The 57671-nt window shown below is 62.8% G+C and carries 47 protein-coding genes, 2 tRNA genes, 1 pseudogene and 1 riboswitch (1 of these 51 only partly in view); of the genes and pseudogenes, 35 read left to right on the forward strand and 15 right to left on the reverse strand.

What is annotated here, in order from left to right; all coding sequences use genetic code 11:
- Both cysC and hldE read left to right on the forward strand, forming a co-directional pair.
- A protein-coding gene (gene cysC, locus BLP99_RS14350; protein WP_072432161.1) for an adenylyl-sulfate kinase crosses the window boundary here: on the forward strand, positions 1–74 show its final stretch. Its footprint begins 538 nt before the window's first position; only the last 74 of its 612 coding nucleotides appear in the window; the start codon falls outside the window, past its left edge; its stop codon occupies positions 72–74.
- A gap of 87 nt (positions 75–161) precedes the next feature.
- Positions 162–1583 (forward strand): bifunctional D-glycero-beta-D-manno-heptose-7-phosphate kinase/D-glycero-beta-D-manno-heptose 1-phosphate adenylyltransferase HldE, encoded by a 1422-nt coding sequence (gene hldE, locus BLP99_RS14355; RefSeq protein ID WP_072398536.1) that lies wholly within the window; start codon positions 162–164, stop codon positions 1581–1583.
- 103 nt (positions 1584–1686) lie between these two features.
- Here hldE and BLP99_RS14360 read toward each other — a convergent pair whose 3' ends face one another.
- From BLP99_RS14360 to BLP99_RS14375, 4 genes are all read right to left on the reverse strand, one after another.
- On the reverse strand, positions 1687–2652 hold the full coding sequence (locus BLP99_RS14360) for a metal ABC transporter ATPase (RefSeq protein WP_072398535.1): 966 nt from the start codon (positions 2650–2652) through the stop codon (positions 1687–1689).
- Between the two features lie 32 nt (positions 2653–2684).
- Positions 2685–3497 carry an aldo/keto reductase gene (locus BLP99_RS14365; RefSeq protein ID WP_072398534.1) on the reverse strand — a complete coding sequence of 271 codons (813 nt, stop codon included), beginning with the start codon at positions 3495–3497 and terminating at the stop codon, positions 2685–2687.
- Positions 3494–4669, reverse strand: a complete 1176-nt coding sequence (locus tag BLP99_RS14370; RefSeq protein ID WP_072398533.1) for an NAD(P)/FAD-dependent oxidoreductase — start codon at positions 4667–4669, stop codon at positions 3494–3496. The genes BLP99_RS14365 and BLP99_RS14370 overlap by 4 nt, the downstream gene beginning before the upstream one ends.
- A gap of 231 nt (positions 4670–4900) precedes the next feature.
- Complete coding sequence (locus BLP99_RS14375; RefSeq protein WP_046065574.1) at positions 4901–5233, reverse strand: DMT family transporter; 333 nt, start codon at positions 5231–5233, stop codon at positions 4901–4903.
- A 102-nt stretch (positions 5234–5335) separates the two neighbouring features.
- Here BLP99_RS14375 and BLP99_RS14380 point away from each other — a divergent pair, with 102 nt between their 5' ends.
- Both BLP99_RS14380 and waaA read left to right on the forward strand, forming a co-directional pair.
- Entirely contained in the window at positions 5336–6226 is an 891-nt protein-coding gene (locus BLP99_RS14380; protein WP_072398532.1) for a LysR family transcriptional regulator, read from the forward strand.
- A gap of 22 nt (positions 6227–6248) precedes the next feature.
- Positions 6249–7529: a lipid IV(A) 3-deoxy-D-manno-octulosonic acid transferase gene (gene waaA, locus BLP99_RS14385; RefSeq protein ID WP_076405684.1), complete on the forward strand. Its 1281-nt coding sequence runs from the start codon at positions 6249–6251 to the stop codon at positions 7527–7529.
- A gap of 84 nt (positions 7530–7613) precedes the next feature.
- Here the strand turns inward: waaA and BLP99_RS14390 are convergent, their stop codons facing one another.
- Entirely contained in the window at positions 7614–9053 is a 1440-nt protein-coding gene (locus BLP99_RS14390) for a TolC family outer membrane protein (protein WP_072398530.1), read from the reverse strand.
- A gap of 150 nt (positions 9054–9203) precedes the next feature.
- Positions 9204–9309: riboswitch (TPP riboswitch) on the forward strand.
- Positions 9310–9484: 175 nt separating this feature from the next.
- Here BLP99_RS14390 and thiC point away from each other — a divergent pair.
- Together thiC and cytX are read left to right on the forward strand one after the other, a co-directional pair.
- Entirely contained in the window at positions 9485–11374 is a 1890-nt protein-coding gene (thiC, locus tag BLP99_RS14395; RefSeq protein WP_072398529.1) for a phosphomethylpyrimidine synthase ThiC, read from the forward strand.
- Between the two features lie 168 nt (positions 11375–11542).
- Positions 11543–12835: a putative hydroxymethylpyrimidine transporter CytX gene (cytX, locus tag BLP99_RS14400; protein ID WP_072398528.1), complete on the forward strand. Its 1293-nt coding sequence runs from the start codon at positions 11543–11545 to the stop codon at positions 12833–12835.
- Here cytX and BLP99_RS14405 read toward each other — a convergent pair.
- Positions 12804–13550, reverse strand: a complete 747-nt coding sequence (locus BLP99_RS14405; protein WP_072398527.1) for an RsiV family protein — start codon at positions 13548–13550, stop codon at positions 12804–12806. The genes cytX and BLP99_RS14405 overlap by 32 nt on opposite strands.
- Positions 13551–13764: 214 nt before the next feature.
- Here BLP99_RS14405 and BLP99_RS14410 point away from each other — a divergent pair, with 214 nt between their 5' ends.
- From BLP99_RS14410 to BLP99_RS14455, 9 genes are all read left to right on the forward strand, one after another.
- A complete protein-coding gene (locus BLP99_RS14410; protein ID WP_072398526.1) occupies positions 13765–14382 on the forward strand; it encodes an NUDIX domain-containing protein in 618 nt (205 codons plus the stop codon).
- The gene (locus BLP99_RS14415) at positions 14373–14825 is read left to right on the forward strand and encodes a DUF1249 domain-containing protein (RefSeq protein WP_003186471.1); all 453 of its coding nucleotides are present in this window, start codon (positions 14373–14375) and stop codon (positions 14823–14825) included. Before BLP99_RS14410 ends, BLP99_RS14415 begins: the two co-directional genes overlap by 10 nt.
- 97 nt (positions 14826–14922) lie before the next feature.
- The gene (gene cpdA / locus BLP99_RS14420) at positions 14923–15738 is read left to right on the forward strand and encodes a 3',5'-cyclic-AMP phosphodiesterase (RefSeq protein ID WP_072398575.1); all 816 of its coding nucleotides are present in this window, start codon (positions 14923–14925) and stop codon (positions 15736–15738) included.
- A 770-nt stretch (positions 15739–16508) separates the two neighbouring features.
- Entirely contained in the window at positions 16509–16865 is a 357-nt protein-coding gene (locus tag BLP99_RS14425; protein ID WP_072398525.1) for a DUF6124 family protein, read from the forward strand.
- Between the two features lie 545 nt (positions 16866–17410).
- Positions 17411–18019: a YqiA/YcfP family alpha/beta fold hydrolase gene (locus tag BLP99_RS14435; RefSeq protein WP_076405680.1), complete on the forward strand. Its 609-nt coding sequence runs from the start codon at positions 17411–17413 to the stop codon at positions 18017–18019.
- Positions 18020–18060: 41 nt separating this feature from the next.
- Positions 18061–19965 carry a DNA topoisomerase IV subunit B gene (parE, locus tag BLP99_RS14440; protein WP_072398523.1) on the forward strand — a complete coding sequence of 635 codons (1905 nt, stop codon included), beginning with the start codon at positions 18061–18063 and terminating at the stop codon, positions 19963–19965.
- Positions 19965–20951: an esterase-like activity of phytase family protein gene (locus BLP99_RS14445; RefSeq protein WP_072458636.1), complete on the forward strand. Its 987-nt coding sequence runs from the start codon at positions 19965–19967 to the stop codon at positions 20949–20951. Before parE ends, BLP99_RS14445 begins: the two co-directional genes overlap by 1 nt.
- A gap of 100 nt (positions 20952–21051) precedes the next feature.
- Positions 21052–23316, forward strand: a complete 2265-nt coding sequence (gene parC, locus BLP99_RS14450; protein ID WP_072398521.1) for a DNA topoisomerase IV subunit A — start codon at positions 21052–21054, stop codon at positions 23314–23316.
- Between the two features lie 179 nt (positions 23317–23495).
- Positions 23496–24206: a PqiC family protein gene (locus BLP99_RS14455; RefSeq protein WP_072398520.1), complete on the forward strand. Its 711-nt coding sequence runs from the start codon at positions 23496–23498 to the stop codon at positions 24204–24206.
- Positions 24207–24455: 249 nt separating this feature from the next.
- Here BLP99_RS14455 and BLP99_RS14460 read toward each other — a convergent pair whose 3' ends face one another.
- Positions 24456–25970 (reverse strand): AhpA/YtjB family protein, encoded by a 1515-nt coding sequence (locus BLP99_RS14460; protein WP_072398519.1) that lies wholly within the window; start codon positions 25968–25970, stop codon positions 24456–24458.
- A 133-nt stretch (positions 25971–26103) separates the two neighbouring features.
- Here BLP99_RS14460 and serB point away from each other — a divergent pair, with 133 nt between their 5' ends.
- Positions 26104–27318 carry a phosphoserine phosphatase SerB gene (serB, locus tag BLP99_RS14465; RefSeq protein ID WP_072398518.1) on the forward strand — a complete coding sequence of 405 codons (1215 nt, stop codon included), beginning with the start codon at positions 26104–26106 and terminating at the stop codon, positions 27316–27318.
- Between the two features lie 84 nt (positions 27319–27402).
- On the opposite strand, the gene BLP99_RS14470 is transcribed toward serB, so the two are convergent.
- The 4 genes from BLP99_RS14470 to BLP99_RS14485 form a co-directional block, all read right to left on the reverse strand.
- Positions 27403–29163 (reverse strand): molecular chaperone, encoded by a 1761-nt coding sequence (locus BLP99_RS14470; protein WP_072398517.1) that lies wholly within the window; start codon positions 29161–29163, stop codon positions 27403–27405.
- 132 nt (positions 29164–29295) lie between these two features.
- Complete coding sequence (asd, locus tag BLP99_RS14475; RefSeq protein WP_072398516.1) at positions 29296–30156, reverse strand: archaetidylserine decarboxylase; 861 nt, start codon at positions 30154–30156, stop codon at positions 29296–29298.
- 21 nt (positions 30157–30177) lie between these two features.
- On the reverse strand, positions 30178–30993 hold the full coding sequence (locus BLP99_RS14480) for a rhodanese-like domain-containing protein (protein WP_072398515.1): 816 nt from the start codon (positions 30991–30993) through the stop codon (positions 30178–30180).
- A gap of 42 nt (positions 30994–31035) precedes the next feature.
- The gene (locus BLP99_RS14485) at positions 31036–32574 is read right to left on the reverse strand and encodes an HDOD domain-containing protein (RefSeq protein ID WP_072398514.1); all 1539 of its coding nucleotides are present in this window, start codon (positions 32572–32574) and stop codon (positions 31036–31038) included.
- Positions 32575–32728: 154 nt separating this feature from the next.
- On the opposite strand from BLP99_RS14485, the gene motA reads away from it, so the two are divergent.
- Complete coding sequence (gene motA / locus BLP99_RS14490; protein WP_072398513.1) at positions 32729–33580, forward strand: flagellar motor stator protein MotA; 852 nt, start codon at positions 32729–32731, stop codon at positions 33578–33580.
- A 164-nt stretch (positions 33581–33744) separates the two neighbouring features.
- Positions 33745–34785 (forward strand): flagellar motor protein MotB, encoded by a 1041-nt coding sequence (motB, locus tag BLP99_RS14495; RefSeq protein WP_072398512.1) that lies wholly within the window; start codon positions 33745–33747, stop codon positions 34783–34785.
- Between the two features lie 170 nt (positions 34786–34955).
- Here motB and rsgA read toward each other — a convergent pair whose 3' ends face one another.
- Entirely contained in the window at positions 34956–35987 is a 1032-nt protein-coding gene (gene rsgA, locus BLP99_RS14500) for a small ribosomal subunit biogenesis GTPase RsgA (protein WP_072398511.1), read from the reverse strand.
- 106 nt (positions 35988–36093) lie between these two features.
- On the opposite strand from rsgA, the gene orn reads away from it, so the two are divergent.
- Entirely contained in the window at positions 36094–36636 is a 543-nt protein-coding gene (orn, locus tag BLP99_RS14505) for an oligoribonuclease (RefSeq protein ID WP_072398510.1), read from the forward strand.
- 136 nt (positions 36637–36772) lie between these two features.
- On the forward strand, positions 36773–37384 hold the full coding sequence (locus BLP99_RS14510) for a trimeric intracellular cation channel family protein (RefSeq protein WP_072398509.1): 612 nt from the start codon (positions 36773–36775) through the stop codon (positions 37382–37384).
- On the opposite strand, the gene queG is transcribed toward BLP99_RS14510, so the two are convergent.
- Positions 37366–38445 (reverse strand): tRNA epoxyqueuosine(34) reductase QueG, encoded by a 1080-nt coding sequence (gene queG, locus BLP99_RS14515; RefSeq protein WP_072398508.1) that lies wholly within the window; start codon positions 38443–38445, stop codon positions 37366–37368. The genes BLP99_RS14510 and queG overlap by 19 nt on opposite strands.
- 63 nt (positions 38446–38508) lie before the next feature.
- Between queG and BLP99_RS14520 the strand changes: the two genes are divergently transcribed.
- The 13 genes and pseudogenes from BLP99_RS14520 (at position 38509) to BLP99_RS26880 (ending at position 53494) form a co-directional block, all read left to right on the forward strand.
- The gene (locus BLP99_RS14520) at positions 38509–40008 is read left to right on the forward strand and encodes a bifunctional ADP-dependent NAD(P)H-hydrate dehydratase/NAD(P)H-hydrate epimerase (RefSeq protein WP_072398507.1); all 1500 of its coding nucleotides are present in this window, start codon (positions 38509–38511) and stop codon (positions 40006–40008) included.
- Positions 39996–40466, forward strand: coding sequence for a tRNA (adenosine(37)-N6)-threonylcarbamoyltransferase complex ATPase subunit type 1 TsaE (gene tsaE, locus BLP99_RS14525; RefSeq protein ID WP_072398506.1), 471 nt, complete (start codon positions 39996–39998; stop codon positions 40464–40466). Before BLP99_RS14520 ends, tsaE begins: the two co-directional genes overlap by 13 nt.
- On the forward strand, positions 40466–41896 hold the full coding sequence (locus BLP99_RS14530; protein WP_072398505.1) for an N-acetylmuramoyl-L-alanine amidase: 1431 nt from the start codon (positions 40466–40468) through the stop codon (positions 41894–41896). Before tsaE ends, BLP99_RS14530 begins: the two co-directional genes overlap by 1 nt.
- Entirely contained in the window at positions 41893–43803 is a 1911-nt protein-coding gene (gene mutL / locus BLP99_RS14535; RefSeq protein ID WP_072458633.1) for a DNA mismatch repair endonuclease MutL, read from the forward strand. The genes BLP99_RS14530 and mutL overlap by 4 nt, the downstream gene beginning before the upstream one ends.
- A complete protein-coding gene (gene miaA / locus BLP99_RS14540) occupies positions 43803–44774 on the forward strand; it encodes a tRNA (adenosine(37)-N6)-dimethylallyltransferase MiaA (protein WP_072398503.1) in 972 nt (323 codons plus the stop codon). The genes mutL and miaA overlap by 1 nt, the downstream gene beginning before the upstream one ends.
- 91 nt (positions 44775–44865) lie before the next feature.
- Positions 44866–45126: an RNA chaperone Hfq gene (gene hfq / locus BLP99_RS14545; protein ID WP_072398502.1), complete on the forward strand. Its 261-nt coding sequence runs from the start codon at positions 44866–44868 to the stop codon at positions 45124–45126.
- Between the two features lie 12 nt (positions 45127–45138).
- On the forward strand, positions 45139–46440 hold the full coding sequence (gene hflX, locus BLP99_RS14550; RefSeq protein WP_072398501.1) for a ribosome rescue GTPase HflX: 1302 nt from the start codon (positions 45139–45141) through the stop codon (positions 46438–46440).
- Between the two features lie 85 nt (positions 46441–46525).
- Entirely contained in the window at positions 46526–47692 is a 1167-nt protein-coding gene (gene hflK, locus BLP99_RS14555) for an FtsH protease activity modulator HflK (protein ID WP_072398500.1), read from the forward strand.
- Positions 47692–48561: a protease modulator HflC gene (gene hflC / locus BLP99_RS14560; RefSeq protein ID WP_072398499.1), complete on the forward strand. Its 870-nt coding sequence runs from the start codon at positions 47692–47694 to the stop codon at positions 48559–48561. Before hflK ends, hflC begins: the two co-directional genes overlap by 1 nt.
- 314 nt (positions 48562–48875) lie before the next feature.
- Positions 48876–50063: an ATP phosphoribosyltransferase regulatory subunit gene (locus BLP99_RS14565; RefSeq protein ID WP_072398498.1), complete on the forward strand. Its 1188-nt coding sequence runs from the start codon at positions 48876–48878 to the stop codon at positions 50061–50063.
- 54 nt (positions 50064–50117) lie between these two features.
- A complete protein-coding gene (locus BLP99_RS14570; protein WP_072398497.1) occupies positions 50118–51410 on the forward strand; it encodes an adenylosuccinate synthase in 1293 nt (430 codons plus the stop codon).
- A gap of 1124 nt (positions 51411–52534) precedes the next feature.
- A pseudogene (locus BLP99_RS26875) lies at positions 52535–52588 on the forward strand (hypothetical protein); the annotation flags it as partial.
- 201 nt (positions 52589–52789) lie between these two features.
- On the forward strand, positions 52790–53494 hold the full coding sequence (locus BLP99_RS26880) for a methyl-accepting chemotaxis protein (protein WP_371128602.1): 705 nt from the start codon (positions 52790–52792) through the stop codon (positions 53492–53494).
- 187 nt (positions 53495–53681) lie between these two features.
- Here the strand turns inward: BLP99_RS26880 and BLP99_RS14580 are convergent.
- Both BLP99_RS14580 and BLP99_RS14585 read right to left on the reverse strand, forming a co-directional pair.
- Positions 53682–53768 (reverse strand) — tRNA-Leu (locus BLP99_RS14580).
- 177 nt (positions 53769–53945) lie between these two features.
- Positions 53946–54032: transfer RNA gene (locus BLP99_RS14585), tRNA-Leu, on the reverse strand.
- A 225-nt stretch (positions 54033–54257) separates the two neighbouring features.
- Here BLP99_RS14585 and rnr point away from each other — a divergent pair.
- Together rnr and rlmB are read left to right on the forward strand one after the other, a co-directional pair.
- Positions 54258–56858 (forward strand): ribonuclease R, encoded by a 2601-nt coding sequence (rnr, locus tag BLP99_RS14590; RefSeq protein ID WP_072397906.1) that lies wholly within the window; start codon positions 54258–54260, stop codon positions 56856–56858.
- Entirely contained in the window at positions 56855–57616 is a 762-nt protein-coding gene (gene rlmB / locus BLP99_RS14595; RefSeq protein ID WP_092180623.1) for a 23S rRNA (guanosine(2251)-2'-O)-methyltransferase RlmB, read from the forward strand. The genes rnr and rlmB overlap by 4 nt, the downstream gene beginning before the upstream one ends.
- Positions 57617–57671 lie beyond the last annotated feature (55 nt).

Here is a 57671-nt window from a genome sequence, read left to right on the forward strand (position 1 = left end):
GCGAAATCAATACTTGCGAGGTCGAGCTGTCCCAGGCATGTGACCGGCTGGCGGCATTGCTGAAACAGGAATAATGGCGCGGCTTCCCACCGCCATGGACGAGCCTTCGTCCACCCTGTGCTAATATCGCCGCCCTGTTCATTTTGTATGTGGGATGCTCCATGAAGTTGTCGATGCCGCGATTCGATCAAGCCCCTGTCCTGGTGGTCGGCGATGTCATGCTCGACCGCTATTGGCATGGCGGTACCTCACGGATTTCCCCTGAGGCGCCGGTGCCGGTGGTCAAGGTCGAACACATCGAGGATCGTCCCGGTGGCGCGGCCAACGTCGCGTTGAACATTGCCGCCCTCGGCGCGCCGGCCTCCCTGATCGGCGTCACCGGCGACGACGAGGCCGCCGACAGCCTGTCCAACAGCCTCAGGGGCGCTGGCGTGCGGGCACGATTCCAGCGCATCGCGCACCAGCCGACCATCGTCAAGCTGCGGGTCATGAGCCGTCACCAGCAACTGCTGCGGATCGATTTCGAAGAACCGTTCGCCACCGATCCCCTGGCCCTTGGAGCCGAGGTCGACCAGATGCTCGAAGGCATCAAGGTCCTTGTGTTGTCGGACTACGGCAAGGGCGCGTTGAAGAATCATCAGGTGTTGATCCAGGCCGCGCGTGCCCGTGGCATCCCGGTGCTGGCCGATCCCAAGGGCAAGGATTTTTCCATTTACCGTGGCGCGAGCCTGATCACGCCGAACCTCAGCGAGTTCGAAACCATCGTCGGCGGTTGTGCCGACGAGCATGAACTGGTGAGCAAAGGCGCCCGGTTGATGCAGGACCTCGATCTGGGGGCCCTGCTGGTGACCCGCGGCGAGCACGGCATGACCCTGCTGCGTCCCGACCACCCGGCGTTGCACCTGCCAGCCCGCGCCCGTGAAGTCTTCGACGTGACCGGTGCCGGTGATACGGTGATTTCCACCCTGGCCGCGGCGATTGCCGCTGGGGAGGAATTGCCGCACGCGGTGGCCCTGGCGAACCTGGCGGCAGGCATCGTGGTTGGCAAGCTCGGTACGGCTGCCATCAGCGCCCCGGAACTTCGTCGTGCGATCCAGCGTGAAGAAGGTTCCGAGCGCGGTGTGCTGGGGCTGGAGCAGTTGCTGCTGGCCGTTGACGATGCCCGTGCCCACAACGAGAAGATCGTGTTCACCAATGGCTGCTTCGACATCCTGCATGCCGGCCATGTGACCTATCTCGAGCAGGCCAGGGCACAGGGCGATCGCCTGATCGTTGCGGTCAACGACGACGCTTCCGTGAGCCGTCTCAAGGGGCCGGGTCGGCCGATCAACAGCGTCGACCGGCGCATGGCCGTCCTGGCCGGCCTGGGCGCGGTGGACTGGGTGATCAGCTTCAGCGAAGGCACCCCGGAAAACCTGCTGCGCCAGGTCAAGCCGGACGTGCTGGTAAAGGGCGGCGACTACGGGATCGACCAGGTCGTGGGTGCGGACATCGTCACCGCCTATGGCGGTACCGTGAAGGTGCTCGGGCTGGTGGAAAACAGCTCGACGACAGCGATTGTGGAGAAGATCCGCAATAACTGAGTCCGGCGATTGCGACTCAATGAAGGCGAAGAGCCTTTGTGGCGAGGGAGTCTAGCGATACGTCCCCTCGCCACAGGTCCGGCTTGACTGGTCGCTCTTCGTCCTAACGAGCCACCTTGCGCGGCACGATTTTCTTGAGCAACTGCCGGGCCTTGCCCTTGAGCCGGGTCAGGCCCGACTCCTTGCCCGGAGGCGTCAGCCCTTGCTGGCGCAACCAATCCTTCCAGCGAATCCGCTCCTCCCGCACCAGCCAGCCATCCTGCTTTGCGAAGCTTTCCGCCAGATACAACCCACGGGTGCTGGCCGGGTAGAGCTGGTCCTTTTTCAGGGTGTACAGCTCGGGCAAGGGTTGGCCGTCGTGCAGCGGCATCAGGTAGAGGTCGGGCCGTTTGCGATCAAGCGTGGCCACCAATTGGTCACCCTCGAGGCGCTCATCCACATGAAACAGGCTCAGGGACTTGGCTTCCCGGGGCACATCCAGGCGCAAATCGTAGATCAGTTGCAAGGACGCCGTCGGCAGATGCACATAGGCTCTTGGTCGCTCGATCAGCTGCAGGTTGGCACTGCGCACCGGGCGGGCCGAGCCGGACAGCGGTGCCAGGCGAAACGGCAAGGCTTCGCGATAATGCAGGGCAGCGGCGTAAGGGGCCGGCAGCCAGGTATCGTTGAAGCGTCCGCCGAGCCAGCCTTCGGGGGTTTCCAGCAGACATTCCTCGGCGATTTCCTGGATGGCGGTCAGTAGCGGCAGGTTCAGTTCATGGGCCGGGACGTAGCCGGAAATCAGCTTGAGCACCACGTCGCCGCGATCCTGCCGCCGCTGGCGCACCAGCACCCAGTAGTCGCGGTTTTGCCAATGCAGGGTCAGGCGCACCGAGACCCCCAGGTTGGCCAGTTCCAGGGAAAAGCGTTCGGCATCGGCCACCGTCACCGGCCGACGGCGTTGCAGGGTCTGGGCGAAGTTCAGCGGCATTCCCACGCTCTGGTAGGTCAGGCCTTCGGGAGTCGCTTCGACATACAGGGGCAGGGTCTTGAAGTTGCTGGGGTTCTTTCTGATGAGCGTACGCGGCATGTCGACTCCTTCTTCATGCCGCGCATGCGGCGTCAGTCTTTACGCAGGACCTTGGCAACGGTCGCGACGTTATGGGCGAGGTGCAGCGGATTGATGGTGCCGACAATAGCACTGGCAACCCCGGGATGTTCAAACAACAGTTCGAAGCTGGCACGGACCGGGTCCACCCCGGGGGTCAGGCAGACATGGCCGCTGGCCAGGGCTTTCTTCACCAGGATCGCTTTGCCGTGTTCGGCTGCGTAGTCAATGACAGCCTTCTCGCTTCGTTCGTTCAGATTGTAGGTGACCATTGCGCAATCGCCTTGCTCCAGGGCCTTCAAGCCGCCATCGACGGTTTTACCGGAGAAACCGAAGCCACCGATCTTGCCCTCGCCCTTGAGCGCCGCCAGGGTTGGATAGACCTCGCTGTCGTTGAGGATCGCCAGGTCGTTGCCGTCGGAGTGCACCAGGACCAGGTCGATATAGTCGGTCTCCAGGCGCTTGAGGCTGCGCTCCACTGAAAGGCGGGTGTGGGCGGCGCTGAAGTCATGGCGTGACTGGCCGTCGCTGAATTCTTCCCCGACCTTGCTGACGATCACCCACTCCTGGCGTTGCCCACGCAACAACGGACCGAGGCGTTCTTCGCTGCGGCCATAGGCCGGTGCGGTGTCGATCAGGTTGATGCCCAGGTCGCGTGCCAGCCTGAGCAGCATCCGCGCTTCGTCGTCATCCGGGATCCGAAAGCCGTTGGGGTATTTGACGCCCTGGTCGCGCCCGAGCTTGACGGTACCCAGGCCCACGGGGGAAACCAGCGGGCCGCCATTGCCCAGAGGGCGGAGAAAATCGTGCAGGGTCGGCTGGCTCATGGCAGCAGTTGCTCCCAGGCAGGCACAGCCATGGGTGGTTTCGGCAAGTCGGGCAGGGGGGCCGGATGGCTTGGCACGATGCCGTCGCGTTGCAGCGCCGTGATCACCCGGTCGGTAAAATCCGGAGCCAGGGCCAGTTTGGTCGGCCAACCCACCAATAGACGATCCCGCTCGGCCAGGAAGGCGTTATCCGGACGGGTCAGGCCCGACTGCAAGGGTTCGGCGCGATCCACTCGCAGGGTGGCCCATTGCGCGGAGCTCAGATCGATCCAGGGCAGCAACTGACCGAGTTCCTTCTGGGCGGTAGCGATCTGCGCGGCGGGATCGCGGGCAACGCCATCGGCTTCGGCGATGTCGCCACCCAGGTACCAGACCCACTGGCCATCGGCGGCCGGGTGAGTGGTCACCGTGATGCGCGGCTTCGGTCCGCCTCCCAGGCAATGGGCGTAGAGCGGCTTGAGGGAAGGGCCTTTGACCAGGACCATGTGCAGCGGCCGGCGCTGCATGGCTGGCTGGTCGAGGCCCAGGGCGGCGAGCAGGTCGGCGGTGCCGGCCCCGGCGCTTAAGACGATGCGTTGGGCGCGGATCTCGCGACCGTCTACCTTGAGGCCCAGCAGTTCGTCATTCTCGCGCAGCGGCTCAATGAGTTGTCCGGCAAGCAGACCGTCGCCAGCCAGTTCCGCCAGGCGCGCGATCAGGCTGGGGACATCCACCACCAGTTCGGCCAGACGATAGACCTTGCCCTTGAAGCGCTTGTCCTGCAGGGCTGCGGGCAGTTGTTCGCCCTTGACCTGATCGACGCGACCGCGCACGGCCTTGCTGGCGAAAAAGCTGGTGAGGTTGCCGGCCAGGGTGCCGGGCGACCACAGGTAGTGGGCTTCGGACAGCAGGCGAACGCCGGACAGGTCCAGCTCGCCGTCGCCGGCCAGCGCTTCGCGCCAGCGGCGCGGCATGTCGGCGATGGCTTCCGAGGCGCCGGTCAGTGCGCCATGCAGCGCGTACTTGGCGCCGCCATGGATGATGCCCTGGGATTTGACGCTCTGCCCGCCACCCAGGCTGGCGCTTTCCACCAGCACGGTCGAATAACCCTGGCGCCGCAGGCGCGCATTCAGCCAGAGGCCGGCGACTCCGGCGCCGACAATCAGGACGTCGGTGGAAATAACGGATGGCATGCAGCGACCTCTGTGTTCAAGACGAGGGCGCAGTATACAGACTCGATGAGAAGCGTCTGATCTGCGATTCAAGTTCGGTCCGATTGCGGCAAGGGAATTTATCTCCGCTGGGCTGTGTAGCCACCTCCACCTGACAGCACGGCAGCATGTCAGTTGTCTTGAAAAGGGGGCGCTGCGACGAATCGATAAAGCCCCTCGCCACAAGGTATTCCAGTCAATGACCGGTGTGCTTCAGTGGCCGGCCGTCTTGGAGAACAGCTGGATCACCACCACCCCAAGCACAATCAACGCCATCCCCAGCATCGCCGGCACGTCCAGCTTCTGCCCGTAGATGAACAAGGCCGCCACGCTGACCATGACAATGCCCAGTCCGGCCCAGACCGCATAGGCCACGCCCACCGGGACAGTGCGCACCACCAGGGTCAGCATCCAGAACGCGGTGGCGTAACCGACGATGACCAGTAGCAAGGGCAAGGGCGTGCTCAAGCCTTTGATCGCTTTCATGGAGACGGTGGCAATCACTTCGGCGCAGATGGCGATGGCCAGGTAGTAGTAAGCGTTCATGAGCGATTCCTCTTGGCTGTTGCGACTTTCGATGGCGCCATTCTAGTGAGCGTTCAGATGCGGTAAAGTCATTACCTATCTGATATAGAGATAGGTTGGGTCATGAACGTGCAGTGGAATCTGGAGCAGCTGCGGCTGTTTGTCGGTGTTGCCGAAAAGCGTTCGTTCTCCGCCGTGGCCCGGGACCAACGCAAGGCTCAGTCGGCCATCAGCAGCGCCATTGCCTTGCTGGAAGCCGATCTGGGAGTGAACCTGTTCGAGCGCAGCAGTGGTCGTCAGCCCAGGCTCACTGAAGCCGGCGAAGCCTTGCTGGAAGAGGCGCGGGAGGTGCTGCGCCAGTGCGAACGCCTCAATGGGCGGGCCCAGGCCTTGATGCGAGGACAGGAAGCACGGCTGCGGCTGGCCCAGGACGAGGCCATGCCCTATCAGCCGGTGATCGACAGCCTGACCGCCCTGGCCGAGCGCTTCCCCACCCTCGAGGTGCAACTGGCCAGCGCTGCCCAGGGAGATGTAGCGCGCAAGCTGGTGGAGCGCCACGCCGACCTCGGACTGCTGTTCTATCACGAGCAGATCCCTGCGGCACTGGAGCGCCGGGTCCTGGGCAGCGTCGAGATGGTGACGGTGTGCGGACGCGAACATCCCATGGCCACGCAGGAATACGTGACTTGCCTGGAAATGGCCCGTCATCGCCAGTTGCTGATGGCGACCCAGTCCAGTGTCTACCCCGGCAGTGAGCAGGCCAGCCCGCAAGTCTGGCGCGCCGACAGCTTCTATGTCCTGGCCGAATGGCTCAGGTGTGGCCTGGGTTGGGCCTGGCTGCCACGGCATGTGGTGCAGTACCCGGCCTATCAGGGGCAGATGATCGAGCTCAACAGCGAATGGACCCCGCCAGCGCTGGTGGTGGAACTGGTCTGGCGGCGCGACGAGCCCCTGGGCCCGGCCGCGCGCTGGTTGGCGGAACGTTTTGCCGTGCAGCTGCAGGCGATTGGCTGAAAACCCGATAAACTCCGCCGCCATGAACAGAACTCTCTATAGCGCATTGTTTTATCTGGGGCTGCCACTGGTAGCGATTCGGTTGTGGTTGCGGGCACGCAAGGCGCCGGCTTATGCCCGGCGTATTGGCGAGCGTTTTTCCTGGCGCCTGCCGACCCTGGTGCCGGGAGGTATCTGGGTGCATGCGGTGTCGGTGGGCGAAAGCATTGCCGCCGCGCCGATGATCCGGGCCCTGCTGCAACGTTATCCACAGCTTCCGATCACCGTCACCTGCATGACGCCCACCGGTTCGGAGCGGATCCAGGCCTTGTTCGCCAACGAGCCGCGCATCCAGCATTGCTACCTGCCCTACGACCTGCCCTGCGCCGCGAAGCGCTTTCTCGATCGGGTGCGTCCGAAGCTGGCGGTGATCATGGAAACCGAGCTGTGGCCCAATCACATCCATCAATGCGCCAGGCGCGGCATTCCTGTGGCCTTAGCCAATGCCCGGTTGTCGGAACGTTCGGCGCGGGGGTACGCACGGTTTCCCCGGCTCACCCGTCCGATGCTGGCCGAGATGAGCCTGTTCGCCGTCCAGACCGAAGCCGAGGCCGAGCGTTTTCGCCAGTTGGGCGCCCGGGCCGAAACCGTCGAGGTGACCGGATCCATCAAGTTCGACCTGACGATCGATCCGCAACTGCTGGAAAGTGCCAGCGTCTTGCGGCATCAATGGCAAGCGACAGAGCGCGCAGTCTGGATCGCCGCGAGCACCCATGAGGGCGAAGACGAGGTGGTGCTGGCCGCCCACCGCCAGTTGCTCGACAGTTATCCCGATGCGCTGCTGATCCTGGTGCCGCGTCATCCCGAGCGTTTCGACTCGGTGTACCGGCTCTGTGAGCGCGAAGGCTTCGCCACGGTCCGGCGTTCCAGCGGGCAGCCTGTGACCGCCCAGGCTTCGGTGCTGCTGGGCGATACCATGGGCGAACTGTTGTTTCTCTACGCGTTGGCCGACAGCGCCTTTGTCGGCGGCAGCCTGGTGCCCAACGGTGGGCACAATCTGCTGGAACCGGCGGCCCTGGCCAAGCCGGTTCTGAGTGGACCGCACTTGTTCAATTTCCTCGAAATCGCCGCCCAGCTGCGAGCCGCCGGGGCATTGCAGGAAGTCGACGATGCCGAGAGCCTGGCCTTGGCGGTGCAGCGATTGTTCGAACTGCCCCGGGATGCCCAGCGCATGGCCGAGGCTGGCCTGAAGGTGATGCGCACCAATCAGGGGGCGCTGCAGCGTTTGCTGGACGGATTAGGGCGGTTGATCGCGGGACGGTGATGATTGCTGTGTGGCAAGAGAAAATATCTGTGGCGAGGGGATAAATCTCCTCGCCACAGGGGTAGCTGCCGCGAGATCCGTGGGCTACTGCGCCGGCCGTGAGCGCAGTTGCTCCGCCGCGGCCTGCGCCAGGTCCGGTGGCAGGAAATCCTTGTCCGGGTTGTAATCAGGCTTGAGGTAGCGCGACAGGTCCTGAAGGTCGGCCGGGCTCAGGGTGCCGGCGGCCTGCTTGAGGCGCAGGTTGTCGAGAATGTAGTCGTAGCGGGCGTTGTTGTAGTTGCGCACCGAGGTGTACAGCTGGCGCTGGGCATCCAGCACATCGACGATATTGCGGGTGCCCACCTGGTAACCGATCTCCGTGGCCTCCACCGCGCTCTGGTTGGAAATGATCGACTGGCGCCGTGCCTGGACCTGTTCCACGTCGGTGTTCACCGCGCGATGCAGGTTACGGGTGTTTTCCACCACCTGCCGGCGCAGGCCTTCGCGCTGCTGCTCGGTCTGGGTCAACTGCGAGTAGGACTCGCGGACCTGGGAGGTGGTCAACCCGCCGCTGTAGATCGGAATGTTCAACTGCAGGGCCAGGGTGCGCTGCTCGACATCGCCCCCGTATGGACGGCCAATCGCGTTCGGGTTGCTGAACCCCAGCGCGTCGTTGTCACCTTTCTCATACCTCGCCACGGCATCGAGGGTCGGGGCGTGGCCGGCCTTGCGTTGGCGCAGGGTGTCTTCGGCCGCCGTGACGGCGTAGTTGCTGGCCAGCAGGTTGAGGTTCTGCCGGGCGGCGGTGTCCACCCAGGCCTTGGCATCGTTCGGCGCCGGCGGCAGGATCGGTAGTGTGTGGACGATGCCCTGGATCGAGTTGTACTGGCGGTTGGTCAAGGTGATCAGGGCTTCGAAGGCATCCTCGACCTGGCGTTGGGCGAGGATCCGGTTGGCCCGCGCGGTGTCGTAGCTGGCCTGGGATTGCAGCACGTCGGTCTTGTCCGACAGGCCCACGTCGAAGCGCTCGTTGGATTGGTCGAGCTGGCGCTTGAACGCGGCTTCTTCAGCCTTGGTCGACGCCAGGTTGTCCTGACTGCGCAGCACATTGAAGTAACTCTCGGCGCTTTGCAGGATCAGGTTCTGTTCGGTGGCCGACAGTTGCAGTGCCGCCTGCTCGTTCACCGACTTGGCAGCCTGGAATTGAAACCAGCGGTCGGCACGGAACAGCGGTTGGGACAATGTGGCCTGGTATGAACGCGCACTGCGGTTGGCAATGGCGGCAGGCTCATCGATGTCGGTGCGCACGTTGGCCACCTCGGCCCCGCCGGAAAGGTTGGGCAGCAATCCGGCGCGGGCCTGGGGCACCACTTCCTTCTGGGCGCCGTACTGGGCGCGGGCAGCGGCCAGGTCGGCGTTGTTGTCCACCGCTTCCTGGTACACGCTCACCAGGTCGGTTCTGGTCGATAAGGGCGCTTCGGCAGCCCAAGCCATTCCATTGGACGCACAAGACACGGCAAGGGCCAGTGAGAGTTTGCGCAGCATGAGACGATCCCTAGACGAATGAGTGCGCACGAAGGCGCGGCGTAGCGAGTGTAGTTGCGCCGGGGCATGGCAACAATCCTGTATATGCGCCATTCATCAAGCCTTTTACCGTAGCCATGGCGTTCTGTAGTGGTTGTGTCTAGACTGGCCGGGTTCTTGTCGGGGTGCCTTGCTTTGAGGCTGAGATCGAATAATTTCGGATCCCGTTGAACCTGATCAGGTTAACGCCTGCGTAGGGAACAAGATTTCTCGTCACCCGGCGAGTCCTCTTGTGCTTCGTCCGGGATGTTGTTCGACAATCGACTTTCGATCTTCGAGCATCCTCGAGCAGCAAGCACAGCATCCGCACGATCGTGCAGGGGTGCGTCCATTCGCTACAGGTTCGCTCCGACAAAAATCCACTGCCTGGATGTGTGTCTGGAGAGCCCGTGATGACGACAAAATCAAAAAACGCGACCAACCTCAGTGATTCGGCCCAGGTCGATCAGCAATCGGTTCAGCCCTTTACCCGCTCGCAAAAAATCTATGTCCAGGGCAGCCGCCCGGACATCCGCGTGCCCATGCGCGAGATCAGCCTCGACGTGACCCCCACCGACTTCGGTGGCGAGATCAACGCGCCGGTGACGGTCTATGACACCTCGGGCCCCTACACCGACCCGAACGTGATCATCGACGTACGCAAAGGCCTGGCCGATGTACGTTCGCCCTGGATCGAGGCGCGGGGCGACACCGAACGCCTGGCAGGTCTGAGTTCCAGCTTCGGCAAGGAACGCCTGGCCGACCCCGAGCTGACCAAGCTGCGCTTCGCCCACGTGAACAATCCGCGTCGCGCCAAGCCGGGGGCCAACGTCAGCCAGATGCACTACGCGCGCAAAGGCATCATCACCGCCGAGATGGAATACGTCGCCATCCGCGAGAACATGAAGCTGGAAGTGGCTCGTGCCGCTGGCCTGCTGGATCAACAGCACGCCGGCCACAGCTTCGGCGCCAGCATCCCCAAGGTCATCACCCCCGAATTCGTCCGCGATGAAATCGCCCGTGGTCGCGCGATCATTCCGGCCAACATCAACCACACCGAACTGGAGCCGATGATCATCGGCCGCAACTTCCTGGTGAAGATCAACGGCAACATCGGCAACAGCGCGCTGGGGTCGTCCATCGAAGAAGAAGTGGCCAAGCTGACCTGGGGCATCCGCTGGGGTTCGGACACGGTCATGGACCTGTCCACCGGCAAGCACATCCATGAAACCCGTGAGTGGATCATTCGCAACTCGCCGGTCCCGATCGGTACCGTACCGATCTACCAGGCCCTGGAAAAAGTCGGTGGAGTGGCCGAAGACCTGACCTGGGAGCTGTTTCGCGACACGCTGATCGAACAGGCCGAACAGGGTGTCGACTATTTCACCATCCATGCCGGCGTGCTGCTGCGCTATGTGCCGATGACTGCCAAGCGCGTCACCGGGATCGTCAGCCGTGGCGGTTCGATCATGGCCAAGTGGTGCCTGGCGCACCACAAGGAAAACTTCCTCTACACCCACTTCGAAGACATCTGCGAAATCATGAAGGCCTACGACGTCAGCTTCTCGCTGGGCGATGGCCTGCGTCCGGGCTCGATTGCCGACGCCAACGACGAAGCGCAGTTCGGTGAGCTGGAAACCCTGGGCGAGCTGACCAAGATCGCCTGGAAGCACGACGTGCAATGCATGATCGAAGGCCCTGGCCACGTGCCGATGCAGTTGATCAAGGAGAACATGGACAAGCAGCTGGAGTGCTGCGACGAGGCGCCGTTCTATACCCTCGGCCCGCTGACCACCGACATCGCGCCGGGCTACGACCACATCACCTCCGGTATCGGTGCGGCGATGATCGGCTGGTTCGGCTGTGCCATGCTCTGCTATGTGACCCCCAAGGAGCACCTGGGGCTGCCGAACAAGGATGACGTGAAGACCGGGATCATCACCTACAAGATCGCCGCCCATGCGGCCGACCTGGCCAAGGGGCATCCTGGTGCGCAGATCCGCGACAATGCCCTGAGCAAGGCCCGTTTCGAGTTCCGCTGGGAAGACCAGTTCAACCTCGGCCTGGACCCGGACACCGCCCGTTCGTACCACGATGAAACCCTGCCGAAGGACTCGGCCAAGGTGGCGCATTTCTGCTCGATGTGCGGGCCGAAATTCTGCTCGATGAAAATCACCCAGGAAGTACGCGAATACGCCGCCAACCAGCGCATCGAAGCGGTGGACGTCGACGTCGCCCAGGGAATGGCGGAGCAGGCCGAGCGGTTCAAGCAGGAAGGCAGTCAGCTTTACAAGAAAGTGTGATGTGAGCCGAGGGGGCGGTGTTTTCACTGCCCTCATCGCGAGCAAGCTCGCTCCCACAGGGGATCTGCTGTGAACACAAAGTCTGTGTGCGCCTGTGATCCCTTGTGGGAGCGAGCTTGCTCGCGATAGCGGCCCCAAAACAACAAATACTCCTCTGAGATAACACTCGTGAACATCCAACCCAGCACCTACTCCCCGGATACCGCAGTCCCCCTGGACAAACGTGTCTTCGGCGCCCGCGACCTGTTTTCCCTGTGGTTCTCCCTCGGCATCGGCCTGATGGTCTTGCAGGTCGGTGCCTTGCTCGCGCCGGGCCTTGGGCTGAGCGGTTCGTTGCTGGCGATTTTCCTCGGCACATTGGTGGGTGTCCTGCTATTGGCGGCCGTTGGCGTGATCGGCAGCGACACCGGCCTGTCGGCCATGGCGGCGCTCAGGCTCAGCCTGGGTGGCAGGGGCGCGAGCGTGCCGGCGGTGTTGAACCTGTTGCAACTGATTGGCTGGGGCTCGTTCGAAATCATCGTCATGCGCGATGCGGCCAGCCTGCTTGGCGCACGGGCCTTCAGCGAGGGCAGCCTGGGTGCGAGCCCATTGCTGTGGACATTGTTCTTCGGCGCCCTGGCGACCTTGCTTGCGGTGAGCGGACCGCTGACATTCGTGCGCAAGGTGCTGCGCAAATGGGGCATCTGGCTGCTGCTGGGGGCTTGCCTGTGGCTGACCTGGAACCTGTTCGCCAAGGCCGACCTGGCGGCGCTGTGGGCCCAGGCGGGCGACGGCTCGATGCCGCTGGCGGTGGGATTCGACATCGCGATCGCCATGCCGTTGTCGTGGCTGCCGCTGATCGCCGACTACTCACGTTTCGGCAAACGCGCCAGGAACGTCTTCGGCGGCACCGCCCTGGGGTTTTTCATGGGTAACTGCTGGCTGATGAGCCTGGGCGTGGCCTACACCCTGGCCTTTGCGCCGAGCGGCGAAGTCAATGCATTGCTATTGGCCCTGGCAGGCGCCGGATTGGGCATCCCGCTGCTGTTGATCCTGCTGGACGAGTCGGAAAACGCTTTCGCCGATATTCACTCGGCCGCGGTTTCCAGTGGCATGTTGTCGGGGTTGAAGGTCGAGCACCTGGCCTTGGCCATCGGTGTCATCTGCACATTGATCGCCTGCTTCGCGCCCTTGGCGCAGTACCAGAACTTCCTGCTGCTGATCGGCTCGGTGTTCGCGCCGCTGTTCGGCGTGGTGCTGGTGGATCATTTCATCCTGCGCAGGCGCAGCAGCCAGGTGGTGTCGGCCGCATTGCGCTGGCCGGCGTTGTTGGCGTGGCTGGGCGGGGTGAGCACCTATCATGTGCTCGCCCACTTCTACCCGGATGTCGGCGCGACCCTGCCATCGCTGATCGTGGCAGGGGCGCTGCAACTGATGCTGGGCCGGGCGTTCAGCTACGGCCGGGAAACAGCTCGGGCTTGAGAATGCCGTTGAGGCGCGGGTAGGGGATCTTCAGTTCGATGTGGCCCAGGGCGTAGGGCGCGATGGTGCTCGTTTCGTACTTGAGGATCACCCCGCCGTAGGTCAGCGCCACGTTCGGGGTTTTCTTGAAGGGCCACTGCTTGATGAATTCCGGCTCCTGATCCAGCTTGGTGCTGATCAACCAACTGTTATGGGCGACCTGGACAGCTTTCCAGAAGGCGTCCTCCTGGCCCGGCAGCAGCATGTCGGACAGGGTCAGCACCTTGTTCTGCTGGCGCGAATAGTTGATGAAGCCGCGTCCGGGTGTCCCGTGTTCACCGCCGGTATCCAGGTAGCTGGACAGTTCGATGATCACCAGGCCGTCATGTTGCTCCCGTACCTTGGCCTGCAGATAACTGCTGCTGCCAGGGGCGGCGCTGCGCAGGAACTGGTCGCGGTAGGCGGCCAATGTCGGCGCCACCGGGGCGTCGGGTGCGGTGCGGGTCATTTGCAGCAAGCGTTTTTCGACGATGCCGTCCAGTGCCGGCTCGGCGGGAAAATGCAGGGTGTCGATGTTCACCAAGGGGCAGTCGGCACTGGCACAACCGGGTTGCAACTGTTCCGAGGCATCGCGGGTGGTTTCCAGCGGTGCGCGGTAATTGGGCTGGAACAGGCTTTGGCAAGCGCCCAGGGTCAGGGCGACGAGGGCCACTGAAACGGTTTTGAAAAGCGACATGGGTGTCCTTCATGAAACAGGGAAAGGCGAAAAGCTCCCCGCTTCGACTGTCTGCGGGGCAATCAGTTCGCCACTAAACTCATTAGAATTCTTTCATCCCCTGCCGTCTATCCCGATCAGTGGAAAGGGGCTGCATCAAACGGTACGGGCGCGTTAGGATGGCGCGAAGTCGAGGTTGGAACCTCGCATCGATCTGCTCCATACGAGGACTGTCATGACTGATTTCGCCAACGCCACACCGACCGCCGTGGACATCGTCAAGCGCGAAAGCTGCTTCCAGGGTTTCTACAAGCTCGATCGCGTTCACCTGCGCCATGAGCTGTTCGCTGGGGGCATGAGCCGTGAAATCAGTCGTGAGCTGTTCGTGCGCCATGACGCGGTGTGCGTGTTGCCCTATGACCCGCAGCGCGACGAAGTGGTGCTCATCGAGCAGTTTCGCGTGGGCGCCATGGGCAAGACGGTCAACCCGTGGCTGGTGGAACTGGTGGCCGGCCTGATCGACAAGGACGAACAACCGGAAGAAGTTGCTCATCGCGAAGCGCAGGAGGAAGCTGGGCTCGTATTCGCCGCGCTGTGGCCGATGACCAAGTATTTCCCATCGCCGGGCGGCAGCAATGAATTCGTGCATCTCTACCTGGGGCGTTGCGACAGCACGGGGGCAGGCGGCCTGCACGGGCTTGTGGAAGAGGCCGAAGACATTCGTGTGAAGGTCTGGGCTTACGAAGATGCCTTGCAGGCGGTGCGCGACGGACGTATCTGCAACGCGGCCAGCATCATTGCCTTGCAGTGGCTGGCCTTGAACCGCGATGAAGTGAGGGGGCTATGGTCCTGAACAAGCTACGCGATCGCTATCGCGTCGATCTGGTGGGCTTGCAGGCGGCCTGTGAGGCCAACTATGCCCGCCTGATGCGCTTGTTGCCGGACATGCGCAACGATCCGGCGCCGCGCCGCATCGCCGTGACCCATGGCGACCAGATGCTCGGCGTGCTGGCCCTCGAAGTGCTGCAGACCTGCCCCTATACCACCACGCTGCAAGTGCGCCAGGAGCACAGCCTGCCCTGGCTGCCGGTGCCGCAGCTGGAAGTCCAGGTCTACCACGATGCCCGCATGGCCGAAGTCGTCAGCGCCGAACATGCAAGACGCTTCCGTGGCATCTATCCTTATCCCAATGCCTCAATGCACCAGCCGGACGAGAAAGCCCAGTTGAACCTGTTCCTGGGAGAGTGGCTGAGTCATTGCCTGGCGCTGGGGCACGAGTTCGAAGTCGTTCGCTAGTGTGAACCGGTTCCGGTTCGCGGGTTTCCCCTTTCGATCATCCCCAGCATAATTGCGACTTCAGCCAATGGCGTCATCGCGCCTGGGAGCGAGCGATTTGCCGAGCGTATCCACCTTGACCACCGCCGATGCGGCGTTGCTGGTCCAGCTGTCCGACAGTCACCTGTTCGCCGAGTCTGACGGCCTGCTGTTGGGCATGAACACCCGTGACAGCCTGCAAGCGGTGATTGACCTGGTACTCAGGCAGCAGCCGGACGTCGACCTGATGCTTGCCACGGGCGACCTGTCCCAGGACGGGACACTGCAATCCTACGAGGCATTCCGGCGCCTGAGCGGGCGAATCGATGCCCCGGCGCGCTGGATCCCGGGTAACCATGACGAACCGCAGGTCATGCTCCAGGCGGCGGTGCAGAGCACTTTGCTCGATCCGGTGGTGGATATCGGCAACTGGCGAATCACGATGCTGGACTCCGCGGTGCCGGGCTCGGTGCCTGGCTTCCTGGCAGAAGAACAATTGATCCTGCTGGCCAATGCCTTGAGCGAAGCGCCGGAGCGCCATCACCTGGTGTGCCTGCATCATCATCCGGTGTCGATTGGCTGCCCGTGGATGGAGCCTATCGGGTTGCGCAATCCCGAGGCGCTGTTTGCGGTGCTGGATCGGTTTCCTCAGGTGCGGGCAGTGCTTTGGGGGCATGTGCACCAGGAGATCGACCGGGAGCGCAATGGGGTGCGGTTGTTGGCTTCGCCTTCGACTTGCATTCAGTTCGAGCCGGGGAGTGAGGATTTTGCCGTCGGTGAGCAGGCGCCCGGGTATCGGTGGTTGCGGCTTTGGCCGGATGGGCGGTTGGAGACGGGGGTTGAGCGGGTGGTTGGGTTTGAGTTTGTGGTTGATTATGGGGCTCAGGGGTATTGAACTGTTGACTGGGTACATATCCATTGTTGCGGTAACGGCCACTTACGGTTCCGCCCTTACGGCGGGTTACTTTTGGCAAACGCCCCAAAAGTAACCAAAAGGTCTTTGCCCCACCACTGGGCACCTCGCCAAGGCGAGGTGTTCCCGAGCGCAGGCATTGCTCCGTGGGCCCGCCGCGAAGGGCCATCCATGGCCCAGCGCGGCTATCCCGGCATCCATGCCGGGATGCCCACTACGCAACGCCTGCGCTCGGCCCTTGTGGTTAATGGGGCGTCTAAGATCAAAAGCCAAAGCCAAAGCCAAAGCCAAAGCCAAAGCCAAAGCCAAAGCCAAAGCCAAAGCCAAAGCGAGTCGGCCTGACGGCCGACCAGTTTCTCTGGCCATACCCAATCCAACTGTGGGAGCGAGCTTGCTCGCGATGGCGGCTTTACAGTCGACCCTAAATCTGTGGGAAAGGTCGGACATTCAGGCAGATTTTTCCGACGATCTCTGGCGGTTGCCGGGTGGGAAGGGGACTCGCTAACCTTTTTCGGTCGCTGCAATTCAGCGACCGGGCCTGGAAACCCGATAAGTGAGGATGCAACAGCGCGCCACATGAGATACTGCATCGCTTTTTTGCGTGTGCAGTTCTGCTTCATGGCGGCTGTGCGCGGGAGACTTTCGAGTCTGCCGGGTTTGCTCCGCACTCCGGTTTTCCAGCCCGCGCATAGCTGCCACCCTCTCGCCTGGAAACGGGAAATGGCGGCTCCACTACATAAGGGAGCCTCATCATGTTCAAAGTAACCCCCAATCCCCCCGAAACCGATCCCACCTCGGCTCACGCCGGCCTCGATGCCAAAAAACTCGACGAAGCCGCCGAACGCGCTCTCAACTTCTACCTCGCCCCAGAACCCCAGGCTAAAAAGAAACCATTACCCGGTCAGCTATTCACCGTCGTCGAAGATCTGGACAGCGAAACCCTCCTGGCCAACCTCAGCGAAACCCTGGCCTCGGCCAATGCGATGCTCAGCGACCTGGCCTTCAACCTGGAAGGCTCCAACCGGCATATAGCCTTCGGCGTCCAGCAGATGGTCGAACTCTCTGAGCTGCTGGCAAACCGAGCGCTGGACGTCGTTGATCCCCGATAGGCCAGGCAACCTCTTGCTCTTGCTCTTGCTCTTGCTCTTGCTCTTGCTCTTGCTCTTGCTCTTGCTCTTGCTCTTGCTCTTGCTCTTGCTCTGGCTTTGGCTTTTGATCTTGAGCGCCCCGTTAAACCACAAGGGCCGAACGCAGGCGTTGCGTAGTGGGTATCCCGGCATGGATGCCGGGATAGCCGCGCTGGGCCATGGATGGCCCTTCGCGGCGGGCCCACGGAGCAATGCCTGCGTTCGGGAACACCTCGCCTTGGCGAGGTGCCCAGTGGTGGGGCGAGGCGCTTTTGGTTACTTTTGGCGCCTTTTCAAAAGTGACCCGCCGTAAGGGCGGAACCCTAAGCGGCCGTTACCGCAGCAATGGATATGTACTCGGTCAAAAAATACACAGCAAGTCAGGCCGCCATCGCGAGCAAGCTAGCCCTCCCAACAGAATCGCAGCACCGCCAGCAGAGATGGGGCGGCGATAAGGCCAAATCCCCCCAAACCACTCCAATCTCCCTGTAAACTCCGGCCTTTGCCCCCACACACAGGAAATTGGCATGTCGGCCTCGATCCTCTACATCCACGGCTTCAACAGCGCGCCAGCCTCGACCAAGGCCCGCCAGCTCATCGATGTGATGCCCCGCCTGGGCCTGGCCGACCGACTGCAAGTGCCGGCACTGCATCACCACCCCCGCGAAGCCATGGCCCAGCTGGAACAGGCGATCGCACAACTGGGCCGTCCGCTGCTGGTCGGCAGCTCGCTCGGCGGCTACTATGCGACTCACTTGGCCGAACGCCACGGCCTCAAGGCGCTGTTGATCAACCCTGCCGTCAGCCCCCATCGGATGTTCGATGGCTACCTGGGCACGCAGAGGAATCTGTACACCGACGAAACCTGGGAGTTGACCCACGACCACGTCACGGCCCTGGCCGAGCTGGAAGTGCCGGCGCCCCGGGATCCGCAGCGGTTTCAGATATGGTTGCAAACCGGTGACGAAACGCTGGATTATCGCCACGCCCAGCAGTACTACCGCGCCTGTGCCCTGCGCATCCAGGCCGGTGGCGATCACAGTTTCCAGGGATTTGCCCAACGATTGCCGGCGTTGTTGAGTTTTGCCGGAATTGGCGCCGATCTGTACCAGGCGATCGACTTCACGTCGCTGTGAGCCATCGCCCCTTTTTATTTGAACACTGACGACGAGACCCCATGGCCACTCCCAGCGCTAGCTCCTATAACGCAGACGCCATCGAAGTCCTCTCGGGCCTCGACCCGGTGCGCAAGCGCCCCGGCATGTACACCGACACCAGTCGGCCGAACCACCTCGCCCAGGAAGTCATCGACAACAGTGTCGACGAAGCCCTGGCGGGGCATGCGAAGTCGGTGCAGGTCATCCTGCATGCCGACCATTCGCTGGAAGTCAGCGACGACGGTCGTGGCATGCCGGTGGATATCCACCCGGAAGAAGGCGTGTCGGGCGTCGAGCTGATCCTCACCAAGCTCCACGCAGGCGGCAAGTTCTCCAACAAGAACTACCAGTTCTCCGGCGGTTTGCACGGGGTGGGTATTTCCGTGGTCAACGCCTTGTCGACCCAGGTCCGGGTACGGGTCAAGCGTGACGGCAACGAATACCAGATGACCTTTGCCGATGGCTACAAGGCCACCGAGCTGGAAGTGGTCGGCACCGTCGGCAAGCGCAACACCGGGACCAGCGTGTATTTCGCGCCGGATCCCAAGTATTTCGATTCGCCCAAGTTCTCCGTCACCCGCCTCAAGCATGTGCTCAAGGCCAAGGCCGTGTTGTGTCCGGGGCTGCTGGTCAGCTTCGAGGACAAGGCCACGGGTGAAAAGGTCGAGTGGCATTACGAGGATGGCCTGCGTTCCTATCTGGTGGACGCGGTCAGTGGTTTCGAGCGCCTGCCCGATGAGCCGTTCTGCGGCAGCCTGGCCGGCAACAAGGAAGCCGTGGACTGGGCATTGCTGTGGTTGCCCGAGGGCGGCGAAAGCGTCCAGGAAAGCTACGTCAACCTGATCCCCACCGCCCAGGGCGGTACCCACGTCAATGGCTTGCGCCAGGGCCTGCTGGATGCCATGCGCGAGTTCTGCGAGTTCCGCAACCTGCTGCCCCGTGGCGTGAAGCTGGCGCCGGAAGACGTCTGGGAGCGCATTGCCTTCGTCCTGTCGATGAAGATGCAGGAGCCGCAGTTCTCCGGCCAGACCAAGGAACGCCTGTCCTCCCGCGAGGCGGCCGCGTTCGTGTCCGGTGTGGTGAAGGACGCCTTCAGCCTGTGGCTCAATGCCAACCCGGAAACCGGCCTGTTGCTGGCCGAGCTGGCGATCAACAACGCCGGTCGTCGTCTCAAGGCCAGCAAGAAGGTCGAACGCAAGCGCATCACCCAGGGGCCGGCATTGCCGGGCAAGCTGGCCGATTGCGCCGGACAGGATCCCATGCGTTCCGAGCTGTTCCTGGTGGAAGGTGATTCCGCCGGCGGCTCGGCCAAGCAGGCCCGGGACAAGGAATTCCAGGCCATCCTGCCGTTGCGGGGCAAGATCCTCAACACCTGGGAAGTGGACGGCAGCGAAGTGCTGGCCAGCCAGGAAGTGCACAATATCGCGGTGGCCATCGGCGTCGATCCGGGCGCCGAGGACATGAGCCAACTGCGCTACGGCAAGATCTGCATCCTCGCCGACGCCGACTCCGACGGGCTGCACATCGCTACGCTGCTGTGCGCGCTGTTTGTCCAGCATTTCCGCCCGCTGGTGGATGCCGGTCACGTCTATGTGGCGATGCCGCCGCTGTACCGTATCGACCTGGGCAAGGATATCTACTACGCCCTGGACGAAGCCGAACGCGATGGCATTCTCGATCGCCTGGTGGCCGAGAAGAAGCGCGGCAAGCCGCAGGTCACGCGATTCAAGGGGCTGGGTGAGATGAACCCGCCGCAACTGCGCGAAACCACCATGGACCCGAATACGCGCCGCCTGGTGCAGTTGACCCTGGATGACTTCGAGGCGACGACGGAGATCATGGACATGCTGCTGGCGAAAAAACGTGCCGGCGACCGCAAGACCTGGCTGGAGTCCAAGGGCGACCTGGCCGAGGTGCTGGCCTGATGCGCAACGGGTTCGCCCTGGCGCTGTTGCTATGGGTGGGAAGCGTCGTCGCCGGGCCGGCAACGGAACTGAAAATGCTGTCGGAGCACGTCGTCGATGGCATGCGGGGCGGCAATCTGTCCGGGCTGGCCCTGTGTGGCCGCGAAATGTGGGCGGTGTCCGATCGCGATGATGATCGCCTCTATCGCCTGGACACCTCCGATGCGGCGGTCTGGCAAGCCCTTGTCTCGACCATCGAGGTACCGCCGGTGCCTGACAGCGACTTGCCCTGGGGTTTGCGTTCGCGGACCTGGGCCGCTTCGTTCCTGCGTGGTGGCGAGCTGGATTTCGAAGGCATTACCTGCGACAGCGCAGGCAACCGCTATGTGGTCAGCGAGTCCCATGCCGCCGTGTTGCAGGTGTCGCCGTCGGGCGATGCATCCTGGTTGAAGATTGCCCCGACCATGATCCGCCAGGCCCGGGCCAGCGGCATGTTGTTGCATTTCAATGCGCTGTTCGAAGGCATTGCGGTCAACCCGGCCGGTGACCAACTGTGGCTGGCGGCCGAGCGCGAGCGCCGCGGCCTGTTGCTGATCAAGCGCCAGCAAACGGTATGGGATTGCGACGGCCAGTGCGCGCTGCTGAGCGAAGCGGGGCAGGAAATGCAACCGGCCCAGTTTGCCGATGCCAAGGCGGTCTCGCGGGACTTCGCCGATCTGTCACTGTTCGACGGCAAACTGTTTACCCTGGAACGCAACGCCTATCAGATCTGCCGGCGCGATCCGCAGACCGCCAAGGTGGAGCGCTGCTGGTCATTCGCGGCCGAGGGACTTCTGGATAAACGCCGCTACGCCCAACCCTATGGGCTGGCCGAAGCAATGGTGGTGGATGCCGCAGGCGCCTGGATCGGCCTGGACAACAACGATGGGCCACGCGCCGATGGCGAAAGACGGCCGGTCATCTGGCGTTTCGCCGCGCCCGATGGCGGTTGGAGCGCTTCGCCATGAATGGGCAACCACGGGGCCGATGCGCCCTGGACCCGATTGAATCTACCCAGCGCGGCGACACGCCTGTCGTCGTGCCAGACAACGAACTGATGAGGCCCGCATGAGCGACATTCTTGCAGACAGCTTGGACGGCGTGGAGCGCCGATCGCTGGCTGACTTCACCGAAAGTGCCTACCTCAATTACTCCATGTACGTGATCATGGACCGCGCCTTGCCGCACATTGGCGACGGCCTCAAGCCGGTTCAGCGGCGCATCGTCTATGCCATGAGTGAACTGGGGCTGGATGCCGATTCCAAGCACAAGAAATCGGCGCGTACCGTCGGTGACGTGCTCGGCAAGTTCCACCCGCATGGCGACTCGGCATGCTACGAGGCCATGGTGTTGATGGCCCAGCCGTTCAGCTATCGCTACACCCTGGTGGACGGCCAGGGCAACTGGGGTGCGCCGGACGATCCCAAGTCCTTCGCCGCCATGCGTTACACCGAGGCGCGGCTGTCGCGTTACTCTGAAGTGCTGCTTAGCGAACTGGGCCAGGGCACCGCGGACTGGGGGCCGAACTTCGACGGAACCCTGGAGGAGCCGTTGGTGCTGCCGGCACGTTTGCCGAATATCCTGCTCAATGGCACCACCGGCATCGCCGTGGGCATGGCCACCGACGTACCGCCTCACAACCTGCGGGAAGTAGCCACGGCGTGCGTGCGCCTGCTGGACGAGCCGAAAGCCACGGTGGAGCAGCTGTGCGAACACATCCAGGGGCCGGATTACCCGACCGAGGCGGAAATCATCACGCCGCGGGCCGACCTGCTGAAAATCTACGAGACCGGTCGTGGTTCGGTGCGTATGCGCGCCGTGTACCATGTGGAAGATGGCGACATCATCATCACCGCACTGCCGCACCAAGTGTCCGGAGCCAAGGTCCTGGAGCAGATTGCGGCCATGATGCAGGCAAAACCGTCGAAAGCGCCGCAAGTGGCGGACCTGCGCGACGAGTCGGACCACGAGAACCCTTGCCGCATCGTGATCATTCCGGTCAACAGCCGGGTCGATCATGAGGCGCTGATGCAGCACCTGTTCGCCAGCACCGATCTGGAATCCAGTTATCGGGTCAACATCAATATCATCGGCCTGGATGGCAAGCCGCAGTTGAAGAACCTGCGGGCGCTACTGGTGGAGTGGCTCGAATTCCGCGTCAAGACGGTACGCCGGCGCCTGCAGTTCCGCCTGGACAAGGTCGAGCGTCGCCTCCACCTGTTGGATGGCTTGCTGATCGCCTACCTCAACCTGGATGAGGTGATCCACATCATCCGCACCGAGGAGCATCCCAAGGCCAAGCTGATCGAACGCTTCGCCCTGAGCGAAATCCAGGCCGACTACATCCTCGATACCCGCCTGCGGCAATTGGCGCGGCTGGAAGAGATGAAGCTGCGGGCCGAGCAGGACGAGTTGCTCAAGGAGCAGGCCAAGCTGCTCGCCTTGCTGGGCAGCGAAGCCAAGCTCAAGAAGCTGGTGCGCACCGAATTGCTCAAGGACGCCGAAACCTACGGCGACGACCGACGCTCCCCGATCGTGGAGCGGGCCGAAGCCAAAGCGTTGAGCGAACACGACCTGTTGCCCAATGAGAAAGTGACCGTCGTACTGTCGGAAAAGGGCTGGGTACGCTCCGCCAAGGGTCATGATATTGACGCCGCCGGACTTTCCTACAAGGCCGGCGACGGTTTCAAGGCCCTGGCGCCCGGGCGTTCCAACCAGTATGCGGTGTTCATCGACTCCACGGGACGCAGCTATTCGGTGCCGGCCCATACCCTGCCATCGGCTCGCGGCCAGGGCGAACCGCTGACCGGTCGTCTGACGCCGCCACCGGGTGCAACTTTTGAATGCGTGCTGATGCCTGATGATAACGGGCTGTACGTTATCGCGTCGGATGCCGGCTACGGGTTCGTCGTCAAGGGTGAGGACCTGCAAGCCAAGAACAAGGCGGGCAAGGCGCTGTTGAGCCTGCCGAACAACGCCAAGGTCATTGCGCCGCGTCCGGTCTTCGATCGCGATAACAACTGGCTGGCCTCGGTGACGACCGAGGGCCGTTTGCTGGTCTTCAAGATCAGCGACCTGCCACAGCTGGGGAAAGGCAAAGGCAACAAAATAATCGGCATTTCCGGCGAACGGGTTGCAAGCCGTGAGGAATTTGTCACGGATATTGCAGTATTACCGGAGGGTGCCACGCTTGTGCTGCAGGCTGGAAAGCGTACGCTTTCGTTGAAAGCGGACGATCTTGAGCATTACAAGGGTGAACGCGGTCGCCGGGGCAACAAGCTTCCGAGGGGTTTCCAGCGAGTGGATGCACTGCTCGTCGAAAACCTGAATTAAGCGTGCCAGAGGCCTCGGTCTGCGATTAAAAGCCGCAGATCGATGCTTTCGCGCTGGAGTCGGAACGGATATTCACGGATGATAGGCCCTTTCAAGCGCCGGCGTGGCCGAGCGTTCTTCATAATGACCGAGTATTTTTTCACTGTGGTAAGCCTTGTGGCCGCCACCTGGACGGAACGATGACTGCTCTGCGCCTTCCTATTCTGTGGCTCGCCGGCCTGCTTGGCCTGGCGGGCTGCAGCATTCACCAGCCGGTGTCGCTGTATCAACTCGACAGTGGAAACCCGGCCCAGCCTGCACAAAGCACGGGCATGGCTGTGTTGCTCGGCCCTGTATTGATCGCTGACTACCTGCAACGCGAAACCCTGCTGCAACGCCAACCCGACGGTAGCTTGCAGGCCGCCACCGACGGTCGTTGGGCCGGTAGCCTTTCTTCGGACATCGACCAGTTGCTGCTGCGCCAGGTGGCCGGTCACCTGGACAGCCAGCGCGTGGTCCTTGCGCCAGCGACCCAGGGTTTCACCCCCGATGTCCAGGTGCTGCTTTCCATTACCCGCCTGGACTCTGGCGAATCGCAGCCGGCGGTGCTCGACGCCCAATGGCGGTTGATCGACCGTCGCGGCAAGGTCCGCGAAAACCGTATCGTTCATCTGCAGGAGCAACATGCGGGCAGCACTGCGGCCCAGGTCCAGGCCCAAGGTATCCTGGTGCAGCGCCTGGCCGAGCAGCTATCGACGGCGCTCAAGCCGTTGGCCAACCAACCTCCCATCGTCGAAGCGCCGGTGCGCAAGTCCGCTCCGGCCCAGGCCAAGCCTGCTGAACCGGAGAAGTCGCCAAAGATCCCGATGGCCTTGCCGATTCGGACGGATATGGAAGTGTTCCGGTTCTGATAGCTGGACTGCAAACAAGACAAAGCCCGCACTGATGCGGGCTTTGTCGTTTCTGTCGATTGGATTGTCGGCGCCTGTCCTGGCTCCTTCGCGAGCAAGCCACATTCAACCTTGAGTAAACACGGATTCGGCCGCCCATGAAGATCTTGTGGGGGAGCGAGCCTGCTCGCAACCGATCGGCGATGGCAACAAAAAAGCCTGCAGATAATCACTCATCTGCAGGCTTGCGTTCGCTTCAACGACTGGATATCAGGCCTGGCGCTCGTGCATTCGCGCCAGTTGCCGCTCCAGCAAGGACGGATAAGGCTCCATCAGTCGCTCCACGCAGCAGGCACCTTCAGGGCTGGCGATAGGGCGGATGCGGGCACGCTGGCGAATCAGGGCGTCGTCGTTGATCTTGCGCTCCACCAGCAACAGGTTGCGGCTGTGTTGGGACAAGGCCAGGGCGTCCTGGGCAGTTTCGGTCAGCAGCAGGTCAATCTGACTCAGGCCGAACAGTCCGTTGCCCAGGGTCAGGCCCAGTTGCAATTGCAGGGTAATGCCGCTGTCGGCCACTTCGATCTGCAACTGATGGCCCAGGGCCCGCAGCAGTTCGCCGCAGCAGATGGCATTGGTCAGGTAATCGTCACCGCTGTCTTCGGTGTGGAACAGCATCAGCGTGCTGCCATCGTTCAGGGTATGCAATTCACCCTGGTACAGCGAGGCGGCCTGGTCGAGGCAATCGCGATAGCGTTCCAGCAGTTCCTTCAGGCGGGCCTGGGGCAGGCGTCGCAATTGATCCTGGGCGCCGAGCTGCACGGCAAGCACGGCACTGTGCTGCGGCTGGTTCGAGACGGCAGCCCTGGCGACCGGCTGCGTTTGCCCGGTCACCGTTTCGTCCCGCAGGTCGGCGAAGGCATCGTCGTCCTCGTCGTCTTCAACCGTGCGCACTACGTGACGGGGCGCGGGCCGGGCGGCAGGCATGGGCGGGGTTTCGTCGAAACCGGGATCACGCAGGTTGCGGACTTCGAAACCGGGCTCGGCATCATCATCCGCGTAGTCGATTTCCTCGGGTTCTGGCTCAGGTTCAGGCTCCGGCGCGAAGCTGGCGTGCAGCTGCCGGGCCAGGTCGCCGATCTCGTCCTGGCGCTGGATGGCCGGGGTATGTTCGTCGATATCCCGCAACCAGACGCGCAATTGCAGCAGCGGCGTGGAGAGGTGCCGCCCCAGGCGCAGGCTCAAGGCCAAGGCCAGGGCCAGCAATATCGCGCTCAGGATACCCATGCTTTGCAGGCTGATGGTCATCGGCTGCTGGAACTGGTCCATGTCCAGGCTGATGCGCAGTTGCCCGGCGGTCACGTCCTGGAAGGTGATCTTGCTCTGGTACATGCCCCCGGATTCGCCCAGCAGGCCAGGCTTGGGCCGCTGTCCGGCCTCGGCGAGGATGCGGTTGTCCACGCTGTAGATGGCGGCGTGGGCCACCAGCTTGTTCTTGGTCAGGTTGTTGAGCAGCACATTGAGGCTGAGGATGTCGTTGGACACCAGCAGCTCGGTGGCGGACGTGGCGGTCTGGGTGGTCAGGCTCTCGCCCAGGGCGTCGGCCTGTTCGTGCATCGCCTGCTTGAACTGCAAGCCCATCACACAGGCATAGATGACCAGCGCCAGGGCGACCAGGATCACGTTATGGCTGGCAATGCGCAATGCAATCGGCACGCGACGATGGCGCAGTGCACGGAAGATCAGCAGAAAGAAATTGTCGGTTTTGACTGGCGTGGGCCGGTTCACTGAGCTCGGCTCTTTGTCCGTGAAATTGACGCGCAGTATAGCGACAGCCCCATGACCGGCAAAGCACTGGCGGTGCCCGATGGTCACCGAAAGTGGGTAGAATGCGGTTTTTTTCCACCTGCGGGGGTGCGCCTTGCGCGAAATCGTCCTGATAAACATCACTGGCAGCGACCGTCCGGGTCTGACTGCGGCCATTACCGGCGTCCTGGCCCAGGGTGGTGTGAACATTCTCGACATCGGTCAGGCGGTGATTCACGACACGCTGTCCTTTGGCATCCTGGTTGAAATCCCGGATAGCGAACAAGGCAAGTCGGTACTCAAGGATATCCTCTTCACCGCCTATGAACTTGACCAGCAGGTGCGCTTCACGCCGGTATCGGAAGCCGATTACCAGCATTGGGTGGCAGGCCAGGGCAAGAAGCGTCACATCGTTACCCTGCTGACCCGCAAGGTCACCGCCGAGCAATTGCAGCGCGTCAGCTCGATTACCGCAAAATACGGGTTGAATATCGACCATATCGACCGGCTGTCCGGGCGCATGCCGCTCGATACCCCGGCCGACAAGGGCAAGGGGTGCATCGAGTTTTCCGTACGGGGCGAACCGGCCGATCCCCAGGCACTGCGCGCCGAGTTCCTCAGCGTGGCCCAGGAGCTGAACGTCGACATCGCGTTCCAGGAGGACTCGCTGTTCCGTCGTAACCGGCGCCTGGCCGTGTTCGACATGGATTCGACGCTGATCGAAGCCGAAGTCATCGACGAACTGGCCAAAGCCGCTGGCGTGGGCGACAAGGTATCGGCCATCACCGAGCGGGCCATGGCCGGTGAACTGGATTTTCGCGCCAGCTTCAAGGAACGCCTGGCGCTCCTGCAAGGCCTGGATGTCAGCGTACTGGATTCCATAGGCGCTTCCCTGCGCCTGACCGAGGGCGCCGAGACCCTGTTCGCCGAACTCAAGCGCCTGGGCTACAAGACTGCGATCCTGTCTGGCGGCTTTACCTACTTCGCCAGGCAGTTGCAGGCCAAGCTCGGCATCGACTATGTGTTTGCCAACGAACTGGCCGTGGTGGACGGCAAGGTGACCGGGGTGGCCGTCGAGCCGATCGTCGACGCCCAGCGCAAGGCCGACCTGCTGCGTGAGCTGGCTGAGAAGGAAGGCCTGCGCCTGGAGCAGACCATCGCCGTGGGCGACGGCGCCAACGACCTGCCGATGCTGGCCATCGCCGGGCTGGGCGTGGCGTTCCGGGCCAAGCCGCTGGTCAAGCAGTCGGCCAGGCAGGCGATCTCGACCCTGGGGCTGGACGGCGTCTTGTACCTGCTGGGCTTCAGGGATCGCGACGGGCAGCTCTGATTCGAGTCTGGTGCATTCTTTGGAAGCGTTCACCTGTGGCGAGGGGATAGATTCCCTTGCCACAAAGGGTTGTGTGTGGGCTGTTCAAAGCGACTTCCACAATGAATCGAAGTCTGCTTCGGGGGCGTCGCCCTTCTCGGTGGGGCCTGCGTCCTCCTGGTGATAGGCGAACTGGTTGAAACTGTGGGTGCTGGTGACCCGACGGTCCAGGCCGGCACGGCGTTCCTGACCGTTGGTGTTGATCAATACGCGCTGGCCTTCCTGGAAGGGCAGGCGCGGGGCGATCATGGTGGGCGGCAAGTCGATGGCGCTGATCTCCGGCAGTAGCAGGCCACGCAGGTAGTGACCTTGCTGGTCCTGTTCACGCACCAGTTGCAGGCCGCAAGGCTGAGCATAAGGGGCGACCAGTTCGATGCCCATTTGCATGGCGCCGTTGCGCACCTGGCGAATCCAGCGCACCACGGCAATGCTCCAGACCTGATCGGTGGTGTCGCGGATGCCGACCACTTCCCCGGCCTGGAGTTGTTCCGGTACTTCCTTAGGCCAGCCCAGGCAATAACCGCCAGGGCTGTGATTGATGATCGGCAGGTCGTAGGTTGGAAAATGCTGCTGGTGGTCCGATCCGCTGCCTTCATCGTCGGTCGGGTTGGCCGGATATTCGATTTCCTCGTAGGGCAGCAGGTCACTGTCGCCAGTGGGCGCTGCGTCGAAGGCCTGGTTCCAGGTGTCGTGGGGCTTGCTCTGTGAAACTTCGAAGCGCGCCTTGCGGGCATTCGGCGTCTTCAGGATTTCGCTGAAGGAGCGTTTGCCGCCAAGGTAGTAATGCAGCGCGCTCATGCCCACGCACAAGGTCAGCGTGCCGTTGCCCTCGGTGCGCTGGAAGCTGCGTTCGACGGCCTCGCCCCAGGCCGCCTGCAGGTGCTGCAGGGTGTCGGTGCTCATGCCACCGGGCACCGGCAGGGTGTGGTCGGTCGGCTGCTGCAGATGCACGGCGATGGCGCGCACCAGCGGCTGAGGATCGAAACCCAGCAGGCTGGGCTGTTGCTCGGCTCTGAACTTGGAGCGATAGCGCGGCCCCACATCCAGGCCCGGGGCGACGGCGAACAGGCTCGTGGCGGAAGTGGCCGGGTCCAGCTTGATCCATTGGCTCCAGATTTCCAGCGCTTCGGCCAGCCGGGCTATCTGGCCCTGGCGCAGCTGGTTGCTGCGCGAGGAGCCCAGCAGCAGGGCGACCACATAGCTTTGCTCCGGACTCAGTTGCTGGACCTGGCTGGCCAGCTCGTCATTGATGCTCTGATGTTGCAACCGATGCTGGCAGGCGATGCGGTACAGCTGGTGCAAATCGAGCCATAACCCTTCAGGCACTGGGCTGTACAGCTCGGTGGCGCGCATCAGCGGGCCGTCGAGGGCATGCATCGCCCGTTGCAGCGCGGTGCTCAGCAGGCGGGCGCGGTCCTTGGTGAATTTCGGTGAAATGCGCGCCACGATCTGTTTGTAGCCCATCGCCAGCTGGCTTTGCAGGGCCTGGCACAGGTTGACGATCTTGCGTGAGCGGTCGTCCAGCACAATGGCCTGGTGCAGGAAATGCCGCTCCAGATGCTTGCAGACGTAGTACACCTCGGGCCGCAGCAATTCGAGCAGCTGCAGGCGATTGTCGCTGGTGGTGAGCAGCAGGTTGAGTTCGCCGATGGCCTGGTACAGCAGTCGAGCGGTTTCGCCGATGTTGGCCTTGGGCAGGTTGGCGATCCAGCGCTTGAGGTCGCGTGGCGTGGCATCGCAGAACGACAGGCGTGGCTGCGTCGGGGTCGAGACGCGCAGTAACTGGAGAGGGCTGGTCTCATTCATGCCGTGGACGACTCCGGCTGAAAACGAAAAGGATGTCTCCAACAATAGCAGCTGTGGTCGAAAGAAGTTCCGATCGAATTCCAGGTCGCCCGTGGGAGCGAGTGTATCGGCTCCCACGGGGCGACCGATGGTTCAGGTCCTCGGCAAGGCCAGCCCCTGGCCCATCCGTACCGGCGAGCCGGCCACCAGCTCCTCGGCCCACTTCACCTGGCCCGGGCCGAACAGTACGATGGCGGTGGAACCCAGCTTGAAGCGGCCCAGTTCGGCACCTTTTTCCAGATGGATCGGCGCACGGGCGGCTTCGTCGTAGCGGAAGGTCTTGAGCTCGCGCTTGGGTGGCGTGACCAGCCCGGCCCAGACGGTTTCGATGGACGCCACGATCATCGCGCCCACCAGTACCACGGCCATGGGGCCGCGTTCGGTGTCGAAGATGCACGCCACGCGTTCGTTGCGGGCGAACAGCTCGGGAACGTTTTCGGCGGTGGTCTGGTTGACCGAGAAGATCCGTCCCGGAATGTAGACCATCTCCCGCAGCGTACCGGCCAGCGGCATATGCACGCGGTGGTAATCCTTGGGCGACAGGTAGATGGTGGCGAAATCGCCGCCCATGAACGGCGCTGCGTTGGCCGAGTCGCCGCCAAGCAGTTCCAGCACACTGAAACTGTGGCCCTTGGCCTGGAACACCCGGCCGTGCTCGATCGGGCCGAGCTGGCTGACGGCGCCGTCGGCGGGGCTGAGGATCGCGCCTGGGGTTTCGTCCAGTGGGCGCGCGCCTTCCTTCAAGGCGCGGGTGAAGAAGGCGTTGAAGTGCTCATAGGCGGTCAGGTCTTCCACCAGGGCCTGGGACATGTCCACCTGGTAGCGCTTGGCGAACCACGCGGTGAATGCATTCTTGAACCAGCGTACGCGGCATTCGGCAATGCAGCCGGCCAGCCGTGACAGCAGGTGGTGGGGCAACAGGTACTGGGTGAGGATGAACAAGCGGTTTTTCATTAACTGTCCTTTTTGGAACCTTCAAAGCTCGATAGGGGTATCGGGGTGGTTGCCCCATTCGCCCCAGGAACCGGCATAGCCTTTGACCCGTGGGTAACCGAGCGCCTTGGCCACCAGGTAGGTGAAGCCGGAGCGGTGGTGAGTCTGGCAGTGGGTGATGATTTCTTTGTCGGGGGTGATGCCCAGCTGTTCGAGAATCTGCGGCATGTCCCGGCGGATACGCAGGTTGCGGGCTGGGTCCATGCCGGCGGTCCATTCGAAATTGACCGCGCCGGGGATGTGTCCGCCCCTGGCTGCAACGACTTTTTCCCCGGAGTATTCCAGCGGGCCGCGCGCGTCCCAGATCGCCAGGTCGGCGGCACCGAGGCGGCTTTGCAGGTATTCGCGAGTGGCGGTGGGCTCGTCGCGCAGCGTCAGCGGCACCGGGCCACCGGCGCTGGGCGGTACTTCGGTGGACACGGGTAGGCCTTCGTCCAGCCATGACAGCAGGCCGCCGTCGAGGTAGTGGTAGTTCGGGTGGCCGATCACATCCAGCAACCAGATGAAGCGCCCGGCCCAGCCGCCGCCTTCGTCGTCGTAGACCACGTAGACCGCGTCCGGGTTGTGCCCGAGCTCGCCGAACAATGCCTCGAGGTCAGCCTTGGCCGGCAACAGGCCTGGCGCTGGCGGCTGGCCCAGTTGCGTACGCTTGGGGTCGACGAAGCGCGCGCCGGGAACGTGCCCGGTGCTGTAGCGGGCGGCGCTGGTCAGGTCCACCAGAATCAGTTCGCGTGCGTCGAGGCGCGCAAGCAGGTCGCTTGGCTCGATCACCAGCGGCAAGCCAGAGAAGTCAGGCATGTGAGGTCTCCAGGGGCGCAAAGGGAAAGGATTGTATCAAGTTCAACGGCCGCGGTTGGTAAAGGTGTGCAGGGCCCGCTCGATACATTGCGCGGTCTTGCCGAAAGCCTGGACCGTCACGTCCGAGAACGGGCCTCCGCCCTGGTCCACGACCACCAGCATGATCACCTTGCCATTGCAGGTCAGTGAACGCAGCAGCAGGTGCTCGCCCTTGAACAGGCTGCGCAGGACCGGCGGCAGCAGTGCCGAAAACTGAGCGTTGTTGTCGGGGTTCAGGCGAACCTGGGCCTGTTGTGCCAGCAACCGTTGCAAGACCTTGCTCTGGTTGATCGGGAAGCTCATGGCCGCCGCCTCGCTGGGCAGGCCGGCGGTCTGGTGCACGCGCACGTTGGCCTGGCTGCGGTCGGCCATCAGGATCATCACCCGGCGCATGCCGCACGCCGCCAGGGCGTCCCGGGCGGCGGTGGTCAGGTGCATGGCGTTGCTGAAGGGGCTTGGCTCCACCAACAAGGCGGCGCACTGCTTGCGCCACTGGGTCAGGTCGACGGTGCTGGGTGGCGTTGCGGATGCTCGCCCGGAGGGGATGCGGCGACTGCCCGGGGGCCAGACCAGGGCCACGGCCGGGTGCCAGAGGTCCGGCATGCTGTTCTGGCGAGCGCTGTTGGCGGCTTGTTGGTGAAGTTGCTGCTGGATCTCTTCCACGGGCATCTGCAGGTACAGGCTCGTGAGGTACTGCCAGCGTGCGCTGTGGGGAGCGTCCCAGGCATGGTGCGCTGAAACCGCCAGGCCGTTGGCCAGCAGCACGGTGTTGGCCGGTTGGTTCAGCCAGCGCCGCAGGGTCGGGTCATCGTCCAGGCGGTTCTGTTGGCGCAGCGGATGTTCGCTGTCTCGGGCGATGCGCAGGACTTTCGCCAGTTCGCGACGTTCATTGAGCAACAGTCGGTAACCCTGCGCCACCCAGACCGGCAGGCGCCAGGTCTCCACCAGGGCCAGGCAGATGCTCAGCAGGCCGACGCCGAACAATTCGTGCTCCACCTTGCTGGCCTGCTGGCCTTGATGGAGGACCCGCAGCTCCCATTCCCCCAGCAGGCGCGGATGCGTCAGCGCCATGGGCCAGAGCGGCGAGAGAAACAGCAGGCTGCCCCAGTGAATGTCCTGCCACAGCCGCGCCAGGCGGCTGGCGAAAAAACCATTGGCCTGTTGCGTGGCATGCTGGCTGATCAATTGCAGCTGGCGCAGGGCAACGGGTATCTGTTGCTCCGGCAGCGAGGGCAGGCGTGCCAGCAGTTCCTCGGTGCGCTTGAGGCCGAGACGGTTGATGGCCACTTCGAGATTTTCCGCGGGCTCGGCGAGGTTGCCCCGGGTGTGATGATTGGCTTCCCGGATGACGCTCAGGGCCAGGGCGGGGCTGTCCTGCATCAGCTCGGCGATATCGCGCAACGAGCGATTGCTGTCGGCGATGGCCTTGCAGACCAGGTCGTGACTGGCCTGCGGCACCGGCAGATGGACGCCCTCGAGCAGCTTTACCCAGCCTTCGAGGGTGGTCGGTCGTGGAGTTGGAACCTTCGTTTCGTTAGCCATGGCTGGGGGTGATCATCGCATGCTGCAACGTGGCAAATTGGCTTTTCGCCAGAACTGGCTATAGTCTGGCGCAGTTTTGCCGATAAGGAGAAGAAGAGATTTTCCAGCTTCCGAATATGACCTTGAACCCGACTTAAATAAGTACTTTCTATCTATGGCTAAAATTATCGGCATCATAGTCGTGTTCGCGAGCGTGCTCGGCGGATACGTGCTCTCCCATGGCAAGATCGCCGCCCTGGTCCAGCCCTTCGAGGTGCTGATCATCGGTGGTGCGGCCCTTGGCGCTTTCCTGCAGGCCAACCCTGGCTACATGACCATGCACGTGCTCAAGAAATCCCTGAGCATGTTCGGTTCGCGCTTCAGCCACACGTTCTACCTGGAAGTGCTGGGGCTGATCTACGAGATCCTCAACAAGAGCCGGCGTGAAGGCATGATGGCGATCGAAGGCGACATCGAAGACGCCGCCGCCAGCCCGATCTTCGCCAAGTATCCCGCCGTGCTCAAGGACGCCCGGATGACGGCGTTCATCTGTGACTACCTGCGCATCATGTCGTCCGGCAACATGGCTCCCCATGAGCTGGAAGGCTTGTTCGACATGGAACTGTACAGCCTCAAGGAAGACCTGGAGCACCCGTCCCACGCCGTCAACGGTATCGCCGACGGTATGCCCGGCTTCGGTATCGTCGCCGCGGTGTTGGGTATCGTGGTGACCATGGCTTCCCTGGGCGATGGCGACCAGAAGTCCATCGGCCTGCACGTGGGGGCGGCCCTGGTGGGTACCTTCTTCGGTATTTTGGCCGCGTACGGTTTCTTCGGCCCGCTGGCCCATTCCCTGGCCCATGATGCCAAGGAAGAGCTCAACGTCTATGAAGCCATCAAGGCGTCCCTGGTGGCCTCGGCCTCGGGTATGCCGCCATCGCTGGCGGTCGAGTTCGGTCGCAAGGTTCTCTACCCGGCGCACCGTCCAAGCTTCGCCGAGCTGGAACAAGCGGTTCGCGGTCGCTAGTGCTTTGCTTTGCAAATACGTTCCTTTTTTGGCCAGTGACTGTTGCTGCCAGACAAGGCGCCGCGACGAGTCATAGCCCGCTATGGCGAGGAGCGGCAACGCAGTATGGCAGCAACAGGCACCGTCAGAACGGAACAGTATTTGTGAAGCAGAGCACTTAGGTCATGGAAAATAATCAGCCGATTATCGTAAAGCGCGTCAAGCGCATTGCCGGCGGGCACCATGGCGGTGCTTGGAAAATCGCCTTTGCCGACTTCGCGACGGCGATGATGGCGTTCTTCCTGGTGCTGTGGCTGCTGTCCACCGCGACCCCGGAGCAGAAGATCGCCATCGCCGGTTACTTCAAGGATCCGGTCGGTTTTTCCGAAAGCGGCACGCCCTACATCATCGACCTGGGCGGTTCTCCGGTCCTTGCGCCGGAAAATACCCTCAACCCCGAGGTCAAATCCCAGCCTCAGCCCGACAAGGCAACGGTCGATGCCAATGAGGCCGAAGGCATGGCCGAGCAGGTCGAGCGCGAACGCCTGGAGTTGCTCCTGCAGGAATTGCAGAACAAGGTCGAAGAGAACCCGGAGCTGCAGAAGTTCAAGGACCAGATCCTGTTCGAAATCACCCCGAACGGCTTGCGCATCCAGATCATGGATGCCGAGAACCGGCCGATGTTCGACTCCGGCAGCGCGCGGCTCAAGCCCTATTTCGAAGACATCCTGCTGGCCATGGCCGACACCATCAAGGCGGTGCCGAACAAGATCAGCATCAGCGGTCATACCGATGCCAAGCCCTACATCGGCAAGGGTGACTTCGGTAACTGGGAGCTCTCCGCCAACCGCGCCAACGCGGCACGGCGTGCCCTGGTGGCCGGCAGCTACCCGGACGAGCAGGTGGCGCGGGTGGTCGGTTACGCCTCGTCGGCGCTGTTTGACCGCAAGGACCCGTTCAACCCGGTCAACCGACGCATCGACATCGTCGTGTTGACCAAGAAGGCGCAGAAAGCCATCGAGGGTTCGCAGACCGATGACCCTGCGCCAGATCCAGCTCAGGATCAGGGCACGCCCGCAGAGACACCGGCGACGCCGTCGGGCGCCGCGGCTGACCCGAATGCCTTGCCACCGGATCAGCAGCCGGTGCCCGCCCATGAGTTGCGCGAGCGCTTGAACCTGTTCGACGAGGTCGCGCCCAAGCCTGCCGAAACGCCTGGGCAGTGACCTGAAGATTTGTCGATGGACCCGTGGCGAGGGGATTTATCCCCGCCGGGCTGCGCAGCCGCCCCTGTACCTGGCTTTTATCCAAAAGTACGAAGGGGAGGGGGCGTTTCGTGCCCCGGCGTGGATCAAACCCCTCGCCACAACTGCGTGCGGCTTCCCTTCCTTTCGAGTCAGTAGCTGTTTTCCGGCAGGCTGGCGATGATCGAGCGGTAGCTGTTCATCCGTTGCTGGTGCACACGGCCTTCTTCCAGTGCCTTGAGCAGGGCGCAACCGGGTTCGCGGTCATGCTTGCAGTCGCGGAAGCGGCACGTGCCGATCAGGTCGTTGAACTCGATGAACCCGGCTTCCACATCGGCCCGGCTGACATGACCCAGGCCGAACTCGCGAATGCCCGGGGAGTCGATCAGCTCACCGCCGCCAGGGAAATGGAACAGCCGGGCGGTGGTGGTGGTGTGGGTGCCCTGGCCGGACAGCTCGGACAAAGGCCCGACACGGGTGTCGACCTCCGGCAGCAGGCTGTTGACCAATGACGACTTGCCGACACCCGACTGTCCGACGAACACGCTGATGCGCCCGTCCAGTTGCTGTTGCAATTGCTCCATGCCGTTGCCGTGATGGGCGGAGACTTCCAGTACCGGATAACCCAATTGCCGATAGACCGACAGCAAGGCGTTCAGCGCCGGGGCGTTATGCTCGTCGATCAGGTCGAATTTGTTGAGCAGCAACAGCGGGCGGATACCCGCATGTTCGGCCGCGACCAGGTAACGGTCGATGAGGTTGGCGTGAGGTTCTGGCAGCGGGGCGAACACAATGACGATCATGTCGACGTTCGCCGCCACCGGCTTGAGCTGGCCCCGGCTGTCCGGACGGCACAGCTCGGTGTGACGTGGCAATTGCGCGACAATCACGCCGATACCCTGGTTGCCGGCGCGCCACACCACTCGGTCGCCAGTGACCAGCGCCGGCAGGTTGGCCCGCAGATGGCAGCGGAAGACCTGGCCAGCCAGCTCGCCTTCACAGGCTTCGACCTCGACCTGCACGCCGAAGTGGGCGATCACCAGGCCGGTCTGTTCGGGACCCAGGTCACCACCCTCCAGGGCTTGCACCGCACTGGATTCGCGTTTGGCGGCGCGGGCGGCGCGCTCGCCCTGGATCTTTTCGATACGCCAGTTCTGGCGGCGATTGAGTTGGCGTTTGGCCATGGGTGTTCCGTATGAAGAATGCAGCGATTAGATAAAACGGCGGCGAGTTTAGCACGCCCAGGAGCCGGCCTAGGCTAAACTGCGCAGCTACGCCGAGGAGCCCCCCATGCAAAATCCGCAGAACCTGATCTGGATCGACCTGGAAATGACCGGTCTGAACCCCGACACCGACGTCATTATCGAAATGGCCACCATTGTCACCGACAGTGACCTCAACACCCTGGCCGAAGGCCCGGTGATCGCGATCCACCACAGCGATGAAGTCCTCGCCGGCATGGACGAGTGGAACACTCGCCAGCATGGTGGCTCGGGCCTGACTCAACGGGTACGCGACAGCAAGATCAGCATGGCCGAGGCCGAAGCCCAGACCATCGCCTTCCTGGAGCAATGGGTGCCCCGGGGCAAGTCGCCCATCTGCGGCAACAGCATTTGCCAGGATCGACGCTTTCTCTATACCCACATGAAATCCCTGGAAAGCTATTTCCATTACCGCAACCTGGATGTCTCCACCCTCAAGGAACTGGCCGCCCGCTGGGCGCCGCAGGTTCGCGACAGCTTCCAGAAGGGCGGCAGCCACCTGGCGCTGGACGATATCCGCGAATCCATCGCCGAGCTGCAGCACTACCGCAAGCATTTCATCAAGTTCTGATTGAAGCGCGCGGCGCTCTTGTGACGAGGGGATAAATCCCCTCGCCACGGGTTCTGCGCTGGACATGCGCAACCGCCCTCTTTTGGTGCTTGCCTGAAATGGCTAGACTGCGCGCCTTCCCGCAAGGACCGCCAACATGTTGCTGATGCTTTATCTGATCGCCATCACCGCCGAAGCGATGACCGGCGCCTTGTCCGCCGGACGGCGTGGCATGGACTGGTTCGGCGTGGTGCTGATCGCCTGTGTCACCGCGCTGGGGGGCGGCTCGGTGCGCGATGTGCTGCTCGGTCATTATCCCCTCACCTGGGTCAAGCATCCGGAATACCTGGTGCTGACCACTGCGGCGGCGATGCTGACGGTGTTCCTGGCGCGCTGGATGCGTCACCTGCGTTCGATGTTCCTGGTACTCGACGCCGTGGGCCTGGTGGCGTTTACCCTGATCGGTTGCATGACCGCCCTTGAGATGGGCCATGGCATGCTGGTGGCGTCGGTCAGTGGCGTGATCACCGGGGTGTTCGGCGGCATCCTGCGGGATATATTCTGCAACGATATTCCCCTGATCTTCCGCCGTGAGCTCTATGCCAGCGTGTCGTTTGCCGCGGCGTGGTGTTATCTGCTCTGTGTCTATCTGCAGCTGCCAAGCGAACAGGCAATCCTCATCACGTTGTTCGGTGGTTTCCTGCTACGCCTCCTGGCGATCCGCTTTCACTGGGAAATGCCCAAGTTCGTCTATAACGACGAGGTTTGACGCTCGGCGTGCTGGCGCAGCGCCCATTCCACATGCTCGCGCACCAGTTCCGACGGATAGTCGCGTCGCGCGTGCAAGGCCTGCAGTACGGGAATGGTCGAAGGGGCATTGCCAAGGCCCACCGCCAGGTTGCGCAGCCAGCGTTCGTAGCCGGCTCGGCGCAGTGGCGAGCCTTCGGTGCTCCTGAGGAAGGTGTCCTCGTCCCACAGGAACAATTCGGCCAGGCCGGCGTTGTCCAGGTTATGCCGGGGTTTGAAATCGCTTTCCCCAGTAGGCCGGGCGAAGCGGTTCCAAGGGCAGACGATCTGGCAATCGTCGCAGCCGAACACTCGATTGCCGATCAAGGGACGCAGTTCTTCGGGGATGGCGTTCTTCAGTTCAATGGTGAGGTAGGAAATGCAACGGCGGGCGTCCAGCAGGTAGGGCCCTGCGAATGCCTTCGTAGGACAGATATCCAGGCAGGCCGTGCATTTGCCGCAGTGCTCCGTGGCGTGGGGCGGGTCCACGGGCAGCGGCAGGTCGACAAACAGCTCGCTCAGGAAGAAATAACTGCCGGCCTTGCGGTTCAGTACCAGGGTGTTCTTGCCGATCCAGCCGAGCCCGGCCTGTTCGGCAATGGCTTTTTCCAGTACCGGGGCGCTGTCGACAAAAGCGCGATAACCGAAGGGGCCGATGACCGCCTGGATTTTTTCGGCTAATTGTTGCACGCGTTTACGGATCAATTTGTGGTAATCGCGGCCCAACGCATAGCGCGAGACGTAGGCTTTTTCCGGTTGGGCGAGCCTGTGGGCCATCTCGGTGTCGCCCGGCAGGTAATCCATGCGCAGGGACACCACGCGCAATGTTCCCGGCACCAGCTCCTCGGGGTGGGAACGTTTGCTGCCATGGGCGCCCATATAGTCCATTTCGCCGTGGTAGCCGGCGTCGAGCCAGCGTTGCAAATGCTGCTCATGTTCGGCGAGGTCCAGGCCGCTGATGCCGACTTGCTGGAAGCCCAGCTCGCGGCCCCAGTCCTTGATGGATTGGGCGAGGGCGGGGAGGTCGGTGGGAATGACAGGCATGTGGCAAGAGAAACCGGAGCTGAGATGCGTATAATTCTGCCAGACATCGGAGCCTGAAGACGCATGCCGCACACTAAAGATGATTTTCCCGACGCGCTGTACAGTGCCGCGCAGGTCCGGGCCCTCGACGCACAACTGATCGCGGCGGGGACCACCGGCTTCGAATTGATGCAGCGCGCAGCCCGTGCCACCTGGCGGGCGATCGTCCGGCGCTGGCCACAGGCCGGCGAGCTGACCGTGATGACCGGTCATGGCAATAATGCCGGCGACGGTTTCCTGGTGGCGACCCTGGCCCGCCGTGCCGGCTGGTCGGTGCGGGTACTGACCGTGGGTGAGCCTCGTCGCCTGCAGGGGGACGCCGCCATTGCCCATGCCGAGGCCGTGGCAGTGGGGGTGCCGCTGGAGACGTGGAACGACGAATCCGAATTGCGAGGGGTGCTGCTGGATGCCTTGCTTGGCACGGGCTTGAGCGGTGATGTGCGCGAACCCTATATCCGGGCGATCGACACGATCAATGTCAGCGGGCTGCCGGTCGCCGCGGTGGATATTCCTTCCGGCCTGTGCAGCGACACCGGACGGGTCCTGGGCACGGCGGTCGCGGCCGACCTGACGGTGACCTTCATTGGTCTGAAACTGGGCCTGTTCACGGGCGACGCGGCGGACCGCGTCGGTGAGCTGGTCTTCGATGACCTGCACGCCGATGCGGATATCGTTGAATCGGCGCCGTCCACTGCACGATTGCTCTTACCAAAAAATCTGCCGCGTCTGACGCCTCGCGCGCCCACTTCCCACAAAGGCTCGTTCGGGCACGTCCTGTTGATCGGCGGCGACCGGGGATTTGGCGGTGCGATCCAGATGAGTGCCGAAAGCGCCCTGCGTTGCGGTGCCGGAATGGTTTCCATGGCGACCCGCAGCGAACACGTATCGGCTGCGCTGACGCGTTTACCTGAGGTCATGGTGCAAGGCACTCATTCGGCGAACCAGCTGATGGGCCTGCTGGAGCGGGCGGACGTGCTGGTGGTGGGCCCCGGGTTGGGCCAGGCCGCCTGGGGGCGCAGTTTGCTGTCGGCGGCGGCCAACGTTTCCGTGCCGCAGGTATGGGACGCCGACGCCCTGAACCTGCTGAGCGCGGGCGCGGTCGGTTTGCCCGAGGGCTGTGTGATCACTCCGCATCCGGGTGAAGCGGCCCGGCTCCTGGATATTTCCACGGCACAGGTGCAGGCCGATCGTCCGGCGGCGGCCCGGGCACTGAGCAGGAAATACGCCGCCACGGTAATCCTCAAGGGCGCTGGCAGCCTGGTTGCCGGCCCGGACGGTCGCCTGGCGGTTTGCGGCCAGGGCCATCCGGCCATGGCCACGGCCGGCCTCGGAGATGTATTGGCCGGGGTGATCGGCGCCTTGCTCGCCCAGGGCATGGATGGCTTCGAGGCCGCCTGCCTGGCTGTCTGGTTGCACGCCAATGCCGGCGCACAGGTCGGGCGCTCGGGCCGGGGGCTGGCGGCGACCGACCTGATTCCGGCCATTCGTCAGTTGCTGGAGGAGCAGTCACCTTGTCTGAAGTAACCCTGTACGTGGCCGACGAGCAGGCCATGACGCAATTCGGTGCTCGCATTGCGCAGGTCACCGCAGGCCACGGCCTGATCTTCCTGGAAGGCGATCTCGGCGCGGGCAAGACCACCTTGTCCCGCGGCATCATTCGCGGCCTGGGGCATGTCGGCGCGGTGAAAAGCCCTACGTTCACCTTGGTGGAGCCCTACGAGATCGGTGATATCCGAGCGTTTCATTTCGATTTGTATCGACTGGTGGATCCGGAAGAGCTGGAGTTTCTCGGTATCCGTGATTATTTCGAAGACGATGCCTTGTGCCTGATCGAATGGCCCTGCAAGGGTGCAGGCTTTTTGCCAAAGCCTGACCTGACCATTACCATTGGCGCGCAGAATGGCGGGCGTTCGCTGAAACTGACGCCGCAAGGCTCGCGCGGCGAGTCGTGGTGTGCCGCATTGGCACTGGAAACTATTTGATGATGGGGTTTGGTATGCGCTTTCGCGCGGTGGCTGCTGTCGTAGGACTGTTGCTTACGGCACTGGCCGTCGATGCTGTGGCTGAGACAAAGGTCAACAGCGTTCGCCTGTGGCGGGCGCCGGACAACACGCGACTGGTGTTCGACCTGACGGGGCCGGTGCAGCACAGCGTGTTCACCCTCACGGCCCCGGACCGCCTGGTGATCGACATCAACGGCGCCTCCCTGGGCGCGCCGCTGAACGTGCCCACCGCCAATACGCCGATTACCGCCATGCGTTCGGCCCAGCGTACGCCGACCGACCTGCGGGTGGTCATCGACCTGAAAAAAACCGTCACCCCGAAAAGCTTCACCCTGGCGCCCAATGCCCAGTACGGCAACCGCCTGGTGGTGGACCTGTTCGACAACCCGGCCGACGCCGCGCCACCGCCGCCGCCTCCTGCCAATGTCGCCACGGTGCCGGCGGTGCCGGTCACGCCGACCGAGCCGGCGATCAAGCTGCCACCGGCTCCGGCCGGCAAGCGCGACATCATTGTGGTCATCGATGCCGGTCATGGCGGGGAAGACCCAGGGGCCTCGGGCTCGCGTGGGCAGCGCGAAAAAGACGTGGTGTTGTCCATCGCCCGGGAGCTGCAGCGCCAGGTCAACGGCATGAAGGGCTTCCGCGCCGAACTGACCCGTACCGGCGACTATTTCATCCCGTTGCGCGGTCGTACCGAAATCGCCCGCAAGAAAGGCGCCGACCTGTTCGTCTCGATCCATGCCGACGCGGCACCTTCGACCGCGGCCTTCGGGGCCTCGGTGTTCGCCCTGTCCGACCGGGGCGCCACCTCCGAGACTGCCCGCTGGCTGGCCGACAGCGAAAACCGTTCCGACCTGATCGGCGGTGCCGGCAACGTCAGCCTCGACGACAAGGACCGCATGCTGGCCGGTGTGTTGCTCGATTTGTCGATGACCGCCTCGCTGACCTCCAGCTTGAATGTCGGCCAGAAGGTCCTGAGCAATATCGGCCGCGTCACGCCCCTGCACAAGCAGCGTGTCGAACAGGCCGGCTTCATGGTGCTCAAGTCGCCGGACATCCCGTCGATCCTGGTGGAAACCGGATTCATCTCCAACGCCAACGAAGCCTCCAAGCTGACGTCTTCCAGCCACCAGCAGGCCCTGGCCCGGTCCATCAGCAGCGGTGTACGCCAGTTCTTCCAGCAGAACCCGCCGCCGGGCACCTACATCGCCTGGCTGCGTGACTCCGGCAAGATCGCCCAAGGCCCGCGGGACCATAGGGTCAGTCCCGGTGAAACCCTGGCAATGATTGCCGTGCGCTACCAGGTGTCGCCCGCCACCTTGCGCAGCGCCAACAATCTCAAGAGCGACGAGCTCAAGATCGGCCAGACCCTGACCATTCCGGGCAATGAAGTGGCGTCCAAGCAATGAGCGATGAAGTGATCGGCAGCAACGCCCGTATCGAGCTGCTCAGTCCTCGGCTGGCGAACCAGATCGCCGCCGGCGAGGTGGTCGAGCGCCCGGCGTCGGTCATCAAGGAACTGCTGGAGAACAGCCTGGACTCCGGTGCCCGGCGCATCGATGTGGACGTCGAGCAGGGTGGCGTCAAGCTGCTGCGGGTGCGTGATGACGGTGGTGGTATTCCCGCCGACGACCTGCCGCTGGCACTGGCGCGCCATGCCACCAGCAAGATCCGCGATCTGGAAGATCTCGAACGGGTCATGAGCCTGGGGTTTCGTGGCGAAGCGCTGGCCTCCATCAGCTCGGTGTCGCGCCTGACGCTGACCTCCCGCACCCGCGACGCCGAACAGGCCTGGCAGGTCGAGACCGAGGGGCGGGACATGGCCTCCCGTGTGCAGCCTGCGGCCCATCCGGTGGGCACGTCGGTGGAAGTGCGTGACCTGTTTTTCAATACGCCGGCACGGCGCAAGTTTCTCAAGGCCGAGAAGACCGAGTTCGATCATCTGCAGGAAGTCATCAAGCGCCTGGCCCTGGCGCGGTTCGACGTGGCGTTCCACTTGCGCCATAACGGCAAGACCATTCTCAGTCTGCACGAGGCCCGTGACGACGCGGCCCGTGCCCGGCGCGTGGCGGCGGTGTGCGGCTCGGGTTTCCTGGAACAGGCCTTGCCCATCGAGGTCGAGCGCAATGGCCTGCACCTGTGGGGCTGGGTCGGGTTGCCAACCTTCTCCCGCAGCCAGGCGGATCTGCAATATTTCTATGTGAACGGCCGGGCGGTACGGGACAAGCTGGTCGCCCACGCGGTGCGCCAGGCCTATCGCGATGTGTTGTTCAACGGTCGGCATCCGACCTTCGTGCTGTTTTTCGAGGTCGACCCTTCAGTGGTGGACGTCAACGTGCACCCCACCAAGCATGAGGTGCGCTTCCGCGACGGGCGCATGGTGCACGATTTCCTCTATGGCACCTTGCACCGCGCCTTGGGCGACGTGCGTCCGGAAGACCAGTTGGCAGCACCGGCCACCGTGGCCGGGATGGTTCGTCCAACCGGACTGGAAGCCGGCGAATTCGGACCCCAGGGCGAAATGCGCCTGGCGGCCAATACCCTGCTGGAGCAGCCCCAGGCGCAACCGAGCTACACCTCGGCGAGTTCCGGCGCAGGTGGCTATCAGTATCAATACACCCCGCGCCCGCAATCGAGCGTGCCGGCGGCCGAGGCCCAGGCGGCCTATCGGGAATTCTTCAAGCCGTTGCCTGAAACCGGCGCAGTGGCGTTGCCCGACGGCCAGGGCGATATCCCGCCGCTGGGCTACGCCCTGGCGCAGCTCAAGGGCATCTATATCCTGGCGGAAAATGCCCAGGGCCTGGTCCTGGTGGATATGCATGCCGCTCATGAGCGAATCATGTACGAGCGGCTGAAAATCGCCATGGCCAGCGAAGGGCTCAGCGGCCAGCCGCTGCTGGTGCCTGAGTCACTGGCTGTCAGCCAGCGCGAAGCCGATTGCGCAGAAGAACATGTGGGCTGGTTCCAGCGCCTGGGCTTCGAGCTGCAGCGACTGGGCCCGGAAACCCTGGCGATCCGGCAGATCCCGGCGCTGCTGAAGCAGGCCGAGGCCAATCGGTTGGTCAGCGACGTGCTGGCGGATCTGATGGAGTACGGCACCAGCGACCGGATCCAGGCGCATCTGAACGAGCTGCTGGGCACCATGGCCTGCCATGGCGCGGTCCGCGCCAACCGGCGCCTGGCCTTGCCGGAAATGAACGGCTTGCTGCGGGACATGGAGAACACCGAGCGCAGCGGCCAATGCAACCATGGCCGGCCGACCTGGACCCAACTGGGCCTGGACGACCTGGACAAACTGTTTTTGCGCGGTCGTTGATGAGCCAGTTGCCACCTGCGATTTTCCTGATGGGGCCGACTGCCGCTGGCAAGACCGACCTGGCCATCGAATTGACCAAGGTCCTGCCCTGCGAGTTGATCAGTGTCGATTCGGCCCTGGTCTATCGGGGCATGGACATCGGCACCGCCAAGCCGTCAAAAGAACTGCTGGCCGAATTTCCCCACCGCCTGATCGACATCCTGGACCCGGTCGAGGCTTATTCGGCGGCCGATTTCCGGCGTGATGCGCTCCAGGCCATGGCCGAAATCACTGCGCGGGGCAACATCCCGCTGCTGGTGGGCGGCACGATGCTGTATTACAAGGCCCTGGTCGATGGGTTGGCGGACATGCCGGCGGCCGATCCCGAGGTGCGCGCGCAGATCGAAGAAGAAGCCGCGCGCCTTGGCTGGCATGCCCTGCACGAGCAATTGGCGGTCATTGACCCTGAGTCGGCGGCGCGCATCCATCCCAATGACCCGCAGCGGCTCAGCCGGGCGCTGGAGGTTTATCGGGTCAGTGGCCAGAGCATGACGGCCCTGCGCCGACAACAATCTGCGCAAAGTACTGAAGCAGCCGCTTCGGGACTGCAACAATTGCCCTATACTGTCGCGAATCTGGCCATCGCTCCGGCGAACCGGCAAGTGCTGCATCGGCGAATTGAACAAAGATTCACATTGATGTTGGAACAGGGATTCATAGACGAGGTCGTAGCCCTGCGTGAGCGAAGTGACCTGCATGCCGGGTTGCCGTCTATACGTGCGGTGGGTTATCGACAGGTCTGGGACTACCTGGACGGCAAGCTGACGTCAGCCGAGATGCGCGAGCGTGGGATTATTGCCACGCGCCAACTGGCGAAACGCCAGTTCACCTGGTTGCGCAGCTGGACTGACCTGCATTGGCTTGACAGCCTCGATTGCGACAATCTGCCACGCGCCTTGAAATACCTTGGGACCGTCTCCATATTGAGCTGAGTCCTTGCAATTGCCGTCTATCCTTGGGGGTGTGACGGCCCAAGCCATCTGATTCCGATTTTTATTATTGATCCTTAAAGGAGTGCGGCACATGTCAAAAGGGCATTCGCTACAAGACCCTTACTTGAACACTTTACGTAAAGAGAAAGTTGGGGTGTCCATCTATCTGGTCAACGGGATCAAACTGCAAGGCACGATCGAGTCTTTCGACCAGTTCGTCATCCTTCTGAAAAACACCGTCAGCCAGATGGTCTACAAACACGCTATCTCTACAGTCGTGCCGGTCCGTCCAATTCGTCTGCCAAGCGCAACCGAATCCGATGGCGGTGACGCTGAGCCGGGTAACGCCTGATAGGAGTCTCCTTTGTTCTTTGAGCGCCACGGTGGTGGTGAGCGGACTATTCTCGTTCACTTGGATGGACAGGACCCTGAGGCGCGCGAAGATCCGCAGGAGTTTCAGGAATTGGCTCTTTCGGCCGGCGCCGAGACCGTCGCGTTCTTCAACGTGCCGCGTCATCGGCCAACCGCCAAGTTCCTGATCGGCAGTGGCAAGGTCGAGGAGTTGCGTGACCTGGTCAAGGCCGAGCAGGTCGATCTGGTGATTTTCAATCACATCCTCACGCCCAGTCAGGAACGTAACCTCGAACGTGTCTTCGAGTGTCGCGTGATCGACCGTACCGGGCTGATTCTCGATATCTTCGCCCAACGCGCCCGCACCCATGAAGGCAAGCTCCAGGTCGAACTGGCCCAGCTCGAGCACATGAGTACGCGTCTGGTTCGTGGCTGGACTCACCTTGAGCGGCAGAAGGGGGGTATCGGCCTGCGCGGCCCGGGTGAAACCCAGCTGGAAACCGACCGGCGCCTGTTGCGGGTCCGCCTGCGCCAGATCAAGGGGCGCCTGGAGAAGGTCCGCAGCCAGCGCGAGCAGTCGCGCCGCGGACGCAAGCGCGCGGATATCCCGACGGTTTCGCTGGTGGGCTATACCAACGCCGGCAAGTCGACACTGTTCAATAACGTGACCCAATCGGACGTCTACGCCGCCGACCAGCTGTTCGCCACCCTCGACCCGACCCTGCGCCGACTCGACCTGGACGACCTGGGGCCGATCGTGCTGGCCGATACCGTGGGTTTCATTCGACACTTGCCGCATAAGCTGGTCGAGGCTTTCCGGGCTACGCTCGAAGAGTCGAGCAACTCCGACCTGCTGCTGCATGTGATCGATGCCGCCGAGCCCGACCGGATGCTGCAGATCGAGCAGGTCATGGTGGTGCTGGGCGAGATCGGGGCCCAGGACTTGCCGATCCTCGAGGTATACAACAAACTCGATTTGCTCGAAGGGGTGGAGCCGCAGATCCAGCGCGATGCCGACGGCAAGCCGCAGCGGGTCTGGTTGTCGGCCCAGGACGGTACCGGCCTCGACCTGCTCAAGCAGGCCGTGGCGGAGTTGCTGGGCAACGATCTGTTTGTCGGCACCCTGAAGCTGCCGCAACGGTTCGCCCGGCTCCGTGCCCAGTTCTTTGAGCTGGGGGCGGTGCAGAAAGAAGAACACGACGAAGAAGGTACCTGCCTGCTGGCGGTGCGTCTGCCTCGTGCTGAGTTGAATCGATTGGTCAGTCGCGAAGGGCTGCGACCGATGGAGTTCATCGAGCAACACACTTTGCAATAAAAGCCTGAGAACGCTGTGTCAGGCATTCTGTAGCATTGGTCGGCGCGCCGTGGGTGCGTCTTTGCTTTATCAGATGGAGAGCGCTATGGCTTGGAATGAGCCGGGTGGCAACTCGAATAATCAGGATCCCTGGGGTGGCAAGCGTCGTAACAACGGCGACCGCAAGGGACCGCCGGATCTCGACGAGGCCTTCCGCAAGCTGCAGGAAAGCCTGAACGGTTTGTTCGGTGGTGGTAAGAAACGCGGTGACGACGGCGGTCGTCCGGGCAAGGGCGGTGGTTTCGGCCTGCTCGGCATCGGTCTGGTCGTGCTCGCCGCCGTCTGGCTGTACAGCGCGGTCTATGTCGTGGACGAGCAGGAGCAGGCCGTGGTGCTGCGCTTCGGCAAGTACTACGAGACTGTCGGCCCGGGCCTGAACATCTATTTCCCGCCGATCGATCAGAAATACATGGAAAACGTCACGCGTGAGCGTGCCTACACCAAGCAGGGGCAGATGCTCACGGAAGACGAGAACATCGTCGAAGTGCCGCTGACCGTGCAGTACAAGATCACCAACCTGCAGGACTTCGTGCTGAACGTCGACCAGCCGGAAGTGAGCCTGCAGCACGCGACCGAAAGTGCCCTGCGTCACGTGGTGGGTTCCACCGCCATGGATCAGGTGCTGACCGAAGGGCGTGAGCTGATGGCCAGCGAGATCAAGGAGCGCCTGCAGCGGTTCCTCGATACCTATCGCACCGGCATCACCGTCACTCAGGTCAACGTCCAGAGCGCCGCGGCGCCGCGTGAAGTCCAGGAAGCCTTCGACGATGTGATCCGTGCCCGTGAAGACGAGCAGCGCTCGCGAAACCAGGCCGAAACCTACGCCAACGGCGTCGTGCCGGAAGCCCGTGGCCAGGCCCAGCGCATCATCGAGGACGCCAACGGTTATCGCGACGAAGTGGTCTCCCGCGCCAAGGGTGAGGCCGACCGCTTCACCAAGCTGGTGGCCGAGTATCGCAAGGCGCCCGAAGTGACCCGTCAGCGTCTTTACCTGGATACCATGCAGGAAGTCTTCAGCAATACCAGCAAGGTCCTCGTGACCGGTAACAAGAACGGCCAGAGCAATCTGCTGTACCTGCCGCTGGACAAGATGATCGAGAGCGGTCGTGCCACCAGTGCGCCGCCGACCAGCATGGCACCCGCCAGCACTGAAGCGAATACTCGCGCGGCGGTGGAGCAGCAACAGCAAGCACGTACCAGGGAGAGTCGCTGATGAGCAATAAATCGCTGATCGCCCTTATTGTCGGCGTCGTCGTGGCGATCGCTGCCTGGAACTGCTTCTACATCGTGTCCCAGACCGAACGTGCGGTATTGCTGCAATTCGGTCGCGTGGTCGAGGCGGATGTCCAGCCAGGGCTGCATGTGAAGGTGCCGTACGTCAACAAGGTGCGCAAGTTCGACGCTCGCCTGATGACGCTCGATGCGCCGACGCAACGCTTCCTGACGCTGGAAAAGAAAGCCGTGATGGTGGATGCCTATGCCAAGTGGCGTGTGAAGGACGCCGAGCGTTTCTATACCGCGACCTCGGGTCTCAAGCAGATCGCCGACGAACGTCTGTCCCGCCGCCTGGAGTCAGGCCTGCGTGACCAGTTCGGTAAGCGTACCCTGCATGAGGTGGTGTCCGGTGAGCGTGACGCGCTCATGGCCGATATCACCCGCTCCTTGAACACGATGGCGGAAAAAGAGCTGGGTATCGAAGTGGTCGATGTCCGGGTCAAGGCCATCGACCTGCCCAAGGAAGTCAATCGCAGCGTCTTCGAGCGGATGAGCACCGAGCGTGAGCGTGAAGCCCGGGAGCATCGCGCCAAGGGTAACGAGCTGGCGGAAGGTATCCGTGCCGATGCCGATCGTCAGCGCCGCGTGTTGCTGGCCGAGGCTTATCGTGAATCGGAAGAGGTTCGCGGTGATGGCGATGCCCAGGCCGCTGCGATCTACGCCAAGGCCTACGGCCAGGACCAGGAGTTCTACGCGTTCTACCGCAGCCTGCATGCCTACCGTGAAAGCTTCGGGCGTAAATCCGATGTGCTGGTGCTGGATCCGAGCAGCGACTTTTTCCGCTACCTGGAACAGGCCAAGCCTTGATGCAGCGTTGACCTGAAACACTCCGCCTGGCGGCTAAAGCGTCGGGCGGGGTGATCCTTTGGGAAAACGAGTGTATGATGCGGCAGCCGGGAAATTCCCGGCTTTTTTGCGTCTGCACGTTCGATTGTGGTTTTGCTTGCAGACGTCGGGTTGAACGACTCGACAGGTTTTTCGAGGAAAGCGCTGGACGAGGCCGATTCCTGGCCCTTCGTCACGTCGCCCTTGCGCGTTGTTTGTGCAAAGGCACAGGTGTTTTCTGCTTCACTCAAGGCTTGCCCGAAGGCTGGCCGCCCGGACCATAGGGGAATGGCGTAATGGCAACGGTAGACCGCTGGCTGCTGCCAGATGGCATCGAAGAAGTACTGCCACCGGAAGCTGCGCGTATCGAAGTGGCGCGTCGGCAGGTGTTGGATCTGTTCCAGAGCTGGGGTTACGAATTTGTCGTCACCCCTCATATCGAGTACCTGGAATCCCTGCTGACCGGCGCGGGCCAGGACCTGGACCTGCGTACCTTCAAGGTCGTCGACCCGCAGTCGGGCCGGCAGATGGGCTTCCGCGCCGACATCACGCCGCAAGTGGCGCGAATCGACGCCCACACGTTGCGCCGGGAAGGCCCTAATCGCCTGTGCTATGCCGGCAGCGTGCTGCACGCCCAGCCTCGTGCCTTGTCTTCTTCTCGCAGCCCCATCCAGCTGGGTGCCGAGTTGTATGGCGACGCCAGCCCCAGCAGCGACGTGGAAGTCATCAGCTTGATGTTGGCGATGCTGCAACTGGCTGACGTACCGGATGTCCACATGGACCTGGGTCATGTCGGCATCTATCGCGGCCTGGCCCGCGCCGCCGGCCTGTCCGGCGAAGTGGAGCAGCAGTTGTTCGATGCCTTGCAGCGCAAGGCCATCGACGAGGTCGTCAGCCTGACCGAAGGCTTGCCGAGCGATCTGTCCGACATGCTGCGGGCGCTGGTGGGCCTGTGTGGCGGTCGTGAGGTGCTGGTTGCGGCCCGGGATCGCCTGGCGAATGCGCCGGCCCCCGTGCTGGCGGCCCTGGACGACCTGCTGGCAATAGCCGAGCGGTTGTCGGTGCGTTTCCCGGAGCTGCCGTTGTATTTCGACCTGGGTGAGTTGCGCGGTTATCACTACCACACCGGCGTGGTGTTCGCGGTGTTCGTACCGGGCGTGGGCCAGTCCATCGCCCAGGGCGGTCGTTACGATGACATCGGCGCCGATTTCGGTCGTGCTCGTCCGGCGACCGGCTTTTCTACCGATTTGAAAACCCTGGTGACCCTGGGGCGTGCTGAGGTCGAGTTACCGTCTGGCGGTATCTGGATGCCTGACAGTACGGATGCGGCACTCTGGCAAGCAGTCTGCCAGTTGCGCAGTGAGGGTCAGCGAGTCGTCCAGGCATTGCCCGGGCAGCCTTTGGCCGCCGCCCGCGAAGCGGACTGCGACCGGCAATTGATTCAGCACAACGGGCTTTGGCAGGTATTGCCGCTGGCTTCTTGAGTTTTCCTGCCGGCTGCGGCCGGCACCAAGTTTGCGCGAATGAGGACAAGTGTTATGGGTAAGAATGTCGTAGTCCTGGGCACCCAGTGGGGTGATGAGGGCAAAGGCAAGATCGTCGATCTGCTGACCGAACATGCTGCCGCCGTAGTGCGCTATCAGGGTGGCCACAACGCAGGTCACACCCTGGTGATCGACGGTGAGAAGACCGTCCTGCACCTGATTCCGTCGGGCGTGCTGCGTGAAGGCGTGCAGTGCCTGATCGGCAACGGTGTCGTGGTGGCTCCCGACGCGTTGCTGCGGGAAATCGTCAAGCTGGAAGAGAAAGGCGTACCGGTGCGCGAGCGCCTGCGTATCAGCCCGTCCTGCCCGTTGATCCTGTCCTATCACGTTGCGCTGGACCAGGCCCGTGAAAAGGCTCGTGGCGAGATGAAGATCGGTACCACCGGTCGTGGTATCGGCCCTGCCTACGAAGACAAGGTGGCGCGCCGCGGCCTGCGCATCGGCGATCTGTTCCACCGCGAGCGTTTCGCCGCCAAACTGGGTGAGTTGCTGGACTACCACAACTTTGTCCTGGTCAACTACTACAAAGAACCTGCCATCGATTTCCAGAAGACGCTGGACGAGTGCATGGAATACGCCGAGCTGCTCAAGCCGATGATGCTCGATGTCACCGCTGAGCTGCATGAGTTGCGTCGTGCCGGCAAGGACATCATGTTCGAAGGCGCCCAGGGTTCGTTGCTGGACATCGACCATGGCACCTACCCGTACGTGACCAGCTCCAACACCACCGCCGGCGGCATCGCCACCGGGTCGGGTTTCGGTCCGATGTACGTGGACTACATCCTGGGCATCACCAAGGCCTACACCACGCGCGTGGGCTCGGGTCCGTTCCCGACCGAACTGTTCGATGACGTCGGTGCGTTCCTGGCCAAGCGCGGGCATGAGTTCGGTGCCACTACCGGGCGTGCCCGTCGTTGCGGCTGGTTCGATGCGGTGATCCTGCGTCGCGCCATCGACGTCAACAGCATTTCTGGCTTGTGCCTGACCAAGCTGGACGTGCTGGATGGTCTGGAGACCATCAACATCTGCGTGGGCTACAAGAACCAGAACGGCGCTGTCATCGACGCTCCGACCGACGCCGACAGCTACATCGGCCTGGAGCCGGTGTACGAGCAGATGCCGGGCTGGACCGAGTCCACCGTGGGTGCCAAGACCCTGGAAGAGCTGCCTGTGGCGGCCCGCAACTACATCAAGCGTCTCGAAGAGCTGGTCGGCGCGCCGATCGACATTATTTCGACGGGGCCGGACCGCAACGAAACCATCGTTCTGCGTCATCCGTTTGGCTGATAAGTCATTGATGCACAAAACAAAGGACCCTCATTAGGGTCCTTTGTCGTTCCTGGTCGCCGTGCGGCACGACACTTGCTATGAATCTCCATTATCGGCGCCCGTTCAGCGGTGCCATCAAATTAATGGCGTTGGTAGAGGGATTTCACGTGTCGGCCGTTCTCTCACTGTTACAAAGCCGTTTGCTGCGGCCTGTGTTCGTTACGCTTGGTATCGCCCTTTTGGTGCAGGTGCTGGTGGCTGTGGCGCTGACCCGGAGCACAGTCACGGCGCTGGAGGCCGACCTGAGTGCGGGCCTGGGGGCTGATAGCCAGAAACTTTCCGGTGAGTTGGAGCAGGCCGGGCGCGAGGTGACCTCCAGCCTGGATAGCCTGTCTGCCAGTACGCGCCAGCGCCTGAATGCCGGCTTGTCCGCGCGCCTGAAGGAAGAGCAGGCACAGCTGCGGGGCGCTCTGGAAAAAGACTTGAGGGAGTCGGCCAATGATATGGCGCAACTCCTGGCCTCCGTTGCCCCTCGTGCCATGTGGGACAGCGACATTCCGACACTTTCCGAATTCGCTCGCCGGGCCCAGCGCAATCCCAATGTGCTCTTCGTCATTTATGACGATGCCAATGGCGAACACCTGACCCGTTATTTGAACCGGGAAAATCCGGTCAACAAAGCGCTGCTGGAGAAGGGCAAGGGTGAGCGGGCGCTGGACAAGGTCCTGGATGCGGCGAAAAACGATCCTTCCGTCTATTACCTCGAGGCTTCCATCAGCCCCAACGGGGTGGAAATCGGCAAAGTGCTAATGGGGGTCTCCACCGCATCCGTGGAAAGCGACCTGAAGGCGCTGGACCAGAGATTCTCGGCGTTGATCGCCAGCAGCGACCAGCTGGTGGGGGACAGTCTCAAGGGGGCTGCGGCTGACAGTGCCACTGCCATGCGTGGCCGGCTGCAGTCGGCCCAGGCCACTGCTACCCAAATGCAGACCAATACTGCCAGCACCGTGCAAGAGGCCGCGAGTACCTTGCGCTGGCGCATTGGCCTGGGCCTGGCGCTGGTGGGCCTCGGCGTGCTGGTGTTGTTGGCGGTGGTGCTGGGGCGCCGGGTCGTCAATCGCCTGAGGCTGCTGATCGCGGCGATGAATGATCTGGCGGCGGGTGAGGGGGACCTGACCAAGCGCGTGCAAATCAACAGCAAGGATGAAATTGGCGACATGGCATCGGCTGTCAATCGCTTTGTGGATAAGTTGCAGCCCATCGTGCGGGAAGCGGGTGACGTGGCCCAGCGTACGGGCCTGGAGATCGGTGCGATGACCTTGCGAAATTCCGGTGCCGATGCGGCAGCCGGGATGCAGCGCGATGAAGTGGCCGAGAGCCTGCGGGCCTTGTCGCAGATGGCTGATGAGGCGCAATCGGAAAGCCAGGCAATGCAGGCGGCCTTGCAGCAGGTGGTGGAGATTCGCCAGGCCACCGATGAGAACACTCGCACATCGGCCAAGGTAGGCAGCCTGATCGAGGCGTTGGCCGGGCAGGTGGATACCGGGGCGAAAGTCATCGAACGGTTGGCCCAGCAGAGCGAGCAGATCGAAGTGGTGCTGACGGTGATCCACGGTATTGCCGAGCAGACCAACCTGTTGGCCTTGAACGCGGCTATCGAGGCTGCGCGGGCCGGGGAGACCGGGCGCGGCTTTGCGGTGGTGGCGGATGAGGTACGGGCCCTGGCAAGCAAGACCCAGAGTTCCACGGGCGATATCCAGGCCCATATCGTGGCGTTGCAGCAAGGGGCCCGGGAGGCGGTGGCTGCGATCGGCCAGGCTGGGCGCCAGGCCAGCGAAGGATTGCTGGTATTGCGTGACAGTGCTCGTTTGCAGCAGTCGGTGCAGGCCTCTGTGGAGCAGGTGCACGCGGCCATCGGCCTGGCGACCCAGGCGGCAGCTCATCAGGCCCAGGGTGCCCAGGCGGTTCGCGGGCGGGTAGAAACCATTCATGCCCAGGCCGAGAAGGCGGCCCAGGCTGTGGTCGAGACCACCGCCAGCGGTAAGGTGCTGGACAGCCTGGCGGCGCAATTGAAGGCGAGCCTGGGACAGTTCCGGGCCTGATCCGGCTGACCGGGCATTCGTCCGGACGCGACCACGAGCTTGGGTTGCGTCCGGGGATCTTTCGGCTTTGTCCGGATGAGGGCGAGCCTGCGATTGCTGTGGTCGGGAAAGTAAAGGGGGGCAGAAACGCAAAAAACCGCTTTCGCGGGTTTCTGTGAGGTTCAAGGCAAAACCTTGAAGCTTGAATTGGTGCCCAGAAGAAGACTCGAACTTCCACGACCTTGCGGTCACCAGCACCTGAAGCTGGCGTGTCTACCAATTTCACCATCTGGGCAGCATCTTCAGCGTTGCCGCTGTTGATGTGGCGCACTATACGGAGCGCGTTTTGATCTGTAAACCCCTGTTTTTGTTTTAGTAATTGCTGACTGGCTTTTCAGGGGAGGAGAAATGCAAAAACCCGCTTTCGCGGGTTCTTGTGAAGCTGGCAGACCATTGATCTGTCGCTTGAAATTGGTGCCCAGAAGAAGACTCGAACTTCCACGACCTTGCGGTCACCAGCACCTGAAGCTGGCGTGTCTACCAATTTCACCATCTGGGCAGTCTCGGCAACGTGTGTGCGTCGTCGATGGCGCGCACTATACGGAGCGTGTTTTTAACTGTAAACCCCCTGCGAGAAAAAAACCGGTAATTTTCACGAGTGGTGCGATCCGAGGCTTCAAAGGCGGGTCAAAAGATTCCAGAAAGGGCTCCTTATGCTTGAAATTTCCCGTTTCATTACGCCTATGCCAAACTAACCGCATATAGACAAGGTGAAAACTCTCTAATGGCCGATTGGCAATCCCTCGATCCCGAGGCCGCTCGTGAAGCGGAAAAATACGAAAACCCTATTCCCAGCCGCGAACTGATCCTGGCGCATCTCGCCGACAGGGGCTCGCCCGCCAGCCGTGAACAGTTGGTCGAAGAGTTCGGTCTGACTACCGAAGACCAGCTCGAAGCCCTGCGCCGCCGTCTGCGTGCCATGGAGCGCGACGCCCAACTGATCTATACCCGCCGTGGCACCTATGCGCCGGTGGACAAGCTCGACCTCATCCTGGGACGTATCGCCGGCCATCGCGATGGCTTCGGTTTCCTGATTCCCGATGACGGCAGCGACGACCTGTTCATGAGCCCGGCCCAGATGCGCCTGGTGTTCGACGGCGACCGGGCCCTGGCTCGGGTGTCCGGCCTGGACCGTCGCGGTCGCCGTGAGGGTGTGATTGTGGAGGTGGTATCGCGCGCCCACGAAAGCATCGTCGGCCGTTATTTCGAGGAAGGCGGCATCGGCTTCGTCGTCGCGGACAATCCCAAGATCCAGCAGGAAGTGCTGGTCACCCCGGGCCGCAACGCCAATGCCAAGATCGGCCAGTTCGTCGAAGTGAAGATCACCCACTGGCCAACCCCTCGCTTCCAGCCGCAGGGGGATGTGGTGGAAGTGGTCGGCAACTACATGGCGCCGGGCATGGAAATCGATGTCGCCCTGCGCACCTATGACATTCCTCATGTCTGGCCTGAGGCTGTGCTGAAGGAAGCGGCCAAGCTCAAGCCGGAAGTCGAAGAAAAGGACAAAGAGAAACGCATCGACCTGCGCCACCTGCCGTTCGTGACCATCGATGGCGAGGACGCACGGGACTTCGACGATGCGGTCTACTGCGAAGCCCGGCCGGGCAAGCTGCGGCTGTTCTCCGGTGGCTGGAAGCTTTACGTCGCCATCGCCGACGTTTCCAGCTATGTGAAGCTCGGTTCGGCGCTGGATGCCGAAGCCCAGGTGCGTGGCAACTCGGTTTACTTCCCCGAGCGTGTCGTGCCGATGCTGCCCGAGCAGTTGTCCAACGGGCTGTGCTCGCTCAACCCTCATGTCGATCGCCTGGCCATGGTCTGCGAGATGACCATCTCCAAGACCGGCGAAATGACCGACTACTGCTTCTACGAAGCGGTGATCCATTCCCACGCCCGCCTGACCTACAACAAGGTCAGCGCGATGCTGGAGACGCCGAAGCTGGCCGAGGCGCGCAAGCTGCGGGGTGAATATAACGACGTACTGCCGCACCTCAAGCAGCTCTATGCATTGTACAAAGTGCTGCTGGCGGCCCGTCACGTGCGCGGCGCCATTGATTTCGAAACCCAGGAAACCCGGATCATCTTCGGCTCCGAGCGCAAGATCGCCGAAATCCGTCCGACCGTGCGCAACGACGCGCACAAGCTGATCGAGGAATGCATGCTGGCGGCCAACGTGGCCACCGCCGAGTTCCTGAAGAAGCACGAAATCCCTGCACTGTATCGGGTCCATGACGGTCCTCCGCCGGAGCGCCTGGAAAAACTGCGCGCCTTCCTCGGCGAGCTGGGCCTGTCCCTGCACAAGGGCAAGGAAGGTCCTACGCCCAAGGACTACCAGGCATTGCTGGCCAGTATCAAGGATCGTCCGGATTTCCACCTCATCCAGACCGTCATGCTGCGCTCGCTGAGCCAGGCGGTGTACAGCGCCGACAACCAGGGGCACTTTGGCCTCAATTACGAAGCCTATACCCACTTCACTTCGCCGATCCGCCGTTATCCCGACCTGCTCACGCACCGGGCGATCCGCAGCGTGATCCACTCCAAGATGAACACCCCGCACGTCAAGCGGGCCGGCGCGATGACCATTCCCAAGGCGCGCATTTATCCGTACGACGAGGCGGCCCTGGAGCAGCTCGGCGAACAATGTTCGATGAGCGAGCGACGCGCCGACGAAGCCACCCGCGACGTGGTGAACTGGCTCAAGTGCGAGTACATGAAAGATCGCGTGGGCGAATCGTTCCCGGGCGTGATCACCGCCGTGACCGGTTTCGGCCTGTTCGTCGAGCTGACCGACATCTACGTCGAAGGCCTGGTGCATGTCACCGCGCTGCCGGGGGATTACTACCACTTCGACCCTGTCCATCACCGCCTGGCGGGTGAGCGCACCGGTCGTAGCTTCCGCCTGGGCGATACCGTTGAAGTACGGGTGATGCGTGTCGACCTGGACGAGCGCAAGATCGATTTCGAGATGGCGGAAAAAACCATCAGCGCGCCGATCGGTCGCAAGAAACGCGGTGCCGAAACCGCTGCGCCTGTGACCAAGGCCCCAGCCGAGCCGGCGCCGAGCAAGTCCGGTCGGCGCGGTGCGGCCAAGGAAAAAGCCGTCGAGGCCTATCGTCCGAGCGATGCGGCGGCGAAGAACGCTGAAGTGCGCAAAAGCCGTGAGATGAAAAAAGCGTTGCTGGCAGAGGCCAAGGCAGGCGGCAAGGCTGGACGGTCGGCTCCGGAGAAGGCTGCCAGCAAACCGAGCAAACATCGCAAGGGTCCGCCAAAAGCGGGCTCGGCCCCGGCCAAGAGTGGCGGGGCGCGTAAACCCAAGGCCAAGTCATGAGTCAGTTGGAAAAAATCTACGGCGTGCATGCCGTGGAGGCGCTGCTGCGCCATCATCCCAAGCGGGTCAAGCAGATCTGGCTGGCCGAGGGGCGTAGCGACCCGCGGGTCCAGACCTTGATCGAACTGGCCAGCGAAAACCGTGTGGCGGTGGGCCAGGCCGAACGTCGTGAGATGGATGCCTGGGTCGAGGGTGTGCACCAGGGCGTGGTGGCCGAGGTGAGCCCGAGCCAGGTCTGGGGCGAGGCGATGCTCGACGAGTTGCTCGATCGCACCGAGGGCTCGCCCCTGCTGCTGGTCCTGGACGGCGTGACCGACCCTCACAACCTCGGCGCCTGCCTGCGCTCGGCGGATGCAGCCGGCGCGCTGGCGGTGATTGTTCCCAAGGACAAGTCGGCGACCCTGACGCCTGTGGTGCGCAAGGTCGCTTGCGGTGCGGCGGAGGTCATGCCCCTGGTGGCCGTGACCAACCTGGCGCGCACCCTGGAGAAACTCCAGCAGCGTGGCTTGTGGGTGGTGGGCACGGCGGGCGAGGCCGAGGTCAGCCTCTATGACCAGGACCTCACCGGTCCGACGATCCTGATCATGGGCGCCGAGGGCAAGGGCATGCGCCGCTTGACACGCGAGCATTGCGATTACCTGGTCAAGCTGCCGATGGCCGGTAGCGTCAGCAGCCTCAATGTCTCGGTCGCCACCGGTGTCTGCCTGTTCGAGGCCCAGCGCCAGCGGAGCGTCAAGGCTGTCGCCAAAAAGCCCTGATCCAGACGCGTATCAAATGTGGGAGCGAGCTTGCTCGCGATGACGGTGTCGCAGG

Origin of the sequence: Pseudomonas sp. NFACC32-1 (assembly GCF_900101215.1) — a bacterium.
Classification (GTDB): domain Bacteria; phylum Pseudomonadota; class Gammaproteobacteria; order Pseudomonadales; family Pseudomonadaceae; genus Aquipseudomonas.

Excerpts from the sequence above, each read along its gene's own strand:
- asd (WP_072398516.1), bottom strand. The coding sequence starts at position 30,156 with ATGAAAAACCGCTTGTTCATCCTCACCCAGTACCTGTTGCCCCACCAC.
- BLP99_RS14410 (WP_072398526.1), top strand. The coding sequence starts at position 13,765 with ATGACTGATTTCGCCAACGCCACACCGACCGCCGTGGACATCGTCAAG.
- rsgA (WP_072398511.1), bottom strand. The coding sequence starts at position 35,987 with ATGGCCAAACGCCAACTCAATCGCCGCCAGAACTGGCGTATCGAAAAG.
- BLP99_RS14365 (WP_072398534.1), bottom strand. The coding sequence starts at position 3,497 with ATGAGCCAGCCGACCCTGCACGATTTTCTCCGCCCTCTGGGCAATGGC.
- BLP99_RS14390 (WP_072398530.1), bottom strand. The coding sequence starts at position 9,053 with ATGCTGCGCAAACTCTCACTGGCCCTTGCCGTGTCTTGTGCGTCCAAT.
- BLP99_RS14370 (WP_072398533.1), bottom strand. The coding sequence starts at position 4,669 with ATGCCATCCGTTATTTCCACCGACGTCCTGATTGTCGGCGCCGGAGTC.
- rnr (WP_072397906.1), top strand. The coding sequence starts at position 54,258 with ATGGCCGATTGGCAATCCCTCGATCCCGAGGCCGCTCGTGAAGCGGAA.
- mutL (WP_072458633.1), top strand. The coding sequence starts at position 41,893 with ATGAGCGATGAAGTGATCGGCAGCAACGCCCGTATCGAGCTGCTCAGT.
- BLP99_RS14425 (WP_072398525.1), top strand. The coding sequence starts at position 16,509 with ATGTTCAAAGTAACCCCCAATCCCCCCGAAACCGATCCCACCTCGGCT.
- BLP99_RS26880 (WP_371128602.1), top strand. The coding sequence starts at position 52,790 with ATGGCTGATGAGGCGCAATCGGAAAGCCAGGCAATGCAGGCGGCCTTG.
- BLP99_RS14480 (WP_072398515.1), bottom strand. The coding sequence starts at position 30,993 with ATGCCTGACTTCTCTGGCTTGCCGCTGGTGATCGAGCCAAGCGACCTG.
- waaA (WP_076405684.1), top strand. The coding sequence starts at position 6,249 with ATGAACAGAACTCTCTATAGCGCATTGTTTTATCTGGGGCTGCCACTG.
- orn (WP_072398510.1), top strand. The coding sequence starts at position 36,094 with ATGCAAAATCCGCAGAACCTGATCTGGATCGACCTGGAAATGACCGGT.
- BLP99_RS14455 (WP_072398520.1), top strand. The coding sequence starts at position 23,496 with ATGACTGCTCTGCGCCTTCCTATTCTGTGGCTCGCCGGCCTGCTTGGC.
- BLP99_RS14570 (WP_072398497.1), top strand. The coding sequence starts at position 50,118 with ATGGGTAAGAATGTCGTAGTCCTGGGCACCCAGTGGGGTGATGAGGGC.
- rlmB (WP_092180623.1), top strand. The coding sequence starts at position 56,855 with ATGAGTCAGTTGGAAAAAATCTACGGCGTGCATGCCGTGGAGGCGCTG.
- BLP99_RS14520 (WP_072398507.1), top strand. The coding sequence starts at position 38,509 with ATGCCGCACACTAAAGATGATTTTCCCGACGCGCTGTACAGTGCCGCG.
- BLP99_RS14470 (WP_072398517.1), bottom strand. The coding sequence starts at position 29,163 with ATGAATGAGACCAGCCCTCTCCAGTTACTGCGCGTCTCGACCCCGACG.
- motA (WP_072398513.1), top strand. The coding sequence starts at position 32,729 with ATGGCTAAAATTATCGGCATCATAGTCGTGTTCGCGAGCGTGCTCGGC.
- hflK (WP_072398500.1), top strand. The coding sequence starts at position 46,526 with ATGGCTTGGAATGAGCCGGGTGGCAACTCGAATAATCAGGATCCCTGG.
- BLP99_RS14380 (WP_072398532.1), top strand. The coding sequence starts at position 5,336 with ATGAACGTGCAGTGGAATCTGGAGCAGCTGCGGCTGTTTGTCGGTGTT.
- hflC (WP_072398499.1), top strand. The coding sequence starts at position 47,692 with ATGAGCAATAAATCGCTGATCGCCCTTATTGTCGGCGTCGTCGTGGCG.
- BLP99_RS14510 (WP_072398509.1), top strand. The coding sequence starts at position 36,773 with ATGTTGCTGATGCTTTATCTGATCGCCATCACCGCCGAAGCGATGACC.
- BLP99_RS14405 (WP_072398527.1), bottom strand. The coding sequence starts at position 13,550 with ATGTCGCTTTTCAAAACCGTTTCAGTGGCCCTCGTCGCCCTGACCCTG.
- BLP99_RS14485 (WP_072398514.1), bottom strand. The coding sequence starts at position 32,574 with ATGGCTAACGAAACGAAGGTTCCAACTCCACGACCGACCACCCTCGAA.
- parC (WP_072398521.1), top strand. The coding sequence starts at position 21,052 with ATGAGCGACATTCTTGCAGACAGCTTGGACGGCGTGGAGCGCCGATCG.
- miaA (WP_072398503.1), top strand. The coding sequence starts at position 43,803 with ATGAGCCAGTTGCCACCTGCGATTTTCCTGATGGGGCCGACTGCCGCT.
- BLP99_RS14435 (WP_076405680.1), top strand. The coding sequence starts at position 17,411 with ATGTCGGCCTCGATCCTCTACATCCACGGCTTCAACAGCGCGCCAGCC.
- BLP99_RS14445 (WP_072458636.1), top strand. The coding sequence starts at position 19,965 with ATGCGCAACGGGTTCGCCCTGGCGCTGTTGCTATGGGTGGGAAGCGTC.
- BLP99_RS14530 (WP_072398505.1), top strand. The coding sequence starts at position 40,466 with ATGATGGGGTTTGGTATGCGCTTTCGCGCGGTGGCTGCTGTCGTAGGA.
- BLP99_RS14375 (WP_046065574.1), bottom strand. The coding sequence starts at position 5,233 with ATGAACGCTTACTACTACCTGGCCATCGCCATCTGCGCCGAAGTGATT.
- parE (WP_072398523.1), top strand. The coding sequence starts at position 18,061 with ATGGCCACTCCCAGCGCTAGCTCCTATAACGCAGACGCCATCGAAGTC.
- BLP99_RS14565 (WP_072398498.1), top strand. The coding sequence starts at position 48,876 with ATGGCAACGGTAGACCGCTGGCTGCTGCCAGATGGCATCGAAGAAGTA.
- queG (WP_072398508.1), bottom strand. The coding sequence starts at position 38,445 with ATGCCTGTCATTCCCACCGACCTCCCCGCCCTCGCCCAATCCATCAAG.
- BLP99_RS14360 (WP_072398535.1), bottom strand. The coding sequence starts at position 2,652 with ATGCCGCGTACGCTCATCAGAAAGAACCCCAGCAACTTCAAGACCCTG.
- hfq (WP_072398502.1), top strand. The coding sequence starts at position 44,866 with ATGTCAAAAGGGCATTCGCTACAAGACCCTTACTTGAACACTTTACGT.
- hldE (WP_072398536.1), top strand. The coding sequence starts at position 162 with ATGAAGTTGTCGATGCCGCGATTCGATCAAGCCCCTGTCCTGGTGGTC.
- BLP99_RS14415 (WP_003186471.1), top strand. The coding sequence starts at position 14,373 with ATGGTCCTGAACAAGCTACGCGATCGCTATCGCGTCGATCTGGTGGGC.
- motB (WP_072398512.1), top strand. The coding sequence starts at position 33,745 with ATGGAAAATAATCAGCCGATTATCGTAAAGCGCGTCAAGCGCATTGCC.
- thiC (WP_072398529.1), top strand. The coding sequence starts at position 9,485 with ATGACGACAAAATCAAAAAACGCGACCAACCTCAGTGATTCGGCCCAG.